Source organism: Janthinobacterium sp. RA13 (assembly GCF_000745325.1).
Classification (GTDB): domain Bacteria; phylum Pseudomonadota; class Gammaproteobacteria; order Burkholderiales; family Burkholderiaceae_D; genus Janthinobacterium; species Janthinobacterium rivuli.
The window spans coordinates 6291285-6348955 of sequence record NZ_JQNP01000001.1 but is presented as its reverse complement, the minus strand read 5'-3'; the positions used below and the strand labels follow the sequence as shown (position 1 = coordinate 6348955).

The following is a 57671-nucleotide window of genomic DNA, read 5'->3' as shown; positions in this document are numbered from 1 at the left end:
ACCGTACGATGGCAGGAAGCCGTTCGGGAATTCGCCCTTGATCTTGGCGTTGGCGCCTTCGTACGGCACGTAGAATTTATCGGCCGCCTGGATCTGGTAACGCGTCACCGTCACTTTCACTTCGCCGACCGGGTTGGCTTGCGTCAGCGCCTCGTTGACGGGCGCGCCCGCTTTCGAGGCGAGCGTGTCTTCGAAATGCTCGCGCACGAGGGCGCGGCGCTCAGCATCGACCGTGCGGCCGGCGAATTTCGCGCCCACGGCAGTCAGATGCGCGGACAGGGCAGCGTTGAAGACGGCCGGGGCGGCGGCAAAGTCCAGGGTCTTGCCGGCCAGCGCGGCCTTCACTTCGGCCGTCAGCCTGATGCCGTTCGACGGATCGCTGTCCTCGTCGAGCAATTGCAGCGCCAGCAGGCGGTTGACGACCTTGTCATCCGCCACATTGGTGCTGGCGGCCAGCGCCAGCGGCGTGACGATGGCGCCGCATGGGGCAGAACCCAGGGCCAGGCCGCCCACGCTGAAGGCCACCGTATCACCGGGGTTGCAAATGAATTCGCCCTTGGCATTGGTGCTGGCCTTGGCCGCGCTGCCGGCCACGTAATCGAGTCCTTCCACCGCGCCGTCGAGGAACACGCCCGTTTGCGCCACGGGCCTGGAAGGCTCCGCCGGCGTGTTATCGCTGCCGCCACAGGCGGCCAGGGTCAGGCCGGCGGCGATGGCCAGCAGGGTCAGTTTCGGGATCGACGTTACGGCAGTGTTCATGCATTCCTCGGCTAAGGTGGGATTGAAGCCGTGGAGCATAACCAGTCAACGTGACAAGCCCGTGACAGTCCTCATGCCTGTGGCATATCCGCCACGGGCCCGCCGATGCCGCCAAAGCGGCCATCGGCCTGGCGCCGGAATTGCTTCGGCGTGACGCCCTTCACCTGCAAAAAGCGGCGGTTGAAATTGGCCACGTTCTGGAAGCCCACGTCATAGCAAACGTTGGAGACGTATTGATCCGTGTCCATCAGCAGCTGGCACGCCTTGTTGATGCGCAAACGGCTGAGAAAATCCGTAAAACTGTTGCCCGTCGCCTTGCGGAAGAAGCGCGAGAATTTACTCAGCGACATGCCCACCTGCTCGGCCAGCATTTCCGCCGAAATCGGCTCGCGGTAATTGTCCGTGATGTAGTTGAGGACGGAATTGACCTTGGCCAGGGTGGCGTCATCGTCGTAGGAGCGCAGGGAGGCGCTCGACAGCAAGCGGTAATTGGCCGTGCGCGCCAGCTTGCTCATTAATTGCACGAATGCGGCAAAGCGTTCGGCGCCATGCGTGGCGCGGATGCGCGCCAGGTGCTGCTCCGCTTCCGCGCCCATCCCGAAAAACTCCACGCCATAGCTGGAGCGTTCCAGCAGCGGCAGCAGTTCGCGCAATTCGGGGATGAGGCGCGCGGCGCCCGCCAAGGGCGCGTGGGCAAACTGCACGATCATGTCGCGCAGGGCCACGCCGCCTTCCGGCATGACGTTGGAAATCCAGTTGTGCGGCAATCGCGGGCCCGTCAGCACCAGGTGGCCGGGCGAAAATTCGCCGATATAGTCGCCCACGAACAATCGCCCGCTGGTGGCGACGATCAGGTGCAGCTCATATTCCTCGTGGCAGTGCCAGCGCACGCGCGAGCTGGGGTAGCCATGTTCCAGGTAATTGATGATGCCATCGTAGCTTTCGCGTTCCAGTTCGGGCGCCTTGCGCTCGCTGTCCCTCTGCCATAGGTGTTCCATGCTAGTCTCTCCCAGGCTGTCCCCGCCTGCGCCCTCGAATGTACCTCAAAAAACCTCAGGCGCCAAAACGGCCCAGCGCCTGCTGGCGAAACTCCTTCGGCGTCATGCCCTTGAGTTCCAGGAAACGCCGGTTGAAATTGGCCACGTTATTGAAACCGGACTCGTAGCAGATGTTGCTCACATACCTCTCCGTCTCCATCAGCAGCTGGCAAGCCTTGTTGATGCGCAGGCGGTTGACGAAGTCCGTGAAGCTGTTGCCCGTGGCGCTGCGAAAGAAACGCGAAAACGTCCGCTCGGGCATGTCCACCTGCTCGGCCAGCTGTTTCAGCGAAAACTGGCTGCTGTAATTGTGCACGATGTAATTGATGGCCGAACTGATGCGCGCCAGCGCCACGTCGTCGTCGCTCGATTGCATCGGCACCGTCGACAGCAGCTGGTAGTCGCTGGTCTGCGCCAGTTCTCCCAGCAGGGTCAAAAATTCGATGAAGCGCGGCAGGCCGCTGCTGTCGCGGATGCGCTGGAAACGGCGCAGCGACTGTTCGCTGACGCCAAAGAATTCCACGCCGTGCAAGGCGCGCTGCAGCAGCGGAAAAATATCCTTCAGTTCGGGAATGGCGGAAGCCATCGAGGCCAGCGGCGCATGCGAAAACTGGATCACCATGTCGCGCAAGGCCACGCCTTCCGGCGGCGTGCCAAGCGAGACCCAGTTGTGCGGCACGCGCGGCCCCGTCAGCACCAGGTGGCCAGGCGTGAACTGGCCGATGTAGTCGCCAACGAAGACCTTGCCGCTGCTCTCGACGATCAGGTGCAGTTCGTACTCCTCGTGGTAGTGCCAGCGCACCAGCGCATTCGGAAAGCCGTGTTCGAGGTAGCGGATGAAGCCGAAACTGCCTTTCGGCTCGAAGCCGGGCGTGGCGTCGCGCTGCTGTTCCAGCTCCATCTGCGGCAATGAGGCATCGGCTTTGCGTGGCATGGCGCACCCTCCCCGTCAGGCGACGATCTGTTCCAGCGCCGCGCGCGCGCCCAACCCATACAGGCTGGCCAGCGCATCGCTCACCGCCTGCGTGAACGCGGCTGTGTCGCTCAACTCGCCGAACAGCTCGCGCAAGGATAGCAAGGCCGCAGCGTCCGCCCCGCCCTGCAGCGCCAGCGCGCGCAGGCGCGCCGCATACGGGTCGTTCAGGGGCATGTCGCGCCCCGTTTCGTCATGGCCTTCCAGGTAGCGGAACCAGCACGCCACGGTAAACGCCAGCAGCGTGATGGCGCCCCCCTTGGCCAGCGCTTCGCGCACGGACGGCAGGACGAATTTCGGGATGCGCGCCGAGCCCTCCGTGCCGATGCGCGCCAGCTGGTCGCGCACGGCGGGGTTCGAGAAGCGCTCGATCAGGGTATCTTTATAGCGCGCCAGATCGATGCCTTCCACTTCGTCGAGCAAGGGCGTCACTTCCTCGTCCATCATGCGCCGCACGAGCAGGCGGATGCCAGGATCGTTCATCGCTTCGTGCGCAAACGTGTAACCGAGCTGCATGCCGATGTAGCACAGGGCCTGGTGGCTGGCATTCAGGAGGCGCAGCTTCATTTTTTCATACGGCAGCACGTCATGCGTCATCTGCGCGCCCACCAGCTCCCAGGCCGGCCGGCCCTGCGGGAATTCGTCTTCGATGACCCACTGGCGGAACGGTTCGCACACGACGGGCCAGGCGTCGATGATGCCAAAGCTGTCGCGCACCAGCGCCCGGTGTTCATCCGTGGTGGCCGGCGTGATGCGGTCGACCATGCTGTTGGGGAAGCTGCCATAGCTGGCCAGCCAGCGCGCCAGGTCCCCATCGCGCAGGGCGACAAAGGCCAGCAGCATCTTGCGCGTGACGTCGCCATTGTTTTGCAGGTTATCGCAGGACATGATGGTAAACGGCGCCAGGCCCCGCTCGCGGCGCAGGGCCAGCGCGGCGGCCAGGTAGCCGAACGAGCAGCGCGGCGCTTGCGGGTGCGCCAGTTCGTAGACGATATCGGGGTGAGCTGCGTCGAATTCGCCCGTGCCCTGGTTCACATAATAGCCGCCCTCGGTGATGGTCAGCGCGACGATGCGCGTGCCAGGGTCGGCCAGCTTTTCCAGCACGGCTTGCGGCTCGTCGGGCGCATACAGGTAGTCGCCGATGCAGCCGATGATGCGCGCCGTATCGCCGGCCGCGCTGCGCTCGACCACCGTGTACATGCCATCCTGCGTCCGCATGGCATCGCGCATGGCCGCATCGTGCGCCAGCAAGCCCACGCCGCAATAGCCCCACTGCGCGTGTTCCTGGCCCGGCAAGGCCAGCAAATCGTCGAGATACACGGCCTGGTGGGCGCGGAAAAAACCGCCCACGCCGATGTGCACGATGCTGGGCACGAGCGTCTCGCGCGCATACGCGGGCACGGTAACGCTGGCCGGCAGCTTGGCCAGGTTCGCCTGTTTCAGTTCAATGGCGCTCATTTCAAACTCCCTTGGCGGCGGCATAGGTCTTGCCGGCGCGGTCAAAATAATGGACGAAGCCCGGCTCGAACGTCAGATGCGTCTGCTGGCCCGGCTGCAGGCTGCTGCGCTCCGCGCCGCGCGACACCACCTGCACATTGTTCGGCAAGCGCACATAGGTCAGGGTTTCCACGCCCAGGGACTCCACCAGGTCGACGGTGACGGGCACGCTGCCCGGCTGCGCCGCGCCCAGGTGCACGTGTTCCGGGCGGATGCCGACAAAGCCGTCCGCCTGCGCCGCGCTGCCCGCCTGCGCCAGCAGCTGCGGCGCCGCATCGGCCGGCACCACGTTCATGCTCGGCGTGCCGATGAACTGGGCGACAAAGCGGTTGGCGGGACGGTCATACAATTCCAATGGCGAGCCATGCTGCTCGATCTGCCCATCGCGCAGCACCACCACCCTGTCGGCCAGGGTCATCGCTTCGACCTGGTCATGCGTGACGTAAATCGTGGTGGCGCCCAGTTCACGGTGCAGCTTGGCGATCTCGATGCGCGTCTGCACGCGCAGGGCCGCGTCGAGGTTCGACAGCGGTTCATCGAACAGGAATACTTTCGGGTCGCGCACGATGGCGCGGCCGATGGCCACCCTCTGGCGCTGGCCGCCCGACAGCTCCTTCGGCGTGCGCTCCAGGTATTTTCCCAGGTCGAGGATGGCGGCCGCCTTGTCGACTTTCTCGCGGATGATGGCGGGATCGACGCCGGCCAGCTTCAGCGCGAACGACATGTTCTGGAACACCGTCATGTGCGGATACAGCGCATACGACTGGAACACCATCGCCAGGTCGCGCTTCGATGACGGCACGCTGGTGATGTCGCGCCCGTCGAGCGACAGCTTGCCGCCGTCGATCGGCTCCAGGCCTGCGATCAGGCGCAGCAAGGTGGATTTGCCGCAGCCGGACGGTCCGACAAAGACGACGAACTCGCCCTGTTTGATCTCCAGGTCGATGCCCTTGATGGCGCGGTGCTCGCCAAAGAATTTTTCGATATTGCTCAGTTGAAGGTAAGCCATGATGTGTGTCTCTATTTTGTAGTTTATTTGACTGCGCCGAAGGTCATCCCCTGCACGAGTTGTTTTTGGCAGAACCAGCCCAGCGCCATGATGGGCGCGATCGCCATCAGCGACGCGGCCGACAATTTGGCCCAGAACAAGCCTTCCGGGCTCGAATACGAGGCGATGAGCCAGGCCAGGGTGCCCGCGTTGGAGGCGCCCAGGTTCAGCGACCAGAACGATTCATTCCACGACCACACCATGCAGACCAGCGCCGTGGAAGCGATGCCGCCCACGGACAAAGGCAGCACGACGTGGCGGAATTCATCCCACACGGTGGCGCCATCCATGCGCGACGCTTCGAGGATTTCGCGCGGCAGCTCCTTCATGCTCGTGTACAGCAGCCAGATCATGATGGGCAAATTCATCAGCATGAACATGATGGTCAGGCCGATGCGCGTGTCGAGCAGGCCGAAGTACTGGTAGCAGATATAGATGGGCATCAGGGCGCCCACGCCGGGCATGTAGCGCGAACTGAGCATGAATTTCAGCAAGCCGATGGTGCCGCCCGTGGGAAAGAACGCCATCGAATACGCGGCCGGGATGGCGATCAACAGGCCGATGGCCGTCGAGAGCACGCTGGTAAACAGCGAGTTCCACGCGTAGCCGAAGTAATTGTCGCGCGCCAGCACTTCGCGGAAGCTGTCGAGCGTGGGCGTGAAAAACAGCAGCGGCGGCGTGGAAATAGCTTGCCCTTCCGTCTTGAAGGCCATCAGGCCCAGCCAGAAGATGGGAAAGAACAGCAGCAGCGCGACCAGCCAGGCGGCGGCTGTGCGCCCATACAGATTGAGTTTGCTATGCATCAAGGTCTCCTTATTTCGACAGATTCTTGCCGATGACGCGCATCAGGAAGAAGGCGGCGATGTTGGCGATGAGCACGGCGAACAGGGCGCCGGCCGAGGCCGCTCCCACGTCATACGACAGCAGTGCCTGCTGGTAAATCATGAAGGTGATGGTGGTCGTGTCGAAGCCGGGACCGCCGCCCGTGGTGGTAAAGATTTCCGCAAAGATCGACAACAGGAAAATCATCTCGATCATCAGCACCACCGAAACGGCGCGCCCCAGGTGGGGAATGTAGAGGTAGCGCAACTGCTGCAGATACGTGGCGCCATCCATGCGCGCCGCCTCCAGCTGTTCCCGGTCCATCGACTGCAGGGCCGTCATGAAGATCAGGCAGGCGAACGGCAGCCATTGCCACGAGACCATCATGATGATGGAAAACAGGGGGTGGGCCGACAGCCAGTCGACGGGCGTGGCGCCAAAGAACAGGCTGATCTGCGCGAACAGGCCGTAGATCGGATTGAGCAGCATGTTTTTCCACATCAGGGCATTCACGGCCGGCATGACGAGGAAGGGCGAAATCAGCAGCACGCGCACGATGGCGCGTCCCGGGAACGCTTCATTGATCAGCAAGCCCAGCGCCGTGCCCAGCACCACCGTGATCAGCATCACGGAAAACAGCAGGGTGAAGGTATTCTGCAATGCCGGCAGGAAAGAGGCATCCGTAAAGAAAAAGTGAAAATTGTCCAGGCCATGGAATGGATGGCCGCTCGGATCGAGCATGGAATAGCGCACGAACGCGTAATACAGGGTGATCAACAGCGGGATCACGGAAATGACGGAGACGGCGACCACGGCCGGCGTCAGCAAAGTCCGGGGGATAATGCGTTTCATAGGATTCTCTTGGGACAAGGTGAAATCTGGGGTCAGACCCGGCGGGTCTGACCCCTGCTTTACGCCGTTGGGGTAAGCAAACTACTCGACAAGGACGCTGCGTTATTTGTAGTAGCCGCCCTTGCGCATTTCTCTTTCCGCCGTCTGCTGCGACAACTCCAGCGCCTGGTCCACCGTCACTTTGCCCAGCAATGCCGCCGCCATCTGCTGGCCTGCCGCCACGCCGATCACCTGGAATTCGGGAATCGACGCAAATTGCACGCCCACGTACGGGGATGGCGGCAAAGTGCTTTGCACGGCGCGCGTGGTGGCCAGGGCCTTGCCTTCGGCGGCGGCGAATTTCGCCACTTTCTGGAACTCGGGGCTCGCATACGTCGACTTGCGCGTGCCGGTCGGCACGTTGGCCCAGCTCGTTTCCTTGGCCACCAGTTTCACGTAGTCGGGCGAGGTGGCCCAGTTGATGAAGCGCTGCGCTTCGTTCGGGTACTTGGAGCTGGCTGGAATGGCCAGCGACCAGATCCACAGCCAGTTGGCGCCCCGCTCCGTCACGCCGATGGGCGACTGGGCGAACGCCACCTTGTCGGCCACCTTGCTTTGCTTGGGGTCCGTGATGAAGGAGGCGGCAATCGTCGCGTCGATCCAGATGCCGCACTTGCCCTGGTTGAACAGCGCCAGGTTTTCATTGAAGCTGTTGGCGGCCGCGCCCGGCGGCCCGTATTTCTTCATCAGGTCGACATACATGGTGACCGCGTCTTTCCACGGCTTGCTGGTAAATTGCGGCTTCCATTTCATGTCGAACAGCTGGCCGCCGTAGGAATTGGCCATGGTGGTGATCAGAGCCATATTGTCGCCCCAGCCCGGCTTGCCGCGCAGGCAGATGCCGTACACGCCGTTGGCCGGATCATGCAGCTTGGCCGCCACGTCGCGCAGCTGGTTCCAGCTTGGGCGGTCCTCGATGGTCACGCCCGCCTTTTTGACCAGGTCGCTGCGGTACATGATCATCGAGCTTTCGCCATAGAACGGCGAGGCATACAGCTTGCCGTCGCCGGACAGCCCTTCGCGGATGGCGGGCAGCAAGTCGTCGATATCGTATTTGGCGTCCGGCTTGATGGGGATCAGCCAGTTTTTCTTGCCCCAGATGGGTGTTTCATACAGGCCGATGGTCATCACGTCGAACTGGCCGCCCTTGGTGGCGATATCGGTGGTCATGCGCTGGCGCAAGACGCCCTCTTCCAGTGTCACCCATTTGAGCTTGATGTCGGGATTGGCTTGCTCGAAGAACTTGCTGAGCTTTTGCATTTCGATCATGTGGCCGTTGTTGACGGTGGCGATGACCAGGTCGGTAGCGGCGAAAGCGGACGAGCTGAGGCAGCCGGCGATCAGCGCGGCAATGGCGGAACGTTTCATTGTGTGTCTCCAGTGTTTTTTGTCGTTGGCAATGCTCAGGTACTTGGCACCACGACCACAATGTAGCACCGGACTTTGATACTTTCTGATACTCCAAAACCGCAATTCGATACTCCTTTGCAAACCTGCCATGCGCAAGAGTATCGATATGTGGCAAAAACAACACTCTGAAAGAAAGTATCAGCACTTGCACGTTTTGTATCAGGGTGGTTAAAAAAGCGCTGCTAGACTTGGTTTTCGGCATTAGACCGCGTGCGGTGACCGTCCCCCTGGGCGCCACCGCTACCACCTACATTCTTCTGGAGACCGCATGAACCGCACTGCATTGAAAACCTTACCTGCCCTCATCCTGGCCATCGCCAGCGCTTCCGCCATGGCCGACCCCATGTACCCAAGTGATGCCGAAGGCTTCCACGGCTACCTGCGCGCTGGCGCCGGCAGCAATACCTCGGGCGACGGCGGTTCGCAAGGCTGCTTCGGCCTGGGTGGCAATACCATGAAATACCGTCTGGGCAATGAGTGCGACGCCTACACGGAATTCGGCTACACCAAGTCCGTTGCCCAGTCCGGCGGCGTGAACTACCTGGCCACCATCTGGGTCAACGCCTACGCGCCAAACTCGGATTTCGGCAGCAACAAGCTGGGCATCGTCAAGGCCTATGTCGAAGCGCAGGGACTCGATTTCCTGAACGGCGGCACGGCCTGGATCGGTAAACGCTTCTACTACCGTCCTGACATCCACATGCTGGACTTGCAGTACATCAACATGAACGGCACGGGCGCCGGCCTGGACCGCATTCCTGCTGGCCCGGGTAAATTCTCGTACGCCTTCTTCAAGGACAACGATATCAACACCGTGTCGAATACCGGCGTCGTCACCACCAAGTCTGCCGTGCGCCAGAACTTCATCTTTGGCGAGATTCCCGTCAACGAAAACGGCACGCTGGACCTGGCCGCGACCTACATCATCGGCGAAGGCAAGGATGACGTGCTCACGGGCAAGCGCAATAACGGCTGGCAGTTGTCGGCATTCCACCGCCAGGCGAAAGTCTTCGGCGGCGGCAATACCTTCGGCGTGCAGTACGGCGTCGGTCCTGGCACGGGCGCAGGCGCACAGTTCGGCGCTTCGGGCGACACCACTTTCGGTTCGGACGTGAAACGCACGCGCATCTTCAATGACATGGCGATCCAGCCGATGGCCAACTTCGGCATGGAATTCGTCGCCTTGTGGCAAAAAGACGAGTCGAACGCCAAGGGTTCGTCGACCTGGACCTCGGTCGGCGTGCGTCCCGTGTACGCGTTCACCAACAACTTCAAGCTGGTGGGCGAACTGGGCACGGATCGCGTGACGCAATCGGGCGGCCAGCCAGCCAAGCGTTTGACCAAGCTGACCATCGCACCGACGATCTCCGCCGGTCCTGGCCTGTGGTCGCGTCCTGAACTGCGCGCTTTTGTTACCTACGGCAAATGGAACGACGCGGCCACCGCCTCGGTCAACGCGTCGAACAACGGCGGCCCGATCTACAACAACAATACCAGCGGCACGTCGTACGGCTTCCAAGTCGAAACCTGGTTCTAAACGGAATCAGCGGTAAAAACCAAAAAGGGCGGAACCTCGGTTCCGCCCTTTTACTTTACGGCATCACCAACTTACGGCAAGGCCACCGGCAGTTCCGGGTACTCTTGCGTCAGCGCATACTTGGTGCCGCCCACGGTGACCGTGTAGTTGGCCGGTCCCGAGATCGGCAGGCGGTAGTTCAGGGTCAGCGCCACGGAGCCGCCCGGCGCCAGCGATTGCCAGGCGGGAATCGCAAAGCGGGCACGGTTGTAGTTCTTCGTAAAGCCGCCGATATTGTTCGGCCCCGTGTAGCCGGCATTGATCACCGTCAAGCCGAAGCCGGACTGGTCGCTCATGTCCGACGGTGCCGAGACGGGATAGTCGAACTCCACCACGGTGCCGCCCGGCAAGGTTGTGGCCGTGTTGTTCTTCACCGTCATCACGGGATTGATGGGAAAGTTGCTGTCGCCCAGCTTCCAGCCGCCGAGGGTGATGCTGACGTTGGCCGCCGTGCCCGGCATGGCGATTTCAGCGCGCTTGTTGCCATACACGCCAGCCGTGCGGAAGGCCTGGTACAGCACGTCCGTCAAGGTGGTGCCCATGAAATACTCGCCCTTGCCGCCGTTGCGCGTGGCATCCCAGGCATAGTCGCCTGCCATTTCCCAGATCATCACGCCGCCAATATTGTTGTTGACGATGTACTGGGCCTTGGCCCCGATGGACTGCGTGGTTTCCGTGGAAATGAACACTTTCTTGGTCGCATTCCACAGCCACGGCGCCACCATGGTGCTGCTGTAATGCGGCACATAGCTGCCTACCAGCGCCTTGTCCGTGACTTTATACGCATCGAGGTAGCTTGGAACGATGCCATTCTGCAAGTTCAGCGCATGCCAGATGGGGTTGCCGCCACCCGGCGTCGGTTTGCCTTGCGAGTCGAGGTCGTACCAGACGTTGTCGATGCCGGTGGCGCCCGTGCCGCACGTCTTGGTGCCGGCGCAGGTGACAGTCGAGCTGATCAACGGCGTCGTGCCCCACAGGCCATTCGTGCCGCCCGTCACATCCTTCCAGCCCCGCGTGTAGAACGGCACGCCGATATTGATGCGTCCCGCCTGCATGGCGCCCCGGTAGTAGCGGTAAGCCCAGTCCGTGTTCAGGTAGCCGATGTTCTGGAACTGGTAGGCGTTACCGGCCCGCAATTCGCCGTCATTGCCGTCGTCAAACAGCGCCGCGTTCGGCCCCACATACTGGTTCCATGCGCCGTGCAAGTCATAGCTCATCAGGCTGGCGTAATCGAGATATTTCAATCCCGACATGTTTTCTTCGCCACGCAAGACCCAGCCCGAGGCGGAACCGGCGATAGTCAGCAGGTAATACTTGTTGTCCTGCACGGCCGCTTCATCGAGCTTCTGGCGCAGTACTTTCAGCAGCAGGTTATAGCTCGTCATCAGGCCGGCCAGGCGCGGCTTCGAGACGGCGAAGTCGTTCGGATTGCCCGCTTCATTGTTGGTGGTCGGATGTTCGTAATCGACATCGACGCCATCGAAGAAGTTGTACTGGCGCACAAACGCCACCATGGAATCGGCCAGGGTGTTGATGCCGGCCGTGTTGATGCTGCCATCCGCGTTCGTCGTGGCCGTGTAGAAGCCGCCGCTGCCGGCCCAGCCGCCCACGGATATCATCAGTTTCACGCCCGGATACTTCTTCTTGTATTGCGACAGCAAGTTGAAGTGGCCCTTGTAGGGCAAGGATGGATCCATGGCGGCGGCCGGCACGTTCGGCCACGTGAGGCCCGTATCGGGATTGGCCGCGCCGCTGCCGATGGCGATTTTTGACGTGGCCGGGTCGACGGAAGCGAACGCATAGTTCAGGTGGGTAATCTTGTCCCACGGCAGATTATTCACGAGATAAGTCGGGCTGCCATCGACGCCCGTGCGCCAGCTGGCGAAATAGCCGACGATGCGCCGGTTCAAGCCATTGCTCAGCACTTCGCGGCCATTCGTATCGTACACCTTGCAGTACGGCACATTCGGCACTGCCGAAATCAGGCCGTCAGGACGGCAAGCTGTGGGGGTCGGTGTCGGTGTCGGTGTCGGTGTCGGTGTCGGTGTCGGTGTCGGTGTCGGTGTTGGCGTTGGCGTTGGCGTTGGCGTCGGTGTTGGCGTCGGTGTTGGCGTCGGCGTCGGCGTATCCGTCACGGCCCACGGGCCCCACTGGTCGGTGGCGCTGGGGACATTGCCCTGCGTCCACCACTTGGCCTTGTAGGTGACGCCCTGGTACAGCACGCACTGGCCGCCCGTGTAGACGGTGGCGGCGTCCCAGACGGCGCACGCTTCCACGGCGGCGAGCAAGGTGTTCGGCGTGGCGGTCGTACCGTCCTGGCCACCGCCGCCGCAGGCGACGAGTACGCCGCTGAGCAGGGCCATCAATAATGTATTCGATTTCATGTTGTATTGGTCTCCGTTATGGTTTTACATCGAGAGCTGTTGCAGGCCCCTCGAGGGGCTCTTGTCAACTGTTATCCCTGGCTGGCTGGTCCTGCCTTTACTGCTACTGCAACTTCACATTCCAGTTGGCTTCCACGCATTTCACGTAGTTCCCCGCCAGCAATGCGCTGTACGGGGTTTGATAGCTGACCAGCTGGCATTGATTGTCGCCACCGGCGCTCCAGTTCTTTTCCCAATAAATGTTGTAGGAAGCGGAACTGGCCGGGGTGAAGCGTTGCATGTTGGCGCAAGACAGTTGTTCGCCGGAATAATCCCAGCCCATGTCAGCGGCAAATTGCTTGTAGTAATCGATGCGGTTTTGCGCGGCCTGCTTTTCCGTGCCCTGTCCGCATTCGGCGTTGATGATCATGATGGTGGTGGCAAAGTTATTGCCCGCACCCGCCGTCGTATCGGCCGCGTTCGGCACCCACGTACCGTCGAGCACATGCAGCATCGACGGCTTCGGCGGTTGCGGATAGACAAAGAAAAACGTGGCCGAGGCCAGGTTCAGCCAGGTCGACGCCACCAGGTCCGGGTTCTTCAGCAGCACGGATTGATCGCCGTCATGCATGGCTTGCGAGAAGGGACCGTAGTTGTAGTTGTACGACAACTGCTTGGCGCCGCGGCCAAAATATTTCTTGAAGCTGCCGTCAGCGTTCTTGCCGCAGGTCCACACCTTGTTGAAGACGGGATCGGTGCACTCGACGTTGTAGCCGCAGCCGGCGCCCGTTTCGTCGCAGCCCAGCTCGCGCAAATACTTCAAACCCTGGCGCCATTGCGGCAGCGGGCTGCTGGCGTTATGGTCGCCCGTTTCCTGCACAAAATGGGCGAACATGGTGGACAGGCTGTGGCGGCAGATGGCGTCCGCATTGCGTCCGTCGCTGTAGTCGTCGCACACGGCGGGGAACTTGGCCACGGCTTGCAGGAAGCGCTGGTACGTGTAGCTGGCGTCGCGCGCGGCAAAATAGTAATCCCACTTCGCCGCCGGCAGCAGGCGCTCGACCCGCTTGACGTTGAGCGGATTGCTGGCCAGTCCAGGCTGCACGGCCTCGACGGCCGTGTTGCCCAAGGTGCGGATCGACGCCTTGACCTTGCGGAAGAAATCGTTGTTCGTCAGCGCCGCCTCGTTGGCCTCGGCCTGGGCCTTGGTGGGCACGCCTGGCGTGGGAGTCGGTGTCGGCGTCGGCGTTGGCGTCGGGGTTGGAGTCGGGGTGGGCGTGCTGCTATCGAGGCTCCACGGTCCCCACTGGTCATTGTTCGGCGCCGTGCCCTGCACCCACCATTTGGCCCGGTACACCTTGCCGTCGTAGACGGCGCACTGGCCCGCCGTGTAGACGGCAGCGGCGCTCCAGGCCGCGCAACTGTCGCTGGCGGCCGTGGCGGCCAGCAGGGTCGACGGGGGTTCGGTGGTGGAATTGCCGCCGCAAGCGAGCAGCGCGCTGCCCAGCAGGCCAGCCATCAAAGGCGAGGCCAGCCGACTAATTTGCCGTGTCTTCACAGTGTCTCCTGAACGTTATACGAAAACTATCGAAGTAGCTTTTTATGTTGTACGTAAAGAAAGCACAGCGAAGCGTCGGCTTTCTGCACAGAGAATGCGACGCCCTAAATTGGTAGTCAAGTGGTTTTGTATAACGGTGTTTTTTACAATACCAGTGCTGAGGATTGTTGCTTTGGCAAGCGATGCGGCGGCGAATGGGGGAAGTAAAAAAAGCCCGCTGCGCAATGGCAGTGGGCAATACCGCGCAAGAGAGGCGGCGGAAAGTGGTATTAAGGGTTGCCGCGCGTCCGGGACGAACTTATCTGTTCAGCACGTACTTCGCCAGACTGGCCGCATCGGCTGCACTGAGCTGGCTGAACGGCGGCATGGGCACGGGCCCCCATTTGCCGGCGCCGCCACTGCGGATGTTGGCCGCCACGGCGGCGGCACCATCCTTGCCCTTGTACCTGGCTGCCACCTCGGTAAAACCCGGGCCGACCACTTTCTGGTCGAGCGCGTGACAAGCCATGCAGCCGTTCGTCGCCAGCAAGGTTTTCACGTCCTTGCCGCTGGCGGCCGGTGCAGCAGCAACAGACTTCGCGGCCACAGTAGCAAGGGTGGCCGCGCCCCGTTCCGCACCATAGGTTTTCACCAGGTAATCGACCATGGCCGGCACGTCCGCGTCGTCAAACTGGGCGCCGAATGGCTTTTTCATTTTCTTGACGGTCGCTTCCCAGTAGGCGCGCGGCGAAGCGGGCGGCTGGCTCGATGCGTACTGGGCCGCGTGGCACGTCATGCAGTTGCGCTGCACCAGTTGGTAGCCGGGCAATTCGCTGGGTTTATAAGTCGCCGTTTCCGGTGGCAAATGGATTTCCAGCGCGCACGCGCCGCCCGCCGCCGACAGTGCCAGCGCGGCAAACAAGATCTTCATATGGTTCTCCTCAGACTGCCTGGATGCGCGTGGTTTCCACCACGTTGCGCATATAACCCATGGGATTCCACAGGGCTTTCATGGGCTGGCTCTGGCCGATGCGGTTGACGGCGCGCACCATCAGCACATGCTTGCCCTTGCGCGGCGCCTTCATGACCATCGTCCACTCGCGGAACGAAAAGCGTCCCAGGTCCTTGCCCAGCTTGGCCTCCTGCCACGTCTGGCCGCCGTCCACCGATACGCTCACCTCGCTGATGCCCTGACCGCCATCAAAAGCGATGCCGCGCAGCGCCAGGTCGCGCCCCGCTTTCACTTGCGCGCCATCTTGCACACTGGTAATGAACGAGCGCACGTTGAGGCGGCTGATCGGCGTCGTCTTGCCCACGGGCGCGCCCGGTTCGATGAAGCCGGAGCCGTTGTCGGGAATGCGGTAGCCCGTGCTCATCCAGAAGCCGTCAAACGGCTTGTCGAGCACCGTGATGTCGCTCAGGTGCTTGACCCAGTAAGTGCCATAGAACCCTGGCACGATCAGGCGCAGCGGATAGCCGTTGAGGAAAGGAATGTCCTCGCCATTCATGGCCCAGGCCAGCATGACGTCGCCCGCCATGATGTGCTCGACGGACAGCGCCTTCTGGAAATCGGGACCGTCGCCCACGGGCGGCGTTTCCAGTCCATTGAAGGCCACTTGCACGGCGCTGGCCGCGATGCCGGCCTTTTCCAGCACGGTTTTCAGGGGGATACCCGTCCAGCGGGCATTGCCCATGGCGCCATTGCCCAGCTGTCCGCCGTTGGCGCGCGGGGCGAAAAAGCCGCGGCTATTGCCCGAACATTGCGTCACGGCCACCACCTCGACGGGCGCGGCCAGCTGTTTCAGCTCGGCCAGCGACAATTCCAAAGGCGTCTTCACCAGGCCGGCTATGCGCAGCCGGTAGCTGCTGCCATCAATGCTGGTGGGCAAGCCGCTCCAGTGGTAGCGCACGAAAAACGCATCGTTGGGCGTGATCGGGCCTTCATTGAACACACTGAACGGCGTTTCCAGCTGGGGCGGACGGCTGGTCAGCAGGATCAGCGGACGCTTTTGCGGGAAGTCCGCCAGTTCGCGCTCGCCGTTTTCAAACGGCAAGGTCACGGAGGCGGACTGCGCCAAGGCTGGGCCGGCCACGGCGGCGGCACCCAGGGCGGCCGTCGTGCGCAGGAAGCGGCGCCGGTCTGTGGGCAACAAGGTCGTGTCAGACATGTTTGAGCTCCACCTTGGCTTCGTTGTCGCCGTTGCGGTCGTCGTTGACCAGTTTCTTGATGTAGTACATGACGCTCAGGATGACCACGCTTAACAGGCCGAACCAGAACGACACGCGCTGCTCCGTATCGGACGACACGCTCATGGCGCCGAGGATCACCAGCATGGCGATGATGGTGAAATACGTCAGGTAGGGGAAAAGCCACATGCGCACCTTGATGCGTTCCGGGCATTCGCGCTCCAGCCGGCGGCGCAAACGCAATTGAGATATCGCAATGAGCAGGTAGACGAACAGGATCAGGATGCCGTAGGAATTGACGATGAAGGGGAATACGAGGTCAGCCGATACATACGACACGGCAATGGCGAAATAGGCGAACAAGGTGCTGAACAGGATGGCGCGAATCGGCACGCCGTTCTTGCTCAGCTTGACCAGGCCCGTGGGGGCGTCGCCGCGGCGCGTCAGCGCAAAGATCATGCGCGATGAGGCGTACAGGCTGGAGTTCAGGGCCGACAGTACGGCCGTCAGAATGATGGCGTTCATGATGTGGGCTGCGTACGGGATATTCATGACGGTCAGGGCGCTGACGAATGGCGTGGCGATGGCCGGCGAATCCCAGGGCACGATGCAGACGACAACAAACATGGATCCCACATAAAACATCAGCACGCGCGTGATGACGGAATTGGTGGCGCGGGCGATGGCCTTGGCCGGGTCCGACGTTTCGGCGGCGGCGATGGTGACGATCTCGGCGCCCGAATAAAAGGCCGTGGCGGCGACGGCGCCACTGAGCACCGGTCCCCAGCCGTGCGGCATGAAGCCGCCGTTGCTGGTCAAAAAGCCCAGGGTTGGGATGCTGTTGGGCAAGCTGCCCGTGATGAACAGGGCGCCGACAAACAGGAAGACGATGATGGCGACGACCTTGATCGAGGCGAACCAGAATTCGAATTCGCCGAACGCTTTCACGGAGAACAGGTTAAGGATGGTCATCGAGACAAGCAGCACCAGGCTGATCGACCACGATGGCACGTCCGGCAGCCAGAAGTTGACCAGCTTGGCGCCGGCGATGGCTTCCAGCGCCACGACGACAACCCAGAAATACCAATACATCCAGCCGCTCATGAAGCCGAGGAATTTCGACACCTTCGGCTTGTCGTCGAAGGCCAGGCGCGCATATTCGTAAAAGGAGCCGACCACGGGCAGGGACGAAGCCAGCTCTCCCAGCATGCGCATGATCAGGACGACGAGGCCGCCCGTGAGCAGGAAGGAAAGGATGGCGGCCGGGCCGGCGGCCTTGGCGATGACGCCGCTGCCGACAAAGAGGCCGGCGCCGATCACGCCGCCGATGGCGATCATGCTCATGTGGCGTTGCTTGAGCGAGTGCTGCAAGCCCGTGTTGTTGTGGTTGTCGCTAATCATGTTTGTCTCCTAGTAATATCTGAAGCTCGGTGCGCCCTGCCCTGCTGCGACTTGTTCCTGCCGCGCGGCTTTGTTTTATTTGGACAACACCGTCAAGCAGCATCGATACATCGTGTGAATCAGTCTGGTTGGCCGCATTCCATAAGTCAATCTGGAAATGCAGCGGCCCGGCGCGGCAGCCAAGGGGCAAGCGCGCTGGAGGTTACGTACAGTGAGGGTTGCTAAAAAAAAAGGAGCGGCGGCAACACTTGTGGCGTGCGCGCCACTCCCGGGAACGTCTTACACCTTGCCCTTCCATGGCACGAGGGTACGTTCGAGGTAACGCATCATCAAATCAAACAGGAAAGCAAAGAAGCCGATCACGATGATGCCCATGATCACCACATCGCTGGCCAGGAACTCGGAAGCGCTCAGCACCATGTAACCGAGGCCGCGCGTGGCCGCCACCATTTCGCCCGCCACCAGGGTGGTCCAACCCACACCGATGCCGATGCGCATGCCGGTGAGAATTTCCGGTATCGCAGCACGCAAAATCACGTGCACGATGACCTGGAAACGGGTGGCGCCCATCGAATACGCCGCGTGGATTTGCTCCAGCGACACGGAGCTGACGCCGGCGCGGGCCGCAATCGCCATCGGCGCGAAGATGGCCAGAAAGATCAGGTAGACCTTCGAAAACTCGCCGATGCCGAACCAAATGATGACCAGTGGCAAGTAAGCGAGCGGCGGCAGCGGACGGTAGAACTCGATCAAGGGATCGAAGATGCCGCGTGCCACGCGATTGACGCCCATCATCACGCCGATGGGAATGGCGAACAGGCACGCCAGGCCAAAGGCGCCGAACACGCGTACCAGACTGGCGACCGTGTGTTCCCACAGGGTCGCGCCGCCGAAACCGGTGGTGGCCGCCATGATGAACTTTTCATACACGGCTTGCGGCGAAGGTAAAAATAAGGGTTTCACCATGCCGCTGGCCGTCACGCCAAACCACAGCAAGAGCACGGCGATGACGGTGACGGTAGCGATGCGGCTGGAATTGCCCTGCCCCGGCGCGCCGAACGCTTCGCCGGGCATGGCGCAGCGGGGAGCGAACAGGCGGCCAAAGAAGCCGGTGCGCTTGGCGGTAGTGGGAGGAAATCCCACGGCGGATGGGCTATGCATGGGACACCTCCAGCTCTTTATTGACAGCGCGCTCGTCGCCATAAATGATGTTGAGCACCGTTTCGCGCATCTTGATGAAGTCCGGGCTCGATTTCACGGCGCGCGCATCGCGGCATTCGAGGAAACGCTTGTTGAAATCGAGTTCATACGTGTGCGTGATGCGGCCCGGACGGGGCGACATGACGATCAGCCGGTTCGCCAGGAACAGCGCCTCGTCGACGCTGTGGGTAATGAAGAAGAACATGGTGCTGGACTTGGCCCAGATATCGAGCAGCAACTCCTGGATGGTTTCGCGCGTCAGCGCATCGAGCGCCGCCATCGGTTCATCCATCAGCAGCATGGCGGGATTGCTGGTCAGGGCGCGGGCGATGCCCACCCTTTGCTGCATGCCGCCCGACAACTGATAAATCATATTGTCGTGAAAGTCCTTCAAGCCCACCAGCGCCAGGTTTTTCGCCGCCTGTTCGCGCCGCACGGCTTTCGCCACGCCTTGCAGTTTCAAGCCGAACTCCACGTTTTCCATCACGTTCAGCCATGGCAGCAAGGCATGTTTCTGGAACACGACGCCACGGTCGGCACCCGGCCCTTCCACTTTATTGCTGCCCAACATGATTTCGCCCTTGGAGGGAGCGATAAAGCCCGCCATCAGGCTCAGCAAAGTGGTCTTGCCGCAACCCGAGGCACCCAGCGCGACGACGAAGTCGCCGCTATTGATGGTGAGATTGATATTATTTAAGGCATGTACGCGTTCACCGGCCGTCTTGCCCGGATAAATCACGCTGACATCCTTGACGTAGAGATTTTCCATCATGTGCCCCGCATAGGTGTAGTCACTTCAGTTCAACGCATTCTGTTCAGTCAGCGCGCCCGCAGGCGCGCCATCGCACAACGTTTACTTCAGCAGGCCGGCGGCCTGTGCATACCTGGGTGTCACATACTTGGCGTAATCTGTTGCCAGGGTGTCGATCTTGCCTTCGCCCTTCAAAAATTGCGCCGTGGCCAGCAAGGCTTGCGCCACGCCGCCCTTGGCGCCGCCGCCGAGCCAGGCCGGCGACGCTTGCTCCTGCAGCGATGGATAGGCGTACAGGGCCACGGAGGCGGCCACGTCCTTGGCGGCCGCGCCCGAATGCTTGACATTGGCTTTGACTTGCGGGGAATCGATGGTCCACGCTTTCGGATTGGCGCGGTAGTCGGCGTCGGCGGCAGCCATCACCTTGACGAACTTGGCCATGAAATCGGCATTCGCTTCGCCCCAGGCGCGCTCGACGGCCATGCCGTCAAACGTGGCCTTGCCCTTCTTGCTCAGTTCGCCGGAGGTGACGAGCACCTTGCCGTTTTGCTTGAGCTTGCTCAAGGCCGGATCCCACACGAAGGCGGCATCGATATCGCCGCGCTCCCAGGCCGCGGCGATCTGGTTAGGCTGCATGTTCAGCAATTTCACTTCCGTGGGCTTGATGCCCCACGTTTCCAGCGCGAACATGGTGTGGAAGTGCGTGGTGGAAACGAAAGGCACGGCGATTTTCTTGCCGCGCAGGTCCGTCGGCTTGGTGATGCCGGCGCCATTGCGGGCCACCATCGCTTCGGCTTCGTTGATGTCGTCGATGATCCAGAACAGCTGCAGGTCGACGCCGCGGCTGACGGCCGCCGTCAAAGGACTGGAACCGATGACGCCGATCTGCACGTCGCCGGACGCCATGCCGGTGGCTACCTTGGCGCCCGAATCGAACTTGCGCCAGTTAATTTTATAGCCGGTGGTTTTTTCCACTTCGCCGCTGGCGATCGCCACCAGGAAGGGACCGTTGATTTCCTGGTAGGCAATCGTCACTTCCTTGCTTTGCGCAAAGGCGGTACCGCTGGAGGCCGCCACTACGCCCAGCACCAGGGTGCCGAGAATGGCGCGGCGCATCGTTGAAAAAACCGTTTTGCTCGGGGTTTTGCTCGTAATCGTGTTCATGTCTCACTCCAAGTTTATTGTTATGTGTGAACGTTCGGGCAATATCTGCTCCTTGCGGAACAGGCACCGCTGGTTGCTCTTTGTCAACCATACGGCGGCTTGGTACGGCTACTGCTATTTAAAACACTTCATCCTTCAAGTGATACCAGCGGTACAGGAAGCGCTGGCCCAGGCGGCGGAACGGGGCGAAGGCTTGCGACTCGACCAGTTCCATCATGTTCGGGTACGGCAGTTTCGAATTGAAGATCGGCAAGCCCGTGTCGCTGGCCTTGCCCGCGATGCGCTCGGCCATGCGCCGGCCCGCCTGCGCCGAGTACATCACGCCGTTGCCGCCGTAGCCGAGCGAATAGAAGATCGATTGCTTCGGGTCCGGTTGCACGATGCGCGGCATCATGTCGTGGCTGACGTCGACCCAGCCCCACCATGAATAATCGATGCCGATACCGGTCAGCGCGGGGAACTTGCGGTGCAGATCGTTGATCAAAAACTGTTTGTACTTGTCGTCCGGCGCGTCGGCGCCCGTGATGGCGCTGCGGCTGCCGATCTGCACGCGGTTGTCCGGCATCAAGCGGTAGTAGTGGCGCAGGATGCGCGTATCCGTGATCACCTGGTGGGTACGGAAATTGCACGCCGCGATTTCCGCCGGGGTCAACGGACGCGTGACGAGCGAGTTCGACAGAATCGGCAGCAAGCGGTTTTTCACTTGCGGATGCAGGTGCGGCGAGGTGTAACCGCCCGTGGCCACGGCCACGGAGCGGGCGCGCACGACGCCGCCCGGCGTTTGCAGATAATGCACGCCGTTGCGCGTTTCCCAGCCCATCACGGGGCTCGATGGATGCACCTTGGCGCCCAGCGCGCGCGCCTTGCGCAGGTAGCCGAAGGCCAGCTTGCCCGCGTGGATGCCGATGCCTTCCGGCTCGTGCAGCGCGCCGGCCGCTTCCTTGTCGTCCACATACTCGCGCTTGACGGTGTCGGCGTCGAGGATGCGCGCGTCGTACTTGAAAATCTCGCGCATGATCTTGGCTTCATTTTCCAGCGCGGGCATGGCTTTCGCCTTGTGGGCGATGTACAGGTGGCCGCCCGGCTGCGGGTCACAATCGATGTCGGCCGTGATCTTCTTGAACGTTTCCATCGCGTCGCACACTTCCGTGTGCAGTTTCAGGGCCGTGTCCAGCCCATAGCGGTCTATCCACTGCGAGCGCTTCAGGCGGCCCGTCGTGCATTGCGCCTGGCCGCCATTGCGCGTGCTGCAGCCCCAGCTGACACGGTTCGCTTCCAGCACCGTCGCCTTGATGCCGTGTTCCTGGGCCAGGAAGATGGCGCAGGACAGGCCGGTAAAACCCGAGCCGATGATGGCCACGTCGACGTCGATGTCATGCGTGATGGGGCCGTCGTCGGCGGGCGGCTCGCCGGCCGTGCCGATCCAGTAGGTGGGCGCGTAGGCATTGCCGTGGCCGGGGCGCTGGGCCACCAGCGGATCGAAGGCGGGATCGTAGGGCGTACGGGCGGCGGTGCTGTTGCCCAGTACGTCAGATGGGGTGTCGACAGGTTTGTTCATGGTCATTCCTGGTGAACGTACTGGCTCAGGCTTTGGCAGCCGTGACGACCGGTGGGCGATCCTTGCGGAAGGCATTCTTCACGGCGATCTTGCCGTCGCGGAAAGTAAAAATGTCGACCATGCGCGCTTCGATGCGCGTGCCGTCCGCCTTGGTGCCGGCAAACGTCGACTCCGTCACGCCGCGCTCGCCGCTGACGAAGTGCACGGGGTTAAGCCATGCCGCGTCGGGGAAGGTTTGCCAGGCCAGTTCAAAGCCGGCGCGCACGGCGTCGCGGCCGATAAAACTCTTGCCCAGCAAGTCAGGGCCGGCCACGGCGTGGAATTCGCAATCGTCGGCCATGGCCGCCATCAGGGCGTCGATATCGTGGCGGTTCCAGGCATCGCCGAACGCTTGCAGGAAATCAGTAGTGACAGCGGTGGTGACGGCGTCGGTAGGTACTCGTGTGTTCATTTTTGTCTCCGTGAGTCGAATTTGGTACTATTCGTTCCGTTTTTTAGTATTTTATTGAATTTAAGCTGAATGCTTGGGCTTGTCAAATCAAATAATCCAAATACCGGGACGCTTTGTATTCTTTATTGAAATAGCGATGAAGAAGTGACAATGTGTGAGAATTTCGTCACAGCACTGTGTCGGATTACGCCGGGCTTGCGCCCGGCTAATCCGACCTACGCCAGCACCACGCGTAGGTTGGATTAGCCCGCCAGGGCGTAATCCAACAACACCATCACATCAAACGTAGTCTTTATACTTGTCCAGGTGACGCACAGGTTTGCTCAGCGCATCCCGGCGGAACGGGTCGCCCAATTCACGCGTGCACATGATTTCGATGATGGTGGTCTTGCCTTCATTCATCTGCATGTCGATCGCTTTCTTCAAGGCCGGGCCCACATCTTCCAGCTTGTCGACCGTGATGCCTTCGGCGCCCATGGCCCGCGCAATTTCCGCAAAGCTCTGGTTGTCGAGTTCACCGGCGACGAAGCGGCGGTTGTAGAAATCGACCTGGTTTTTCTTTTCCGCGCCCCACTGGCGGTTATGGAACACCACGGCCGTGACGGGAATGTTGTGGCGCACGCAGGTCATCGTTTCCATCAAGCTCATGCCCCAGGCGCCGTCGCCCGCATACGACACGGCCGGACGATGCGGCGCGGCCACTTTCGCGCCGATGATGGTCGGGAATGCGTAGCCGCAGTTGCCAAAGCTCATCGCCGCAAAGAAGCTGCGCGGCTTTTCAAAGCGCAGATAGCTGTTGGCCACCGAGTTGATGTTGCCGATGTCGGTCGACACCATCACGTCTTCCGGCATGGCTTTTTCCAGCTCGCGCAAGACCTGGCGCGGGTGCAGATAGCTGCCAGGCTCTTTCTTCTGCTCTTCGATCATGTCCAGGCTGTACGCATCTTTTTCATGCGTCCAGTTCGTCAATTCCTCTTCCCATGCGGCTTTTTCCGCTTGCACGGCGGCATAGCGCTCGTCGCGCGTCGCGTCGCAGTCGAGCGTCTTGCCATCCAGGCGGGACAGGATGGCTTTCGCGGCCGCCTTGGCGTCGCCGCAGATGCCCACCGAAATCTTTTTGACCAGACCCAGCATCTTGTTGTCCGCGTCGATCTGGATGATCTTGGCGTTTTTCGGCCAGTAATCCATGCCGTGCTGCGGCAAGGTGCCGAACGGCCCCAAACGCGAACCGAGCGCGACGACGACGTCGGCCTGGGCGATCAGTTTCATGGCCGCCTTGGAACCCTGGTAGCCGAGCGGACCGCACCACAGCGGGTGGCTGGCGGGGAAGGAATCGTTGTGCAGGTAGCTGTTCACCACCGGGGCGCCCAGACGCTCGGCCAGGGCCTTGCACTCCTCGATCGCTTCGCCCATGACGACGCCGCCGCCCGAGATGATGACGGGGAACTTGGCCTTGGCCAGCAGTTCGGCCGCGTCGTTGAGGCTTTGCTCGCCGCCGGCGCCACGGTCCAGGCGGTTCGGCTTGGGAATCTCGGCCTTTATTTCGCCATAGAAATAATCGCGCGGAATGTTCAATTGCGTCGGGCCCATTTCCGACATGGCGCGGTCAAAGCAGCGGCCCGTAAATTCCGCCATGCGGGCCGGATTCGTGACGTGACCTTGATATTTCGTGAATTCCTCGAACATCGGCAGCTGGTTCGCTTCCTGGAAACCGCCCAGGCCCATGCTCATCGTGCCCGTCTCCGGCGTGATGATGACGACGGGCGTATGCGCCCAGTAGGCGGCGGCAATCGCTGTCACGCAATTGCTGATGCCGGGGCCGTTCTGGCCGATGACCACGCCATGGCGGCCCGAGACGCGGGCATAGCCGTCAGCCATGTGGCCGGCGCCCTGCTCGTGCACGACGGGGATCAAACGGATGCCGGCCGGGGCAAAAATGTCCATCGGGTCCATGAAGGCCGAGCCCATGATGCCGAACATGTCGGTCACGCCATTGGCGGCCAGGGTTTCCACGAACGCTTCGGAAGGCGTCATCTTTTGCGGGCCGGTGGGGGTGGCCACTGCGGCGGCGGCTTTTTGCTCGGTCATGTCATTCATGGGTGTCTCCTGGTCTGTGGTGATAAGCTTCGTCTAAATTATCAAAAAACGGTATATTTTGTTCCGAAATTTGATATACAATTCAATTTAAGCGTTCGGCAATCAAAAGTCAAACAGAATTTCGAGGAAACGGTACAATTTGAGTTCGAAAATGAAATAACACTCAGACAGACAACCGAGGCCACCATGGACATGATTTCATCCCCAAAACTTGAGCCGGAAAAACTGGAAGGCGACACGCCCACGATGCGTTTGTTTGCCTTGCTGGAAGTGATTGCCGAAAAAGACCAGTTGCTGTCGCTGCAAGCGCTGGTGGAAGAGACGGGTCTGCCAAAACCCACCCTGCACCGCATGCTGCAACAGCTGGAAAGCGTGGGCGTGCTGCAGCGCGAAAGCGATGGCCGTCACTACAGCACGGGCGTGCGCCTGCGCCGCCTGGCGTCGAACCTCTTGATTAACAACACTTTCCATGGCGCCCGCCGCATGGTCTTGCGCCAGCTGGTCGAGGAAGTGGGCGAAAGCTGCAACCTGACGGCCTTCAGCGGCAGCGAAGTGGTGTACCTGGACCGGGTAGAAACGGCGGCGCCGCTGCGCTTTTACCTGCATCCCGGTTCGCGCGTGCCGGCCCACTGCTCGTCCAGCGGCAAGCTGTTCCTGGCGCAAATGACGCCCGTACAACGGCGCCGCCTGCTGGGCCATATGGAATTGACGCGCTTTACGGACAAGACGGAAACGGACCCCGTCAAGCTGGAACGCGAACTGGAACTGGTGCGCCGCAACGGCTATGCGCTCGACGACGAGGAATTCCTGCCCGGCCTGCTGTGCGTGGCCGTGCTGGTGCCGAACCCGAACGGCCGCTCGAACCTGGCCGTGGCCATCCAGGCGCCCATCATCCGTTTGACGCACGACAAAGCTTTACATTTCTTGCCAGCATTGCAGCGCGCCGCGCAAGCCCTGGCCGCCATCGAATCGGAAACCATGCCGACGACGGGCGGGGACGACGACGCATTGCAAACCGGCAATTCCGCAACTCACACATAACCGCCGTAGCGACCATGCTGCGGCTTCACAGGAGAACAAGGTGCCAGATTCACGCCAACATCCCCCCGCCGCCGCAGCGCAAACCTTGCAGTCCGTGCGCAGCCTGTTCAACATCGACAGCGACCTGCTCGTGCCCGTCTTCACGGAGCGCGACCCGCACGTGCCCGACATCGATCCCGCCTACCGCTTCAACAAGGATGTCACCTTGGCGATACTGGCCGGCTTCACGCATAACCGCCGCGTGATGGTGCAGGGCTTGCACGGCACGGGCAAGTCCACACATATCGAGCAGGTGGCGGCGCGCCTGAACTGGCCTTGCGTGCGGGTCAACCTGGACGGCCACATCAGCCGCCTGGACCTGGTCGGCAAGGACGCCATCGTGCTGCGCGAACAGCAGCAGGTGACGGAATTCCAGGAAGGCATCGTGCCCTGGTCCTTGCAGCGCCCCGTGGCCCTGATCTTCGATGAATACGACGCGGGCCGCCCCGACGTGATGTTCGTCATCCAGCGCATTCTGGAACGCGACGGCAAGTTCACCCTGCTCGACCAGAACCGGGTCATCACGCCCCACCCCCACTTCCGTTTGTTCGCCACCTCGAATACGGTGGGCCTGGGCAACCTGAACGGCATGTACCACGGCACCCAAGTGCTGAACCACGCGCAGATCGACCGCTGGAACATTGTTGCCACCCTGAACTATTTGCCGCAGGACGAGGAAACGCAGATCGTCCTGGCCAGAGTCCCCGCCATGAACGACGAGGCGGGCCGCCAGTTGGCGAGCAGCATGGTGGCCGTGGCCAGCCTCACGCGCCACGGCTATGCGGCGGGCGACCTGGCCTGCCTGATGTCGCCGCGCACGGTGATTACCTGGGCGGAGAATTGCCAGATCTTCCGCGACCCGGCCCTGGCCTTCCGCCTGTCCTTTCTCAACAAATGCGACGAGGCCGAGCGGCCCATGGTGGCCGAATACTATCAGCGCTGCTTCAATGAGGAATTGCTGGCGAGCCAGGCATGAGTACGGAAACGACGGCGCCTGCCGCCTACACGCGCGAGCAGCAGGAAACGGATGAGCTGTGCGCGGGCGCCATCCGCGCCCTCAGCGGTTCTCCCGCGATACGCTACCGGGGCCGGCGCCTGCACGACGGCCACCGAGCGCTGCCCATCCATGCGGCCCATCTGCAGCCCGATGCGGCGCTGCAGGATTTGCCCTCCTTGCGCGGCGCGGCCGACAGCGTGGCCCTGCGCCTGCTGCATACGGATGCCGCCCTGCACAAGTCCCTGTGTCCGCTTGACCCCGTGGCGCGCCTCGTCTTCGAGCTGCTGGAACAGTTAAGAGTGGAAACGCTTGCGCCCGATCAACATGCCGGCGTGATCGCCAACCTGCGCCACCGGTTTACGGCCTGGTCGCATGCATTTTACGATTCCGGCCTGGCGGAAGGCGCATCGGGCTTGCTCTTGTATACAGTGTTCCAGATGTGCTGGTCGCGCCTGACGGCCAGGCCCGTGCTGGAAAAGACGGAAGATTTTATCGAGGCCACGCGCTGGTCGGTGTCCTCAACACTGAGCGGCGACCTGGCTGGCTTGCGCCGCCACCGTGCCGACCAGGCGGCCTTTGCGCGGCACGCGCTGGCCATCGCCCACGCCGTCGATGCCATGCTGAAAGAAGCGCAAACTGCGCGCGACGGCAGCCAGGACGATGGGGGCGACGCCAAGGCGCAGGCAGCCTTCAAGCTGCTGCTCGATTTCGACAGCGATAACGACAATATTCCAGACGCCGCCCCGCTGGGCGAGAGCCGCGCCTTCAGCGATGGCGATGGCGGCTACAAGACTTACTCCACGGCATATGACCGCGAGGAAAGAGCGGGCGAACTCGTGCGCCGCGCCCTGCTGCTCGACTACCGCGAACGCATGGATGCCCGCATCGCCAGCCTGGGCATCAACACGGCACGTCTGGCGCGGCGGTTCACGCAATTGCTGGCCGTGCCCCAGCGCGATGGCTGGTCATTTGGCGAAGAAGAGGGGTATATCGATGGCCGGCGGCTGGCGCAGCTGATCAGTTCGCCGTCCGAGCGCAGGCTGTTTCGCAAGGAACAATTCCTGCCGCAATCCGATTGCCTGGTGTCCTTTCTCGTCGATTGTTCCGGCTCCATGAAGACGCATGCGGAATCCGTGGCCGTGCTGCTCGACATTCTGTTGCGCGCGCTGGACCAGGCCGGCATCACCACCGAATTGCTGGGCTTTACGACGGGCGCGTGGAACGGAGGACGAGTCAAGCGCGACTGGATGCGCGCCCGCTCGCCCGCCAATCCGGGCCGCTTGAACGAACTCGTGCACATGGTGGTCAAGGATGGCGACACGAGCTGGCGCCGCGCGCGGCCCGACATCGCGGCCCTGCTGAAGGCGGACCTGTACCGCGAAGGCGTCGATGGCGAAGCCGTGGACTGGGCGTGCACGCGCATGCTGGCGCGCCCGGAGCGGCGGCGCATCCTGCTCGTCGTGTCCGACGGTTGCCCGATGGATACGGCCACGAATCTGGCCAACGACGAGTTTTACCTGGCGCAACATCTGAAACAGGTGGTGGCGCGCCGCGAAGCGCAGGGCGCCGTGGAAATCTGCGGCCTGGGACTTGGCCTGGACCTGGGCGCCTACTACAGCCGCAGCCTGGCCACCACCCTGCCCGCCTCGCTGAACAATGAGCTGTTCAGCGAGATCGCGCAGTTGCTCGGTGGACGCAAACGCTAGCGGTTCAACTCACCTCGTAGCGCACGGCATGCGCTTCCATCGGCAGTGGAATTTCCCAGTTCCACAGCATCGCTTGCAGCTTCTTGTTGCTGAGCGACGTGTCGCGCTGGCCGTTGCGCCGCAGTAACTCCTTGCGCGGCTGTTCCAGGTACACGAGCTCCACCTGCGCGTTGTACTTGTAAAGCAGGTTGAGCGTCTTTTCGCGCATCAGCTTGGACAGATGCGTGGCGTTCCACACGAACGGTTCGCCCTTGCGCAACAATTCGCGCGCCCGCTCTTCCGCATAGTCGCCCACCTGCCCTTCGTTCTTGCCGTGCTTCAAGCCCAAGGCCGTCCGCGCATCGTCAAACGACACGACGGGCAGGCGCGGATGGTGCTTCTCCACCCACGTGTTCTTGCCGGACGCGGGCAAGCCCGACATGACGATCACGTGCGAACCCGGCTCCTGGAACAGGGAATAATCGGGATGCGCCTCGGCGCCGCGAAAATATTTGACGCGCGTATGGCCGTCGACAAAGGCGCGCCGCTGTCCATAACAGCCCTCCTCGCGCGCCAGTTCGCGGAACAGCTCGATGGCATCCAGAATGCGCTGTGGATCGGGACAGATGCGGCCGCGGATATCGGCCTCGGCCAGCATGGCCAGCAGGCGGATATCGACCTGCCACGACAGTTCGCGCACGGTGAACTCGGGCGTGACGCCGCGCCGCGACGTTTCCAGCGCAAAGAACGGCACCTGGTGCACATTGATCAGGCGGCAGATTTCCTCGCGCGCGGCAAACGGCACGTCGCCATCCCACAGGGCGATGCGCGCATCGAGGGCGCCCTTGCGCGAGTGGCCCGGCTGGCCGATGGCGCCCGTCACCGGATCGATCACCGTGGTGCTGCACTTGGCCACGTCGTGCAGCAAGGCGGCGAGAAACACGATTTCCTGTTCCGCCCGCGTGGCTTGCTGATATTCAAGCATGCCCAGCAGGGATTCCACCACCATCATCGTATGCGTCCACACGTCGCCTTCCGCGTGGTACACGGGGTTTTGCGGCGTCGTCTTGGCCAGTTCCAGCTGCGGGAAGGCGGCCAGGCAAGCGTTGAAATCGGGCGACTGGCCCGGCATGGGCACCAGTTGTTGCAGGGTTTTCCAGTTCATCATTTTGTACTCCTTGAGAAAGCTGCCAGTTCGTCGAGCGAACGGCAGGTGTGTAAACCCAGGCTTTCCCACGTGACGAGCGGCTGCGGCGCGTACAGGTCGACGCCCTCGGCCAGCTGGTTCGGGATCAGGGGCCGCGTGCTGTGGTGCGAGCCGCTGTCGAGGATGGTTTGCGTAAAGTCATGGCGCACCAGCTTGTAGCGGGCCAGCACTTGCTCGTCGTCTTCCACTTTCAAGTACAGGCCTTCCGCGTGGTCGGACTTGTCCGTCTGCTTCCAGCACAGGTCCAGCGGCAGGCGTTCGCGCGCCACCGCGTGTTCAAACGCGTCGCGCCACAGCCGGGACTTGGCCAGCGAATGGCGCAGCAGCTGCCACAACTGCTTCGGCGTGGCCGGCATCAATCCGGCATACAGCACGGGAACGGACAGCACGGGCGAGCCGGCCAGCATGGCGTGGCGGCGCGCCGTCGACAAGAACATCTGGCTGCGGCGGCAGTACACGTCGAACTCATTGAAGTAATGGGGTAGCCGGTCGTAAAACACGGAATGCTTGCTGTACGACCATTCGCCAAACAGCACATACTGGTCTTCCAGCAGGTGCAGCAAGGCGTGTTCGTGCGCATGCGCCCACGGTTTCAACAGGTTGAACTGGCGTTCGCTGCCGCCGCCCGCCAGGTAATGGCCGCGCGACTGCAGCAGCACCTCGCCCGCGTCGCTGAACGACACGGCAGAGTTGGCGCCATCGATTTTTTCCTCGATGACGACGTACTGGCCGGCCAGCTTTTTCAGGGGCGTCTGGTCGGAACCGTCGTCGCCGTCCTGCAGGCGCGAGCCTTCCAGGTGCGGCGTGCGCGGGTATTTGAATAAGGGTAAAGATTGTAAAAACATAGCGTCCCACGCCGCGTTCACCGGGGCGTGTCCATACAGGGTCAGGGGTGCTGACGACGTGTTCGGGCGTGGACGATCAAGACCAGGGTCTCGGATACGTGTGCGGGAAGAGCAAGAGCAGTGCCGCAGCAATCGGGGGCGTCAACGCGCCGAACGATGCTGCAAAGAGCATTTCGTCAGCGTTAGCAGGTGATGGCGAAGTAGCGAGGCACTTTTGGCTCCAATAAGGAAGAGGTTCTAGAAAGAACCGGGAATATAACGGCAGTTTAATTATTTTGCAAGCGCCGCACGCTTGGAGACTAGTCCAGCAATTGCGGCACGGCCGCCGCCATCAGCGAAATGCCGATCAAGGTCAGCACGGCAAACGCGATGCGGCGCATGCCGCGCTGGGCGATCGGCGGCGGGTAGCGCTTGCCAGCCATCGTGGCCAGCACGCCCACGGGCAAGGCCAGCGAGCACAGCAACAGCACTTTTGCGTCCAGCTGGCCCTGGCTACCCGCCATCAGCGAGCGCCCGCCCGCGCTGATGGCGAACAAAAAGATCAGGCTGTAGCGGATGGTTTTCAGACTCATTTCCTGGCGATAGAACTGGTACACGAGCGGTGGCCCGGCCAGCGAAAACAGGCCCGAGAACAGGCCGCCGCACACGCCGCTGATGAAGAAGCTGCGTTTATCCGCCGCGCCCGGTCCCGGCGGCGCTTGCAGCAGGATGCTGATGCCGCCATACACGATGGCCGCGCCCAGCAAGAGATGCAGCAGGGGCGCATACGCCTGGTCCAGGTAGCCGAGCAGCAACACGCCAGCCGCCATGGCGGGCAGCAAACCGATGCTGGCGGCGCGGATGGCGCGCCAGTCCAGGTGGTGCAAGGCACCCGGCAAGGCCACGAGGCAATTGGCCAGCGACAATAAACTGACAAGGGCCGCCAGTGCGGGCACGGGCGCCAGGCCCAACCCGCTGGCCACGCCCATGACGATCATGCCCAGGCCAAAACCCGTGACGGTCTGGAAATACGTGCCCGCCGCCACCACGCCCAGCAGCGCCAGCACGGGCCAGCTGAACAACTCAGCGCCCACCCTGGGCCTGCACGGACGTGACCGCGATCACGTTGTACACGTCATCGGCGCTGCAGCCGCGCGACAGATCGTTGGCCGGTTTCTTCAAGCCTTGCAGCAAGGGGCCGATGGCGACGGCGCCGCCCATGCGTTCGGCCAGCTTGTAGCCGATATTGCCCGCGTCGAGGTTCGGGAACACCAGCACATTCGCACGTCCATTCACGACGGAATCCTTGACTTTTCTCTGCGAAATTTCGGCCACAATGGCCGCATCAAGTTGCACGTCGCCATCGATGGCCAGCAGCGGACGCTGGGCCTTGACCCGGTCTGTTGCCGCATGCACCTTGTCGACGGCCGCGTGGTGGGCGCTGCCGCTGGTGGAAAACGACAGCATGGCCACGCGCGGTTCTTCCATCAGCAAGGCTTGCGCGCTGTCGGCGGCGGCCATGGCGATGTCGGCCAATTCCTCGGCTTTCGGGTCGACCACGAGGGCGCAGTCGGAAAAGATGAAGCCGCCCTTGAGGCTGTGGAATGGTTCGCACAGCATCATCAGGAAAAAACTGGACACGAGCTTGAAGGCGGGATCGACGCCGATGATCTGGATGGCGCTGCGCACCACGTCGGCCGTCGTGTGCACGGCTCCCGCCACGCAACCGTCCGCATCGCCCAGGCGCACCATCAGGTTGGCATAGCACAGCGGGTCTTGCACGGCGGTTCTCGCCTGCTCCACCGTCATGCCCTTGGCCTGGCGCAGCACGAACAATTGCTGGGCGTAATGTTCCGACTCGTCGGACGTTTCCGGGTCAACCAGGCGCACGGCGTCCAGATCCAGCGCGTGTTCGCGCGCCAGCGCCAGGATGGCGGCCGGCCTGCCGACGATGGTGATGTGCGCCAGGCCTTCGGCAGCGGCACGCGCGGCCGCCTGCAGCACGCGCACGTCGTCACCCTCGCACAAGACGATGTTTTTCGGCACGGCGCGGGCTTGCGCGATGATGCGGTGCAGGGCTTTCATGGCGACTCCAATTCGGTAAAAAAATGCCGGAACCATGGAAGCATAAAGATGGTTCCGGCACATAAAACCCGGCGCGATTGCCGGGGTCATACAAGGATCGGTCAGGGTGGTGTCGGATTACGCCGGCACCACGCGTAGCTTGCGTAGGTTGGATTAGCCCAGAGGGCGTAATCCAACAACACCATCACATCAAACGTAGTCTTTATACTTGTCCAGGTGACGCACAGGTTTGCTCAGCGCATCCCGGCGGAACGGGTCGCCCAATTCACGCGTGCACATGATTTCGATGATGGTGGTCTTGCCTTCATTCATCTGCATGTCGATCGCCTTTTTCAAGGCCGGGCCCACGTCTTCCAGCTTGTCGACCGTGATGCCTTCGGCGCCCATGGCCCGCGCAATCTCGGCGAAGCTCTGGTTGTCGAGTTCACCGGCCACAAAACGGCGGTTGTAGAAATCCACCTGGTTTTTCTTTTCCGCGCCCCACTGGCGGTTGTGGAACACCACGGCCGTCACGGGGATGTTGTGGCGCACGCAGGTCATGGTTTCCATCAAGCTCATGCCCCAGGCGCCGTCGCCTGCATACGACACGGCCGGACGGTGCGGCGCGGCCACTTTCGCGCCGATGATGGTCGGGAATGCGTAACCGCAGTTGCCAAAGCTCATCGCCGCAAAGAAGCTGCGCGGCTTTTCAAAGCGCAAGTAACTGTTCGCCACCGAGTTGATGTTGCCGATGTCGGTCGACACCATCACGTCTTCCGGCATGGCTTTTTCCAGCTCGCGCAAGACCTGGCGCGGGTGCAAATAGCTGCCCGGCTCTTTCTTCTGCTCTTCGATCATGTCCAGGCTGTACGCATCTTTTTCGTGCGTCCAGTTCGTCAGCTCTTCTTCCCACGCCGCCTTCTCGGCTTGCACGGTGGCATAGCGCTCGTCGCGCGTCGCGTCGCAGTCGAGCGTCTTGCCGTCCAGGCGGGACAGGATGGCTTTCGCGGCTGCCTTGGCGTCGCCGCAGATGCCGACGGAGATTTTCTTGACCAAACCCAGCATCTTGTTGTCCGCGTCGATCTGGATGATCTTGGCATTCTTCGGCCAGTAATCCATGCCGTGCTGCGGCAAGGTGCCGAACGGCCCCAGGCGCGAACCCAAAGCGACGACGACGTCCGCCTTGGCGATCAGTTTCATGGCTGCCTTGGAACCCTGGTAGCCCAGCGGACCGCACCACAGCGGATGGCTGGCGGGGAAGGAGTCGTTGTGCAGATAGCTGTTCACCACCGGCGCGCCGAGGCGCTCGGCCAGGGCCTTGCATTCTTCGATGGCTTCGCCCATGACGACGCCGCCGCCCGAAATGATCACGGGGAACTTGGCTTTCGACAGCAACTCGGCCGCGTCGTTGAGGCTTTGCTCGCCGCCGGCGCCACGGTCCAGGCGGTTCGGTTTGGGAATCTCGGCCTTGATTTCGCCATAAAAATAGTCGCGCGGGATGTTCAGTTGCGTCGGGCCCATTTCCGACATGGCGCGGTCAAAGCAGCGGCCCGTGAATTCGGCCATGCGGGCCGGATTCGTGACGTGACCTTGATATTTCGTAAATTCTTCGAACATCGGCAGCTGATTCGCTTCCTGGAAGCCGCCCAGGCCCATGCTCATCGTGCCCGTCTCAGGGGTAATGATCACGACCGGGGTATGCGCCCAGTAGGCGGCGGCAATGGCGGTGACGCAATTGCTGATGCCGGGGCCGTTCTGGCCGATGACGACGCCATGGCGGCCCGAGACGCGGGCATAGCCGTCAGCCATGTGGCCGGCGCCCTGCTCGTGCACGACGGGGATCAAACGGATGCCGGCCGGCGCAAAAATGTCCATCGGGTCCATGAAGGCCGAGCCCATGATGCCGAACATGTCGGTCACGCCATTGGCGGCCAGGGTTTCCACGAACGCTTCGGAAGGCGTCATCTTTTGCGGGCCCACAGGTATCGCTGCGGCGGCGGCTTTTTGGTCGGACAAATCGGTCATGGCTCAGTCTCCTTACGGTTTTATGAAAAATCGGTATATTTTGTTCCGATATTTGAAATACGTGTTCAATTTAACGGTTGCGAAATGCGCTGTCAATGAAAATTCATGAAAAATCGGACTGTTTCATTCCTGAATCCGGAATCCGTGCATGTGCACCACTGCTGAAACAACAATGGCGGCTTATCCGCAACAGACAAGCCGCCATCTCTACCCGCGTCGCCGTGTTTAGAACTTCAAACGCATGCCGGCCGTGAAGGCGCTCGAGTTATGGCCCGGCAAGGGCACGCTGCCGCCGCTCGATGCGTCGCCAACAAAATTGGTGCCCGCGCCATCGTTGTTGATGCGGCCGTACGAGGTGTACAGATTCGTACGCTTGGACAAAGCATAGGTGTAGCCGATGGCCAGCTGGCGCCCGCCGCGGCGCGCATTCGTGCGGTCATCCTTCTTGATGTAGGACGCCATCACGCTGCCTGCCGCGCCCACGGGGGCCGAGGCGCCCAGCATGTAGCTGCGGAAGTCCGTGCCCGCGTCGTCCTTGTCCGTTTCATACGCGGCGTGCAGCTTGGCAGGGCCGAAGTCATAGGTGCCGCCCAGCAAGGTGACCTTGGCCGTGTTCAGCGGCGTGTCCTTGCGGTTATCGTGCGCCAGGGTCAGCACCAGCGGGCCGTTGGCGTAATCGATGGAAAAGTCGATGGTGCGGCCCAGGGTGTTGCTGTCCGGCTTTTCGCCGAGGCCAACCATCACGGCGGCCGACAAGCCGTTTACCTTCGGCGTCTCGTACATGATCGAGTTTTTCGTGCGCAGGCTGGCCACGCTCATCAGGTTGATCGAAGCGCCCGTCATGCCCGTCTCGAAGGGGTCGATATTGTCCAGCGCGGTGAACAGCGGGTTGTGCTGCAAGCCCAGGTTCACGGCGCCAAAGCCGCCCGACAGGCCCACGTAAGCCTTGCGCCCGAACAGGGCGCCCTGGCGGTTGGCGCCCGTATCCACGTCGAGGCCATTTTCCAGCAAGAAGTTGGCCTTCAGGTTATTGCCCAGGTCTTCCGTGCCCTTGAAGCCGATGCGGCTGCCCGATTGCACGCCGGTGGCCAGCTTGGTGACGGAACCGTCCGCGCCGCCGTGTTCGGACGTCAGGCCCGCGTCGAGCAAGCCGTACACGGTGACGGACGATTGGGCGCTGGCGTTGCCGGCGAAGAAGGTGGCCAGGACGGCTGCCGCTACGAGTGTGTGTTTCATGTCATCTCCAGGTATTGTGGTTTTTATAAACGCTTGAAACGATAATCAACTGCCTTGCTACAAATCTGGCTCAGGCGATCAGCCCGGCCATCGGTGACGAGGGCGATGCGCTCATGACGCCTGCTCTCCGGGGCATGCGTCCGGCCAGATAGGCCTCGCGTCCGCCCTGCACTGCCAGTTTCATGGCGCGCGCCATGCGGATGGGTTCGCGCGCCGCCGCGATGGCGGTATTCATCAGGATGCCGTCGCAGCCGAGTTCCATGGCGATGGCCGCGTCCGACGCCGTGCCGACACCGGCATCGACCAGCACGGGAACCTTGGCTTGCTCGATGATCAGCGACAGATTCCACGGATTCAGAATGCCCATGCCCGAGCCGATCAATGACGCCAGCGGCATGACGGCGATGCAGCCGAGGTCTTCCAGCATGCGCGCCTGGATCGGGTCGTCGCTGCAATACACCATCACCTGGAAGCCGTCGCGTACCAGCTCCCCGGCCGCCTTTAACGTTTCCGGCATGTTCGGGAACAAAGTCTTTTCGTCGCCGAGCACTTCCAGCTTGCACAGCGGGTGCCCGCCCAGCAGCTCGCGCGCCAGTTGCAGGGTGTAGACGGCATCGCGCGCGTTGTAGCAGCCTCCCGTGTTGGGCAGGATCGTGTATTTCGACGGCGGGATGAAGTCGAGCAGGTTCGGCTCACCCTTTTCCTGGCCGATATTCACGCGCCGTATCGTGACGGTGACGATCTCGGCGCCGCTCTCTTCGATGGCCAGGCGCGTTTCCTCGAAATCCTTGTATTTACCGGTGCCCACCAGCAGGCGCGACTGGTAAGTGGTGCCGGCCAGGGTCAGGCCGGTCGGTGGCTGGCTGGGGGTGGTGGCGTCTCTCATCGTGGTGCTCTCCTAAGTTGAACCAAAGCGGCCTCATGCCGGGGGCTTCGCCGCAAAACGCAAAATCGACATCCGGCCGCCTTCCCGACACGAGGTCGGCCAGCGCCCTGCCCGCGCCGCAGCCCATGGTCCAGCCCAGGGTGCCGTGGCCCGTGTTGAGGAACAGCTGGCGGTAGCGCGTGGCGCCGATGTAGGGCACGTTAGACGGCGTCAGGGGGCGCAGGCCGGCCCAGTAGACGGGGTCGCTGTAATCACAGGCATGGGGAAACAGCGCTTGCACTCTGCGCGTGATGGCGGCGCAGCGCACGGGGTTCAGTTCGCGCGTGTAACCGTTCAGCTCGCACGTGCCGGCCACACGCAGGCGCTCGCCCAAGCGTGAAAACACCAGTTTGTGGCCGTCGTCCGTCAGCGAGACGGTCGGCGCGCTGGCAGGGTCAAGTATCGGATAGGTGGCCGAATAACCCTTGCCCGGATACAACATCAGGCGGATGCCCAGCGGCTGCAGCAGCGGCGCGGAAAAGCTGCCCATGGCGACCACGACGGCGTCCGCGTATTCCAGGCGATGGCGGCCCTGCGCATCGATGCATTCCACGCCAGTCACTCTTTCGCCGTCCAGCAGCAAGCGGGTCACTGTCGTGCCAAAGCAGAAATCCACGCCGGCCGCCGCCGCGCGGGCGGCCAGCGCCGTGGTAAACAAATGCACGTCGCCCGACTCGTCGCTGGCCGTGAAATCGCCGCCGACGATCTGGCTGCGCGCATGGCGCAGGGCCGGTTCCAGCCGTATCACTTCGTCGGCGCTGACGGTGTTGCGCGGGCAGCCCAGTTCGCGCAAGAGCGCGGCGCCCGCTTGTGATTTATCAAACTCCTGCTGGTCCGTATAGAAATGCAATATGCCCCGCTCCAGGTGGTCATAGGCGATGCCCGTTTCGCGGCGCAAGGCTTGCAGGCTCTGCCGGCTGTACTCGGCCAGGGTGACGATCTGGCGCATATTGCGCGACACCCGCGACGGCAGGCATTCGCGCAGGTAATGCAAGGCCCACTGCCATTGCAGCGGGTCCAGGCGGGGACGGAACAGCAGCGGCGCATCGTCCTTGCCCAGCCATCCAATCACCTTGCGCAGGGTGGCGGGATTGGCCCACGGCTCCGCGTGCGAGACGGAAATCTGCCCGCCGTTGGCAAAACTGGTTTCCTGCGCCGCGCCCGCCTGACGTTCAAGCACGCGCACGTCGTGGCCCGCCTGGCGCAAGTACCAGGCCGATGCCGTGCCGACCACGCCGGCGCCGAGGACTAGGATCTTCATGGCGGACCCGGCTCGCTTAGCGCGTCAGCAGGACGGCGATGGCGACGAAAGCGGCGATCCACACGGTTTCCATCACCAGCATGATCACGGGACGCCAGCCCAGCGAGGCCAGCGACTGGAACGAGGTTTTCACGCCCAGGGCCGCGATAGCGATGACGAGGCAGGCGCGCGAGGCATTGTTGATCCAGCCATTCACTTCCTGCGGGATCAGGCCCAGGCTGTTCGTGATGACGAGCCAGACAAAGCCGATCAGGAAGAAGGGCACGAGCGGCGGCGCATCGACTTCGCTCTTGCCGTCCTTGCGCTTGAACATGATCGACAGACCCAGCACGACGGGCACGAGGCAGGCGACGCGCGTCAGTTTGACGAAGGTGGCCACGTCGCCCGTATGGTTGCTGACCAGGTAGCCGGCCCCCACCACTTGCGCCACGTCATGGATGGTGCCGCCGATGAACACGCCCGCTTCCGTCGGATCAAAGCCCAGCAGCTTGACCAGCAGCGGATAGACGATCATGGCCAGGGTCGACAGCGACGTCACGCCCACCACCGTCAAGAGGGTGAATTTTTCGTTTTCCTTGGTTTGCGGCAGCACGGCGGAGATGGCCAGCGCGGCCGACGCGCCGCAGATGGCGACCGAGCCGCCCGACAGAATGCCTTCCGTGATGGGACGCTTGAGCCACCTGGCCAGCAGATAGCCGAAGCCCAAAGTCGCCACCAGGCCGCCGACGACGATCAATAACGGCGTCACACCGACCGAGGCGATCTGATTGAAGGTGATCCGCGCGCCCAGCAGGGCCACGCCCGTGCGCAACAGCACCTTGCTGCAAAACTCGATGCCGGGCTTGCAGGTGGGATCGGACGCGAGGAAGTGGAAAGCCAGGCCGAAGAACAGCGCATACAGCAGTTGCGGGCCGCCGTAATTGCTGGAAATAAAGGTGGCCGACAGGGCGATCACCAGCGCGATGGCCACGCCGGGCCAGCTGCGCAGCACGGCGCGGGGGCGCCAGATGGCAACGGCGGAAGACAGGTAGGGAATGTTCTTGTCGACAACGCGTGTTATCGCTGAGGAGTTGGTTTTCATACGGGTCCGCTCATAATGTTTTAAAAATTGGGACATTTCATCTCGTTTTTTAATAATACACGATGATCTAGCGAAGTCCATGCTTTTCCATGAAAATCGAAACCGGATGTTCCGGAAACTGACGTTTTTTACTTTTCACTCCCGTAAACGACGAGCGGCGCGGCCCTTTGCAGGGACGCGCCGCTCGCTAATGACGAGTTAAACTTTACTTTTTGTTCAAGCGGGTAATCAGGCTGGACGTATCGTAACGGTTGCCGCCCGCCTGCTGCACTTCGCCATAGAACTGGTCCGTCAAGGTCGTCACAGGCAGATCGCTGCCGTTGCGCTTGGCTTCGGCCAGGCAGATGCCGAGGTCCTTGCGCATCAGGTCGACGGCGAAACCGAAGTCGAACTTGCGCTCGATCATGGTCTTGCCCCGGTTTTCCAGCTGCCACGACTGCGCCGCGCCCTTCGAGATCACGTCGACCACCAGGGCCGCATCGAGGCCCGCGTTTTCCGCAAAGGCGATGCCTTCGCTCAAGGCTTGCACCAGACCCGCGATGCAGATCTGGTTGACCATTTTTGTGAGCTGGCCGGAACCGGAGGCGCCCATATAGGTGACGGCGCGCGAAAACAGGGCGATGACAGGCTCGGCCCGCGCGTACGCTTCCGCGTCGCCACCCACCATCACCGTCAGCTTCCCGTTTTCCGCACCCGCCTGGCCGCCGGACACGGGCGCGTCGAGGAAGAACACGCCCTGCTCTTTTGCCGCCGCATGGATGGTGCGCGCCGCTTCGGCGGACGCCGTCGTATGGTCGATCAGGATGCTGCCCGGCGCCATGGCGGACAGCAAGCCGCCCTCTTCCAGGATGACTTGGTACAGGTCGTTATCGTTGCCGATGCAGGTGAAGACGAACTCGGCGCCCGCAGCGGCGGCGCCCGCAGCGGCGGCGGCCGGCGTGGCGGCGCTGTGGCCCTTGTGCTGCTCCAGCCAGGCGGCCGCGCGGGCCGGGTTGCGGTTGTACACGTTGACGTCGTGCCCGCCCGCCGCCAAGTGACCTGCCATGGGGAAACCCATGACGCCCAAACCGATGAATGCCACTTTTGCCATATTGTCCGTCCTGTCGATGAATGAATCCGATTATTGTTGCACAAACAGTCGCCGCCGGCAGCATCAAGGTTCCGGGGCGCGCCGATAATACAGGTCGAACTCTTCCTCGCCATCGGGCACGAAGCCGTGACGCACATAGAAACGGTTCGCCTCGCTGCCGCGCAAGGCGCCCACGCGCACGCTCTTGCGGGCCGCATCGGCCCCGGCAAACACGCGCGCCAGCACGGCCGCGCCCAGGCCTTGCCGCTGGCATTCTGGCGCCAGGTAGAGGTGGTCGAGCAGCAAATGCTCCGCTTGCGGGCGCAACACATAGAAACCGGCCAGCGCGCCGCCGTGGCGCAACTGCCAGGTGCAATCGGGGTCGAACGTGGCCAGGAAGCGCTGGCGCGCACGTTGCGGATCATAGCGGCCGATGCGCTCCAGGCTTTCGCGCATGGCGGCCACGCGCAGGCTGGCCAGTGCCTCGCCATCGGCCAGGCTGGCAGGAACGAAGGTCAGCATGGCGTCACAGCACTTCGCGCAACGCCGCCATCAGGGCGGCACACTCGGCCGCGTTGCCGATGCTGATGCGCAAATACTGGCTGATGCGGGGGGCATTGAAGTGGCGCACGATCACGGAGCGGGCGCGCAAGCCGGCCGCCAGTTGCGCCGCGTCATGCTGTGGGTGGCAGGCAAAGACAAAGTTGGCCACCGACGGCAGCACCTCGAAGCCCAGCGCCGCCAGGTCCGCCGTCAGCTGTTCGCGGCTGGCGATGACGGCCTGGCGCGTCTGCTGGAAATACGCTTCGTCGTGCAGCGAGGCCACGGCGCCAGCCAGCGCCAGCCGGTCCAGCGGATACGAATTGAAACTGTTCTTCACTCTTTCCAGCGCCTCGACCAAGTCCGGATGTCCGAAGGCGCACCCGACGCGCAAGCCGGCCAGCGAACGCGATTTCGAGAACGTCTGCACCACCAGCAAGTTCGGATACCGCTCGACCAGGGCCACGGCGCTTTCTCCGCCGAAATCCACATACGCCTCATCGACCACCACCACGGCGTCGGGATGGGCGCGCAGCAGGGTTTCCACGCCGGCCAGCGGCAAGTCAACGCCAGTCGGCGCATTGGGATTGGGGAAGATGATGGCGCCGCACGGCCCCTGATAGTCTTGCGGGCGGATGCGCATGGCCTCGTCGAGCGCTACCGTGCGGTAATCGATGCCGTACAGCTTGCAATACACGGGATAGAAGCTGTAGCTGATGTCCGGAAACAGCAGCGGCGCATCGTGCTTGAGCAAGGCCATGAAAGCCAGCGCCAGCACTTCGTCGGAACCGTTGCCGACGAACACTTGCGTGCTGTTCAGGCCGTGGTAAGTAGCCAGGGTTTGCTTCAGTTCGCTGGCGGAAGGGTCCGGGTAGAGGCGCAGGCTGTCGTTGGCGGCTTCGCGCAGCGCGGCCAGCACTTGGGGCGATGGGCCGTAGGGGTTTTCGTTGGTGTTGAGTTTGACCAGGTTGGGCAGTTTCGGTTGCTCGCCCGGGACGTAGGGGGTCAGCTCGCTGACGATGTTGCTCCAGAATCGGCTCATTGCTTTTATTGGTGGGGTCGGGATGGGAGGGGGTAGATTACCATAGGCTGAGCGGGGTCAAGGTGGGCGGCAGCGGCGAGGGCAGATATGCAACAGCGCAATAGCCGGACCGTGCACGATACCCTCGGGACACGGTTTGACAGCGCTGAAAAAAGCGCGGAGCATGGAGTGGGCAACGAGGAGATGCGGTCATGAGCGGACGGGGCGACACACAGGAGCGGGATACGGCGGATATGAAAATGGAGCATGCCGATTACGCGACAAAAAGCGATGTGGCTGCGGCCAGATCAGCCATGATTTTATGGTGCGTGGGGACGATGATTGCCATGTCGGTCGTGGCATTTGCGGTGGCGAGGCTGGCGCACTAGCTTGTTTCGTTAGTGGCGGCGCTGACGTTCAATGCCTGAGTGGAGGAAAAAACGCCTTGCGCTGCGCGCTTTGGGCGGTTTTTCTACCTGGACTTTGAGCTGGTGGCTTGCATATGTGGTGGGTATAAAAAAAGCTCCCTTGCGGGAGCTTCTTCTATGTATTCTGGCGGAGAGGGTGGGATTCGAACCCACGGTACGATTTAACGTACGCTTGATTTCGAGTCAAGTACATTCGACCACTCTGCCACCTCTCCGTTTACTGCGGTCTATTCATTCAAACTGGCGTGCCGGTTTGAACGAGGCGCTATTTTAGCATGGGTGTTGTTGGGTTGGGTAGGGGTTTGTTGCTGATCCTGCTTTGGAAAAGCAAAACCCAATTTGACGATTCGGAGAGCCCCGCGCAAATATGCGCGGGGCTTCGAATCCCACGCGTACGCCCCGCAGGGGGCGTACTCCTTTCCGCCGCCACAAATAAAAAAAGCTCCCTTGCGGGAGCTTTCTCTATTTGTTCTGGCGGAGAGGGTGGGATTCGAACCCACGGTACGATTTAACGTACGCTTGATTTCGAGTCAAGTACATTCGACCACTCTGCCACCTCTCCATTTGCTGCGGTCTTTCCCGCATTGCTGCGAGAAGGCAAGATTATAGCAGCCCGCGGCGAAAAGAAAAGGACTATTTTAAGCCGTCAGATGCGTCAGGCCACCCATGTACGGGCGCAGCACGACCGGGATCTCGACGCTGCCGTCTGCCTGCTGGTAGTTTTCCAGCACGGCAACCAAAGTGCGGCCTACTGCCAGGCCGGAGCCGTTCAGGGTGTGCGCCAGTTCCGGCTTGCCGGCGGCGTTGCGGAAACGCGCTTGCATGCGGCGGGCCTGGAAGGCTTCGCAGTTCGACAGGGACGAGATTTCGCGGTAGGTGTTTTGCGCCGGCAGCCATACTTCCAGGTCGAAGGTCTTGGTGGCGCCGAAACCCATGTCGCCCGTGCACAGCGACATCACGCGGTATGGCAGGCCCAGGCGTTGCAGGATGGCTTCCGCATGGCCGACCATCTCGTCCAGCACTTGGTACGAGGTGTCCGGGTGCACCACTTGCACCATTTCGACTTTATCGAACTGGTGCTGGCGGATCATGCCGCGCGTGTCGCGGCCATAGCTGCCCGCTTCCGAGCGGAAGCATGGCGTGTGGGCCGTCATTTTCAGGGGCAGTTGGTCGAGCGCCAGGATTTCATCGCGCGCGATATTCGTCAGCGACACTTCCGAGGTCGGGATCAGGTAGAAGGTCTCGCCCTCGCCTTCCGCGCCGCCTTTTTTCACCGAGAAGAGATCGGCTTCAAATTTCGGCAGCTGACCCGTGCCGCGCAGCGAATCGGCGTTGACCATGTACGGCGTATAGCATTCCGTGTAGCCATGCTCGTCCACGTGGGTGTTGAGCATGAATTGTGCCAGCGCGCGGTGCAGACGGGCGATGCCGCCCTTCATGACGGAGAAGCGCGAACCGGTCAGCTTGGTGGCCACTTCGAAATCGAGGCCCAGCGGGGCGCCCACGTCGACGTGATCCTTGACTTCAAAGTCGAACGTGCGTGGCGTGCCGACCTTGCGCACTTCCACATTGCCCGACTCGTCCGTACCCAGCGGCGACGATTCATGCGGCAGGTTCGGCACGGCCATGATGAAATCGCTCAGCTTGGCTTGCACCACGCTCAGGGCCGTTTCATCGGCTTTCAGCTCATCGCCCAGGCCGGCCACTTGCGCCATCACGGCCGAGGTGTCTTCCCCCTTGCCTTTCAGCATGCCGATTTGCTTGGACAGCGCATTGCGCTTGCCCTGCAGCTCTTCGGTGCGCGTCTGGATCGCCTTGCGTTCGGCTTCGAGGGCGGTAAAACCTGCCACGTCGAGCTGGAATTTGCGCGTCGCCAGGCGTTCTGCGACGGTGGCGATGTCTTTACGGAGAAGTTGGATATCTATCATGGGTGGATGGCGGTGCCGATGTATCGAAAGCACTCATTGTACCAAGACCCGTTCAGTTCTTTAGGAGTTTTGCACATGGCCGGCCATCGTCATGGCGGCATGGCTGGGCACTCGCGCCCGCTTTGCGGCTGCTGCTTAGTTTAGCGCTTAGATAAAGGCGGCTTTTTCGGCAGCGCTCAGGCGGCGGGCGCTGACGGTAACGACGGGCATCGTGCTGTCGGCAGCCTGGGCGATCACGGTGCTGCTGGCGCTCACTTCCACGGTATTCGCGCCGGCGGTGGCGAAGCTGGCGCCGATGGCGATGATGGCGGCGGCGACAAAGGTGATTTCCATGTTTTTCAGTGCGTTCATGATGTGACTCCTGGTTAGTTTGCGTCGTTGACTGCTGCTGGTATGGTGGTACTTTAGCCAACGGCCACGAACAACACCACCGGCTTGCGACCAGCAGCGAAAAACAGGGAGCGAACGGTGAAAAACGGGGACTGAAGGGAAAACAAGGGAATGAACAACGCCTGACAAAACCGTAGCGAGCGGCAGTGATTTGTGGCTAAGAAGCGCAACCGTGCTAGAGCACGGTGAGCATCGCAGGCCGCAAAGCGCGCCGCGCAGTAGGTTTTGACAGGCGTTCTACAAGGCGTCCTTGACCAGACGCCCTAACCGGCTGATAGCCTGCTCGATGCGCGGCGTCCATGCATTGCCGCAATTGAGACGCAGATAATTGCCAAACTTGCCCGAGGCCGAGAACAGCTGGCCCGGCATGTACGCCACGCCGTCGGCGATGGCCGGGCCATGCAGGGCCAGCGCATCGACTTGCGGCGGCATCTGCACCCACAGCACGAAACCGCCCTGCGGCTCGGACAGCATGCAGTCCGCCGGAAAGCTGGCCGCCACGGCGTCGGACATGCGCGCGATGCGCTGCACCAGGGTGCGCCGCATCTTGCGCAGCTGCTGGTCATAGCTGCTGCCTTCCAGAAAATCGGCCAGCACGGCCTGGAAGAAATGGCTGGTGGCGCCGCTCGACACGGTTTTCAGCAAGGCCACTTCCTGCGCGAAACGCCCGGCCAGCACGTAACCGACGCGCGACGCAGGGGTAATCGCCTTGGAAAACGAGGAGCACAGCAACACATTGCCGCTCGTATCGTAGGCTTTCACGGGCCACGGCCGCTGCGGGGCAAAGCACAGGTCGCCATAGACATCGTCTTCCACCAATGGAATATTGAATTCAGACAGCAGCCCCGCCAGCCGCTTCTTGTTTTCTTCCGGCATGACGCAACCCAAAGGATTATTTGCGTTCGGCACGAACAGGCAGGCTTGCACAAGACCGGCGCGCAAGGCCAGCTCCAGCGCATCGAGCGACGGCCCCGTCTTCGGGTCGGTGGGAATTTCCAGCGCCTTCATGCCCAGGCTTTCGATCATCTGCAGCAGCACGAAATACGTGGCCGACTCGATGGCGATGGTGTCGCCCGGCCTGGCGACGGCGCGCAGGCACAGGCTGATCGCTTCCGTGCAGGAATTCGTCACGACGATCTCGTGCGGATCGAGCTTGCCCCAGTCCAGCGCGCGGCGCGTCACCTGGCGCAAGAAATTGCCTTCGCTGACGTCGTAACAGCTGACCTTGCTCAATAAAGCGGGCTCGCGCCGCGCCACGGCGCTGATGGTGCGCTGCATGCGCTTGATCGGCAGGATCTCGTCGGGCGGCCAGGCCGTGCCCAGCTGCACGATATTCGCCGTCTCGTTGTCCTTCAGCACGCGCATCAACAGATTGTTGATGCCGACAAAGGCCGGCTCCTTCAAGTGCTGCGCGTCGGCGCTGCACGGGCGGCGCGGCGCGCGGTGGCGCACGAAATAGCCGGACTGTGGCCGCGCATCGACTTGCCCCCGGTCTTCCATCAGGCGCAAGGCTTGCATCACGGTGCTGATGGAGATGCGCTTTTGCTGCGCCAGGTGGCGGATCGATGGCAGGCGGTCGCCGGGCGCGAACACGCGCGAGTCGATCAGGGCGCCCAGCTCGTTGGCCAGGTGCTCGTACAGATTCAAATGCGCGCTCATGTTCATCCCTTCAGTATGCGGCTGCCGCGCGGCGCCGGCACAGATACAGTTGCCGAGTTTTTTGATAAGCACAGTCTACGACGAAATGTACTGTATTCATCACAATTTCGTTTTCCTGCATCTGTCATGGTTCACCGCAAGCGCCTAAGCTGTTCCAGTCAGCACAACAGGAGCGATGCCATGCATACCGACCATGAATTACGCAGCGAACAGCCCTTGCGTCTGGAAAAAGCGCATGCCAGGGTCATCGAATGCCTGTCCGGCACGGCTTGGATCACGGCCTACGCCCAGTTCGAGGATTGCGTGCTGCGCAGCGGCGAACGCTATACGATACCGAATGACGGCCTGGTGCTGGTCGAAGCCGTGGGTAGCGGACACATCCGCGTGCATGCGACGGCCGTACCGCGTCCCGCCCTGCTGCGCTGGCTGCACCTGGCACTGCCTCACACACTGAATACAAGGAATACATGAGCCAAGAACCACTGCGCGTCCTCCTCACGGGCGCCGCCGGCATCATCGGCACCGCTTTCTGGAAGCGCCGGCACGGGGAATTCTCCCTGCGCCTGGCCGACCTGCACACAGGCAAGCTGGCCGAAGCGCCCTGCCCATCCATCGAGCTCGACGTCAGCGACTATGCGGCCTGCCTGGCCGCCTGTGCCGATATCGATGTGGCGCTGCACCTGGCCGGCGTGCCGCACGCCAGCGCCGATTTCGATGCGCAACTGCTGCAGCCGAATATCGTCGGCACGCACAACATTTTCCGCGCGGCGCAGGCGCAAGGCGTGAAAAGAGTCGTGCTTGCCAGCAGCGCGCAAGCCATCGAAGGCTATCCGCTGGACGTGCAAGTGCAGGAAAACATGCCGGCGCGACCGGCGAACATGTATGGCGCCAGCAAGGCCTTCGGTGAAGGCGTCGCTTCCGCGTTCGCGCACCAGCATGGCATGACGGCGATCGCCGTGCGCATCGCCAACGTGGCCAACTTTGCGCCAGGGCAAGAGCACAGCGCGCGCGACATCGCCGCCTTCATCAGCGAGCGGGACGTGGTGCAGTTGCTGGCCCGATGCGTGACTGCTGACGTGCCGGCTGGCTACCACGTCGTGCATGGCGTGTCGGACAACCGCTATAAGCGCCTGTCGATTGCGGCGACGCGCCAGCTGGTCGGCTACTCTCCGCAAGACGACGGCTTTACCGTGCTGGGGCTATAACCTCAGCCCTTCCCTGCTTTCCTGTCCAGCTCGCGCAGCCAGACCAGCTTGTCGGCAATTTTACTTTCCAGGCCGCGCGGCACGGGCTGGTACCAGCCCGGTTCCGCCATGCCGTCCGGGAAGTAGGTTTCGCCGGCCGCATACGCATCAGGCTCGTCGTGCGCATAGCGGTAAGCGTGACCGTAGCCCAGTTCCTTCATCAGCTTCGTCGGCGCATTGCGCAAATGCACGGGCACTTCCTTGGATTTATCCTTCTTGACGAACGCCATGGCCGTGTTGAAGGCGTTGTAGCCGGCATTGCTTTTCGCCGCAATCGCCAGATAGATCACGGCCTGGCCCAAGGCCAGCTCACCTTCGGGCGAACCGAGCCGTTCATACGTTTCTGCTGCGTCATTGACCATCGTCAAGGCGCGGGGGTCGGCCAGGCCGATGTCTTCCCAGGCCATGCGCACGATGCGCCGCGACAGATAGCGCGGGTCCGCGCCGCCGTCGATCATGCGGCAAAACCAGTACAGGGCCGCATCGGGATTCGATCCCCGCACGGACTTATGCAACGCGGAAATCTGGTCATAGAAATTGTCGCCGCCCTTGTCGAAACGGCGTGAATTCAAGGTCAGTGCATTGTCGACGAAGGCCGCGTCGATCCTGGTCGTGCCCGTCGAGCTGGCGGCCGTCTCGGCCTGTTCCAGCAAATTCAGGAAGCGGCGCGCATCGCCATCCGCATAACCGATCAGAGTATCGGCGGCCGCCTCATCAAAGCTCAAGTGCGTCAGGGCCGTCGACTGCGCCTTGGCCAGCAACTGTTTCATCTCGTCTTCGTTGAGCGATTTCAACACATACACTTGCGCGCGCGACAGCAGCGCCGAATTGACTTCAAAGCTGGGGTTTTCCGTCGTCGCGCCGATAAACGTCACCAGGCCCGATTCGACGAAGGGCAGCAAGGCGTCCTGCTGCGACTTGTTAAACCTGTGGATTTCGTCGACGAACAATAAGGTGTGCTTGCCGAACTGGTCCAGGCTGTGACGTGCCTGGTCCATGGCCGCACGGATATCTTTTACACCCGCGAACACGGCCGACAGGGCGATGAATTCGCTGTCGAAGGCATTGGCCATCAGGCGCGCCAGAGTCGTCTTGCCCACGCCGGGCGGCCCCCACAAGATCATCGAATGGGCCTTGCCCGCTTCAAACGCGAGGCGCAGCGGCTTGCCCACGCCCAGCAGGTGCGTCTGGCCGATGACTTCGTTCAGGGTGGCCGGCCGCAAGGCTTCGGCCAGCGGCTGGCGTGGTGCGGTGGAAAAGAGATCCGCCATAATGAGTTACCTAATAAGAATGCAAAAGCCCCGCATTGCTGCGAGGCCGGCTCATACGCAAGGCGCGACAGTCTTAATTGTTGATGACGTCGGCGCCTTTGGGCATGACAAATTTAAAGTGATTAGCCGAAAGCGCCGGATTTTTCTGGAAATTCTTGAACGCCAGCACCGACGTCTGCCCGAACGAATCGCGCAATTCCATCGCTTCCGGCACGCCATTGCGCAGGCCGATGGTGATTTCGTCGAAGGTCGTGTCCTTGGCTTTCGGCGTCGCTTTCAGCCATTCCAGGCCATCGCGCGTGCCCGCTTCAGCCAGGGTGAAATTCTTTTCCAGGTCGTTGCTGCCGAACAGGATGGCTGCTGGCGAGGAACCGAGCGCGTCGCCCAGTTTCTTGACCGTTACCTGGCTCAGGTCCTTGTCGTAGATATACAGTTTGTCGCCATCGGCTTGCAGCAGCTGCTCGTACGGCTTCAAGTACGTCCAGATGAACTTGCCCGGACGGGCAAACTCGAACGTGCCACTGGCCGGTGTCGACACTTTCGCCTTGCCGCTGGCGTCAGCCTTCTTGACTTGCCGCTGCACGAACTCGCCCTTGGCCGACTTGGTGCCGGCCGCAAAGCTCTTGAACTGTTCCAACGCGCTGGCCGAGGCGCTGGCCGCGAACAGCAGGCTGCAGGCAACGCTGGCCGCGCCGATCATCATTTTTGCTGCAAAAGTATTGCTTTTCATTCCGTTACCCTTGTTCGGCACTTGCCGCCGGCACCAGGATTTCCCGATTGCCATTGGATTGCATGGTTGATACCACCCCGCTCTGCTCCATCTGCTCGAGCAGACGGGCGGCGCGGTTATAGCCGATGCGCAAATGACGCTGCACCAGCGAAATCGAGGCGCGGCGGTTTTTCAGCACCACCGCCACCGCCTGGTCGTACAGGGCATCGGCCTCGCCGCCGCCCTCGCCCGGCGCACCGCCTTCGGCGCCATCGCCTTCCAGGGTGCCGCCTTCGAGGATGCCCTCGATGTAATTCGGTTCGCCCTGCAGCTTCAAATGGCTGACGACCCTGTGCACTTCTTCATCCGACACGAACGCGCCGTGCACGCGCATCGGCAAACCGGTGCCGGGCGGCATGTACAGCATGTCGCCCATGCCCAGCAGGGTTTCCGCGCCCATCTGGTCGAGAATGGTGCGCGAGTCGATCTTCGACGAGACCTGGAAGGCGATACGCGTCGGGATATTCGCCTTGATCAAGCCCGTGATCACGTCTACAGATGGGCGCTGCGTGGCCAGAATCAAGTGCAAACCGGCGGCGCGCGCCTTTTGCGCGATACGCGCGATCAATTCCTCGACTTTTTTGCCCACCACCATCATCAAATCGGCCAGCTCGTCGATGATGATGACGATGGTCGGCAGTTTATCGAGCGGCTCGGGCGAATCCGGCGTCAGGCTGAACGGATTCGGGATGTGTTCTTCGCGCTTTTTCGCGTCAGCAATCTTCGCGTTGTAGCCGGCCAGGTTGCGCACGCCCATCTTGCTCATCAGCTTGTAGCGGCGTTCCATCTCGTTCACGGCCCAGTTCAGCGCGTGGCCGGCCTGGCGCATGTCGGTCACGACGGGCGCCAGCAAGTGGGGAATGCCTTCGTAGACGGACATTTCCAGCATCTTCGGATCGATCAAAATCAGCCGTACGTCGAGCGGGTCGGATTTGTACAGCAGCGACAAAATCGTCGCATTGATGCCCACGGATTTACCGGAACCGGTAGTACCGGCCACCAGCAAATGGGGCATCTTGGCCAGGTCGGCCACGACGGGCTTGCCGGCAATATCCTTGCCCAGCGCAATCGTCAGGCTGGATACGCCATCGTTGTAGACCTTGGAGCCGAGGATTTCCGTCAGGCGCACGATCTGGCGCTTGCTGTTCGGCAGCTCCAAGGCCATGTAATTCTTGCCGGGAATGGTTTCCACCACACGGATGGAAGTCAGCGACAGTGAACGGGCCAGGTCGCGCGCCAGGCCGACGATCTGGCTGCCTTTGACGCCCGTGGCCGGCTCGATTTCATAGCGCGTCACCACAGGGCCGGGGTAAGCGGCCACTACCTTGGCATCCACGCCAAAGTCCGATAATTTCTTTTCGATCAGGCGGCTCGTGAATTCCAGGGTTTCCACGGACACCGTTTCCACCACGGGTGGCGCTTCATCGAGCAGGGACAGCGGCGGCAGCTTGCCGTCGCCGGGGGTTTCAAACAGATGCGCCTGGCGTTCCTTTTCCACGCGCTCGGATTTCACCACGGTAACGACTTGCGGCTCGATCTTGACGGGCGGCGCGGCCACATGTTTTTCCACATGCTTGGCCCGCTCGATGACCACCACTTCGTCGCGGCGCACGGCGGCCACTTCGCCCTGGCGGCGGTCTTCGCGATCCTGGTAGCGCAGCACGAACCAGTTGAAAGCGTCTTCGATGGCGCCGCCGATGCGCTCGGCCACTTGCAACCAGGACACATGGAAGAACAGGCTGAAACCCAGGCCGAACAGCAGCAACAGTAATAAAGTGGCGCCCGTGAAACCAAAAGCCACGTGGGCCGAATGGCCGACCAACTGGCCCAGCACGCCGCCCGGATCGCGCGGCAGCTGCACGTGCAGGCTTTTCGCCATGCGCAGGTATTCCAGGCCCATGCTGCCGATCAGCATGATGGAGAAGCCGACGATGCGGATCAGCATCTCGACGTGGTGCTCGCGCTCCACCTCTTCCTCTTCCAGCAGGAAGCGCTTACTCAGGCGACGATAGCCATGCCACACCGTACGCAGCAGCCACACGCACCACCACCAGGCGGAAAAGCCGAAGATATATAGCAACAGATCGGAAAAGGTCGCGCCGAGCTTGCCGCCCAGGTTGGCCACCTTGTCGACATTGGTGGCGTGCGACCAGCCGGGGTCGAGCTTGTTGAAGCTGGCCAGTATCAGCACGAAATACAGGGCAAACGCGGCCAGCGCGAACCAGCGCGCCTCGGACAGCAGCCGCACCAGCCGGTTGGGCAGGGGCCGGCGTTCGACCGGTTTTCGGGTGTAGCTATTTTGATTGGCCTGGGCTGGTTTAGTCATTCTGGGAAGCGCTGCAAGGTGAAAAATGTTTCTGAAAGGGAATTTCCCATAATAAGGAAGTATTCTAAGCCATATATGCCCCGGACGGCCCCACGATTCGTCGCTACAGGCGGCTTGGTCTATAATCGTGGATTGCTTGCGCAAGCGCAATACGCCCTTGTTCTTCGCGCGTATGCCCCCAATTCGGATAGACCCCACTCATAGAGAAGCTTCCCATGACCACTACCAAACACGCCCGCGTTTTGATCCTCGGCTCCGGCCCAGCCGGCTACAGCGCCGCCGTCTACGCCGCCCGCGCCAACCTGAACCCGATGCTGGTCACCGGCGTGGAACAAGGCGGCCAGTTGATGACCACCACCGACGTGGAGAACTGGCCAGGCGACCCGATGGGCGTGCAAGGCCCGGACCTGATGCAGCGCCTGCTGCAGCACGCCGAGCGTTTCAATACGGAAATCGTGTTTGACCACATCCACACTACCTTCCTCAATGAAAAGCCGATCCGCCTGAAGGGCGACAGCCACGAATACACGTGCGACACCTTGATCATCGCCACGGGCGCGTCCGCGCAATACCTGGGCCTGCCATCGGAAGCGGAATTCATGGGCAAGGGCGTGTCCGCCTGCGCCACCTGCGATGGCTTCTTCTACCGCAACCAGGAAGTGGCCGTTGTCGGCGGCGGCAACACGGCCGTCGAAGAAGCGCTGTACCTGTCGAACATCGCCAATAAAGTCACCCTGATCCACCGCCGCGACAAGTTCCGCGCCGAGGCGATTTTGATCGATCGCCTGAACGCCAAGGTTGCCGAAGGCAAGATTGTGTTGAAATATAACCACACTCTGGATGAAGTGACAGGCAACGAAGGCGGCGTGACGGGTCTGAACATCAAGTCGACCATCGACGGCAAGGTCGAAGCATTGAGCGTGCACGGCGTGTTCATCGCCATCGGCCACAAGCCGAACACGGGCATCTTCGAAGGCCAGCTGGAGATGCACAACGGCTACATCAAGACCAAGACGGGCCTGGAAGGCATGGCCACCGCCACCAGCGCGCCGGGCGTATTCGCCGCCGGCGACGTGCAAGACCACATCTATCGCCAGGCCATCACCAGCGCCGGCACGGGTTGCATGGCAGCACTGGACGCCCAGCGCTACCTGGAAGGCCAGGAGTAAGCGTCGCATGGCGTCGATGAAAGACTTTGCCGACCTGAAAGCGGTCAGCAAGCAGCTCAAGGAGCAGGCCGACGCGCGCGCGCAAGCCGCGGCTGAGCGCGCCCAGCAGGTCAAGGTGCAGGCCGTGGAGAGCAATCTGTTCAAGGCCAGCATCGGCGGCGTCAAGCGCCTGCCCGAATCGGACCGCTACGTGCCCAGCCTGCCCAAGACGGGCGCCATGGCGGCCCAGCAACCGGCGCGTAAATTGTCTCCGGAAGAGGACGATGCGGCCGTGCTGCGCGAATCGCTGTCGGACTTGTTCGAGGTCGACCATTACCTGGAAAACGATCCGGCCCTGAACTACGCCCGCCCCGGCGTGGGAACGGACGTGGTCAAGAAGATGCGCAAGGGCCACTGGCCCATCCAGGATGAGCTGGACTTGCACGGCTTGCGCCGCGACGAGGCGCGCGACGGCATCGGCGCCTTTTTGAACCAGGCGACGCGGCGCAAGCTGCGCTGCGTGCGCGTGATCCACGGCAAGGGTTTCGGTTCGAAAGGCCAGGAACCGGTCTTGAAATCGATGGTGCACAGCTGGCTCGTGCAAAAGGATGAAGTCATCGCCTTTTGCCAGGCACGCCGCTCCGAAGGGGGTGATGGCGCGCTGGTCGTATTGCTTTCTTCCGCCCTGCAGCCCATCCGCTGAGCACCGCAGCAAGAAATTACAATTCAGTAACAAGTTAGCTCACGCGCACGGCCCCGTTTGTCACCATTCGGGGCCGTGTCATGTTAACCTGTGACAATTATTTCCTGCTTAGCGTCTCGTGCACGCGCTCCACCCATGATGCCACCCCAATTGCCGCCTGGCTCGCTGATCAAGATCATTGAGGTCATCGCCATCCTGGTGGGCGCGTTTTCCGGCTTCATCGAAGCGCGCCGCAAGCGCATGGACCTGGTCGGCGTGTTCGTCGTGGCCTTCATCACGGCATTTGGCGGGGGCACCCTGCGTGACATCCTGCTCGACAAGCGGCCGTTGTTCTGGGTTTCGCACCAGGAATACGCGATCCTCATCTTCGTGCTGGCCCTGACGGCCGCGCCCCTGATCCAGCACTTGCGCCAGATCGTCTCGGAACGCCTGATCGTCATCGCCGACGCCATCGGCCTGGGCATGTTCGCCATCGCGGGCGTGGCCGAAGCGACGCGCGCCGGCATGCCGCTCTTCATCGCGTCGATGATGGGGGTGATTACGGGGATTTTTGGCGGCGTGATGCGCGACATCGTCTGCAACGAAGTACCGATGGTGTTCCGCGACGGCAAACCGTACGCGATCTGCGCATTTTTCGGCTGCTGGGCTTATTTATTGCAGATGCACTTCGGCGCCGAGCACGACTTCGCGCTGTGGACCAGCGCCAGCGGCATCACGATTTTGCGCCTGATCTGCTGGAAATTCGATATGCGGCTGGGGCGTTGATACGCCAAGCGGCAACGTTGTTGGCGAGGCATGTCGGCTTACGCGCTGGCGCGCTAAGCCGACCTACGGCCAGATAAGCGATACATCGCGTAGGTCGGATCAGGCTCAAAGAGCCGTAATCCGACAAGATTGTTGACCCAGACTTACACCGCGTCCGGGCCGGTTTCGCCCGTGCGGATGCGGATCACCTGCTCCACATCGCGCACGAAAATCTTGCCGTCGCCGATCTTGCCCGTGCGCGCTGCCTTGATGATGGCGTCGACCACCAGTTCCGACACGCTGTCATCCACCACCACTTCGACTTTGACTTTCGGCAAGAAGTCGACCACGTACTCGGCGCCACGGTACAGCTCGGTATGGCCCTTCTGGCGGCCAAAGCCCTTCACTTCCGTCACGGTCAAGCCCGTCACGTTCACATCGGCCAGGGCCTCGCGTACTTCGTCGAGCTTGAATGGTTTGATGATGGCGGTAATCTGTTTCATGGCTACTCCTTAAAATTGTTGGATTGTGGACAGATGGCTGCTTATTCGTAGAACTTCGACGTAATGGGGTAGCGCCAGTCGCGGCCGAAGCCACGGTGCGTGACGCGGATGCCCACCGGCGACTGGCGTCGCTTGTATTCATTGATCTTGATCAGGCGCGTGATTTTCGCCACGTCGGCCGGCGGGTAGCCTGCCTCGATAATGTCGGCGATCGGCCGGTTTTCTTCCATATACATCTGCATGATGCCATCGAGTATTTCATACGCTGGCAAGGAATCCTGGTCCAGCTGGTCGGCGCGCAATTCGGCCGACGGTCCGCGCGTCAGGATGCGCTCGGGAATCACGTCGGACACGCTGTTGCGGTACGCGCACAAACGGTACACGAGCGTCTTGGCAATATCCTTGATCACGGCAAAGCCGCCCGCCATGTCGCCGTACAGGGTGCAATAACCGACCGCCATCTCGCTCTTGTTGCCCGTCGTCAAGACGATGCTGCCATGCTTGTTCGACAGGGCCATCAGCAAGGTGCCGCGGATGCGCGCCTGGATGTTCTCTTCCGTCGCGTCTTCCGCCAGTCCGGCGAACTCGTCAGCCAGGGTGGCGCGGAAAGCGTCGAAGGTTTGCTTGATCGGAATTTCATCGTAGCGCACATTAAGGCGTTTTACCATGTCGCGCGAATCGATCCACGAGATATCGGCCGTAAATTGCGACGGCATCATGACGGCGCGCACCTTGTCGGCGCCCAGCGCATCGACGGCGATGGCCAGGGTCAGGGCGGAATCGACGCCACCCGACATGCCGATCAGCACGCCAGGGAAACCGTTCTTGCCGATATAGTCGCGCACGCCCAGCACCAGCGCCTGGTACACCTGCGCTTCGGTGGTCAACGGCGCGGCCAGCGGCTGCGGCACGGGCGTGGCGCCGTCGAAGTCGACCAGTTGCAAGTCTTCCTCGAAGTGGCGCAGCTGGGCGCAAATCGTGCCGGCCGCGTCCATGACAAACGAGTCGCCATCGAAAATCAGTTCATCCTGGCCGCCGACCAGGTTGGCGTACACCAGGGCCATGCCTTGCGCGCTGACATGCTTGCGCATGGTTTCATAGCGCAGATGCTGCTTGTTCATGTGGTAGGGCGAGCCGTTCGGCACCAGCAGCACTTGCGCGCCGGCCGCGCGGGCGCGCGCAGGCGCGTGCTCGAACCACGTGTCTTCGCAGATATTGATGCCGAAGCGCACGCCTTTTACGCCGAAGACGAAAGCCTGATCCGACGACGTGAAATAACGTTTTTCATCGAATACAGTCGTGTTCGGCAAGTCGTGCTTGCGGTAGGTGCCCAGCACTTCGCCATTCAGCAACACGGAGGCGGCATTGTGGCGCACGCCCTTTTCGTCCTGCAGGGGCAAGCCCACCACCACGTGCAGATCCTTGAACTGGGCCAGGTCGGCAGCCAGTCCCGCAAACGCTTCCTGCGTTTTTGCGTAGAATGCATTGCGCAGCAATAAGTCCTCGGGTGGATAGCCGACCAGCGACAGTTCCGGCGTGAGCACGATATCGGCGCCCGCTTCAAATGCACGGCGGGAAAGGTCGAAGATCTTGGCACGGTTGCCGGCCAGATCGCCGACCGTACTATTCATTTGAGCAATTGCGACTTTGACTGTCATGATGATGATGGATATTTTCGTTCTATTAAACAAGACAGGGGCGCGCAGGCCGATGGCGGCGCCCCGAGAGTGATGAATGCACACTACAACAATGAATTATCGCACGGCTATCGTCACTACCCTGGCTGAAATTGGCGAAGCGGCCTGGTCCGAACTACTGGCAAGCCAGGCGGAGGCCACTCCCTTCCTTTCCTACGCCTTTTTGCACGCACTGCACGAGTCCGGCTGCGCCAGCGCGGACACGGGCTGGCAACCGAATTACCTGGTGCTGTGGCAAGGCGATGTGCTGGCCGCCGCCCTGCCCCTGTACCTCAAAATGCACTCGTATGGCGAATACGTGTTCGACTGGGCCTGGGCCGACGCCTATCAGCAGCATGGCCTGGAATATTACCCGAAACTGTTGTCCGCCATTCCCTTTACGCCTGTGAGCGGCACGCGCCTGCTGGCCCGCGATGGCCAGGCGCGCGCGGCCCTGCTGGCCTTTCTGCAGGCGCAGCAGCAAGCGGCCGACGTGTCGTCCTGCCACATCCTGTTCCCGCCGGAAAGCGAGGCGCGCCAGCTGGAGCAAGCTGGCTACCTGATGCGTAGTGGCGTGCAGTTTCACTGGCTCAATCCCGGCTACACGGATTTCGAGCAATTCCTCGCCACCCTGGAACACAAGAAGCGCAAGAATATCCGCGCCGAGCGGCGCAAGGTGATTGACGCGGGCGTCACCCTGCGCCAGGTGCGCGGGACGGAGGCGACAGAGGCGGACTGGCAGCTGTTCCACCGCTGCTACAGCAATACCTACGCGGAACACCGCTCGTCGCCGTACTTAAGCCTGGAGTTCTTCCAGCGCATCGGTGCCAGCATGCCGCAGAACATCTTGCTCGTGATCGCCGAGCGCGAAGGGCGGGCCATTGCCGCCTCGCTGGTGATCCACACGGCGGACACTTTATATGGCCGCTACTGGGGCGCGCTCGAGCACGTGCCCTGCCTGCATTTCGAGACGGCGTATTACCAGCCGCTGGAGTTTTGCATCGCCAACGGCATCGCCACCTTCGAGGGCGGCGCGCAGGGCGAGCACAAAATGGCGCGCGGCTTCCTGCCGCAAAAGACCTGGTCCGCCCACTGGCTGGCGCACCCGGCCTTTGCGGACGCCGTGCAGCGCTTCCTCGAACGCG

At 61.9% G+C, this 57671-nt stretch carries 50 protein-coding genes and 2 tRNA genes (2 of these 52 cut by a window edge); 11 read left to right on the top strand and 41 right to left on the bottom strand.

Features of this window, described 5'->3' with window-relative positions; all coding sequences use genetic code 11:
• The 8 genes from FG13_RS28235 to FG13_RS28200 all read right to left on the bottom strand — a co-directional run.
• On the bottom strand, positions 1-759 hold the start of the coding sequence (locus tag FG13_RS28235) for an esterase-like activity of phytase family protein (RefSeq protein ID WP_035828953.1). 1296 nt of this gene lie to the left of the window's left edge; the window shows 759 of its 2055 coding nt (coding positions 1-759); the start codon lies at positions 757-759; its stop codon lies off the left edge, out of view.
• Positions 760-830: 71 nt separating this feature from the next.
• Positions 831-1757 carry a helix-turn-helix domain-containing protein gene (locus FG13_RS28230; protein WP_051959516.1) on the bottom strand — a complete coding sequence of 309 codons (927 nt, stop codon included), beginning with the start codon at positions 1755-1757 and terminating at the stop codon, positions 831-833.
• A gap of 55 nt (positions 1758-1812) precedes the next feature.
• Positions 1813-2730: a helix-turn-helix domain-containing protein gene (locus FG13_RS28225; protein ID WP_035826523.1), complete on the bottom strand. Its 918-nt coding sequence runs from the start codon at positions 2728-2730 to the stop codon at positions 1813-1815.
• A 15-nt stretch (positions 2731-2745) separates the two neighbouring features.
• Positions 2746-4227 carry a mannitol dehydrogenase family protein gene (locus FG13_RS28220; protein WP_035826521.1) on the bottom strand — a complete coding sequence of 494 codons (1482 nt, stop codon included), beginning with the start codon at positions 4225-4227 and terminating at the stop codon, positions 2746-2748.
• Between the two features lies 1 nt (position 4228).
• Positions 4229-5275 (bottom strand): ABC transporter ATP-binding protein, encoded by a 1047-nt coding sequence (locus FG13_RS28215; protein ID WP_035826519.1) that lies wholly within the window; start codon positions 5273-5275, stop codon positions 4229-4231.
• A gap of 23 nt (positions 5276-5298) precedes the next feature.
• A complete protein-coding gene (locus tag FG13_RS28210; RefSeq protein ID WP_035826517.1) occupies positions 5299-6117 on the bottom strand; it encodes a carbohydrate ABC transporter permease in 819 nt (272 codons plus the stop codon).
• A gap of 10 nt (positions 6118-6127) precedes the next feature.
• Positions 6128-6988 (bottom strand): carbohydrate ABC transporter permease, encoded by an 861-nt coding sequence (locus tag FG13_RS28205; protein ID WP_035826515.1) that lies wholly within the window; start codon positions 6986-6988, stop codon positions 6128-6130.
• 102 nt (positions 6989-7090) lie between these two features.
• Positions 7091-8395 (bottom strand): ABC transporter substrate-binding protein, encoded by a 1305-nt coding sequence (locus FG13_RS28200; RefSeq protein ID WP_035826514.1) that lies wholly within the window; start codon positions 8393-8395, stop codon positions 7091-7093.
• Positions 8396-8705: 310 nt separating this feature from the next.
• On the opposite strand from FG13_RS28200, the gene FG13_RS28195 reads away from it, so the two are divergent.
• Positions 8706-9974 (top strand): maltoporin, encoded by a 1269-nt coding sequence (locus tag FG13_RS28195; RefSeq protein WP_035826512.1) that lies wholly within the window; start codon positions 8706-8708, stop codon positions 9972-9974.
• A gap of 71 nt (positions 9975-10045) precedes the next feature.
• On the opposite strand, the gene FG13_RS28190 is transcribed toward FG13_RS28195, so the two are convergent.
• The 11 genes from FG13_RS28190 to xsc (FG13_RS28140) form a co-directional block, all read right to left on the bottom strand.
• Positions 10046-12397 carry a chitinase C-terminal domain-containing protein gene (locus tag FG13_RS28190; protein ID WP_081922755.1) on the bottom strand — a complete coding sequence of 784 codons (2352 nt, stop codon included), beginning with the start codon at positions 12395-12397 and terminating at the stop codon, positions 10046-10048.
• Between the two features lie 103 nt (positions 12398-12500).
• A complete protein-coding gene (locus FG13_RS31130; protein WP_268747022.1) occupies positions 12501-13934 on the bottom strand; it encodes a glycoside hydrolase family 19 protein in 1434 nt (477 codons plus the stop codon).
• A gap of 298 nt (positions 13935-14232) precedes the next feature.
• Positions 14233-14844: a SorB family sulfite dehydrogenase c-type cytochrome subunit gene (gene sorB / locus FG13_RS28180; protein WP_035826511.1), complete on the bottom strand. Its 612-nt coding sequence runs from the start codon at positions 14842-14844 to the stop codon at positions 14233-14235.
• A gap of 10 nt (positions 14845-14854) precedes the next feature.
• Complete coding sequence (gene sorA / locus FG13_RS28175) at positions 14855-16081, bottom strand: SorA family sulfite dehydrogenase catalytic subunit (protein ID WP_035826509.1); 1227 nt, start codon at positions 16079-16081, stop codon at positions 14855-14857.
• Positions 16074-17501: an amino acid permease gene (locus FG13_RS28170; RefSeq protein ID WP_051959515.1), complete on the bottom strand. Its 1428-nt coding sequence runs from the start codon at positions 17499-17501 to the stop codon at positions 16074-16076. Before FG13_RS28170 ends, sorA begins: the two co-directional genes overlap by 8 nt.
• A 279-nt stretch (positions 17502-17780) precedes the next feature.
• Positions 17781-18575, bottom strand: coding sequence for an ABC transporter permease subunit (locus FG13_RS28165; protein WP_051959683.1), 795 nt, complete (start codon positions 18573-18575; stop codon positions 17781-17783).
• A gap of 79 nt (positions 18576-18654) precedes the next feature.
• Entirely contained in the window at positions 18655-19470 is an 816-nt protein-coding gene (locus tag FG13_RS28160) for a taurine ABC transporter ATP-binding protein (protein WP_035828937.1), read from the bottom strand.
• 84 nt (positions 19471-19554) lie between these two features.
• Positions 19555-20616: a taurine ABC transporter substrate-binding protein gene (gene tauA / locus FG13_RS28155; RefSeq protein ID WP_081922752.1), complete on the bottom strand. Its 1062-nt coding sequence runs from the start codon at positions 20614-20616 to the stop codon at positions 19555-19557.
• A 118-nt stretch (positions 20617-20734) separates the two neighbouring features.
• On the bottom strand, positions 20735-22174 hold the full coding sequence (locus FG13_RS28150) for an NAD(P)/FAD-dependent oxidoreductase (protein WP_051959514.1): 1440 nt from the start codon (positions 22172-22174) through the stop codon (positions 20735-20737).
• A 25-nt stretch (positions 22175-22199) separates the two neighbouring features.
• A complete protein-coding gene (locus FG13_RS28145; RefSeq protein ID WP_051959513.1) occupies positions 22200-22625 on the bottom strand; it encodes a nuclear transport factor 2 family protein in 426 nt (141 codons plus the stop codon).
• Between the two features lie 279 nt (positions 22626-22904).
• Positions 22905-24713: a sulfoacetaldehyde acetyltransferase gene (gene xsc, locus FG13_RS28140; RefSeq protein ID WP_035828929.1), complete on the bottom strand. Its 1809-nt coding sequence runs from the start codon at positions 24711-24713 to the stop codon at positions 22905-22907.
• A gap of 201 nt (positions 24714-24914) precedes the next feature.
• Between xsc (FG13_RS28140) and FG13_RS28135 the strand changes: the two genes are divergently transcribed.
• From FG13_RS28135 to FG13_RS28125, 3 genes are read left to right on the top strand one after another with little or no spacing between them, the layout of a single operon-like run.
• On the top strand, positions 24915-25763 hold the full coding sequence (locus FG13_RS28135; protein WP_374106449.1) for an IclR family transcriptional regulator: 849 nt from the start codon (positions 24915-24917) through the stop codon (positions 25761-25763).
• A gap of 40 nt (positions 25764-25803) precedes the next feature.
• Positions 25804-26778 carry an AAA family ATPase gene (locus FG13_RS28130; protein WP_081922751.1) on the top strand — a complete coding sequence of 325 codons (975 nt, stop codon included), beginning with the start codon at positions 25804-25806 and terminating at the stop codon, positions 26776-26778.
• The gene (locus FG13_RS28125) at positions 26775-28505 is read left to right on the top strand and encodes a cobaltochelatase CobT-related protein (RefSeq protein ID WP_035826501.1); all 1731 of its coding nucleotides are present in this window, start codon (positions 26775-26777) and stop codon (positions 28503-28505) included. Before FG13_RS28130 ends, FG13_RS28125 begins: the two co-directional genes overlap by 4 nt.
• Positions 28506-28509: 4 nt before the next feature.
• Here FG13_RS28125 and FG13_RS28120 read toward each other — a convergent pair whose 3' ends face one another.
• From FG13_RS28120 to hisC, 12 genes are all read right to left on the bottom strand, one after another.
• Positions 28510-29652 carry an AAA family ATPase gene (locus tag FG13_RS28120; RefSeq protein WP_442905213.1) on the bottom strand — a complete coding sequence of 381 codons (1143 nt, stop codon included), beginning with the start codon at positions 29650-29652 and terminating at the stop codon, positions 28510-28512.
• A complete protein-coding gene (locus FG13_RS28115) occupies positions 29649-30536 on the bottom strand; it encodes an RNA ligase family protein (RefSeq protein WP_035826498.1) in 888 nt (295 codons plus the stop codon). Before FG13_RS28115 ends, FG13_RS28120 begins: the two co-directional genes overlap by 4 nt.
• Before the next feature lie 299 nt (positions 30537-30835).
• Positions 30836-31597 (bottom strand): sulfite exporter TauE/SafE family protein, encoded by a 762-nt coding sequence (locus tag FG13_RS28110; RefSeq protein ID WP_035826496.1) that lies wholly within the window; start codon positions 31595-31597, stop codon positions 30836-30838.
• A 1-nt stretch (position 31598) separates the two neighbouring features.
• Complete coding sequence (gene pta, locus FG13_RS28105; protein WP_035826494.1) at positions 31599-32600, bottom strand: phosphate acetyltransferase; 1002 nt, start codon at positions 32598-32600, stop codon at positions 31599-31601.
• Positions 32601-32789: 189 nt separating this feature from the next.
• A complete protein-coding gene (gene xsc / locus FG13_RS28100; RefSeq protein ID WP_051959511.1) occupies positions 32790-34604 on the bottom strand; it encodes a sulfoacetaldehyde acetyltransferase in 1815 nt (604 codons plus the stop codon).
• Positions 34605-34829: 225 nt separating this feature from the next.
• On the bottom strand, positions 34830-35840 hold the full coding sequence (locus tag FG13_RS28095) for a porin (protein ID WP_035826492.1): 1011 nt from the start codon (positions 35838-35840) through the stop codon (positions 34830-34832).
• Positions 35841-35910: 70 nt separating this feature from the next.
• On the bottom strand, positions 35911-36726 hold the full coding sequence (locus FG13_RS28090; RefSeq protein WP_035826490.1) for a thiazole synthase: 816 nt from the start codon (positions 36724-36726) through the stop codon (positions 35911-35913).
• Complete coding sequence (locus FG13_RS28085; RefSeq protein WP_081922750.1) at positions 36635-38026, bottom strand: D-amino acid dehydrogenase; 1392 nt, start codon at positions 38024-38026, stop codon at positions 36635-36637. The genes FG13_RS28090 and FG13_RS28085 overlap by 92 nt, the downstream gene beginning before the upstream one ends.
• Before the next feature lie 16 nt (positions 38027-38042).
• Positions 38043-39107 carry a YeiH family protein gene (locus tag FG13_RS28080; RefSeq protein ID WP_081922749.1) on the bottom strand — a complete coding sequence of 355 codons (1065 nt, stop codon included), beginning with the start codon at positions 39105-39107 and terminating at the stop codon, positions 38043-38045.
• A 205-nt stretch (positions 39108-39312) separates the two neighbouring features.
• Positions 39313-40197, bottom strand: coding sequence for an NAD(P)-dependent oxidoreductase (locus tag FG13_RS28075; RefSeq protein WP_035826488.1), 885 nt, complete (start codon positions 40195-40197; stop codon positions 39313-39315).
• 63 nt (positions 40198-40260) lie between these two features.
• On the bottom strand, positions 40261-40698 hold the full coding sequence (locus FG13_RS28070; RefSeq protein ID WP_035826486.1) for a GNAT family N-acetyltransferase: 438 nt from the start codon (positions 40696-40698) through the stop codon (positions 40261-40263).
• A gap of 4 nt (positions 40699-40702) precedes the next feature.
• Entirely contained in the window at positions 40703-41758 is a 1056-nt protein-coding gene (hisC, locus tag FG13_RS28065; RefSeq protein ID WP_035826485.1) for a histidinol-phosphate transaminase, read from the bottom strand.
• Between the two features lie 191 nt (positions 41759-41949).
• On the opposite strand from hisC, the gene FG13_RS30570 reads away from it, so the two are divergent.
• The gene (locus FG13_RS30570; RefSeq protein WP_161784216.1) at positions 41950-42126 is read left to right on the top strand and encodes a hypothetical protein; all 177 of its coding nucleotides are present in this window, start codon (positions 41950-41952) and stop codon (positions 42124-42126) included.
• Positions 42127-42290: 164 nt separating this feature from the next.
• Here FG13_RS30570 and FG13_RS28060 read toward each other — a convergent pair.
• The 5 genes from FG13_RS28060 to FG13_RS28040 all read right to left on the bottom strand — a co-directional run bounded on the left by FG13_RS28060 (position 42291) and on the right by FG13_RS28040 (position 46142).
• Positions 42291-42380, bottom strand: a tRNA-Ser gene (locus FG13_RS28060).
• Positions 42381-42637: 257 nt separating this feature from the next.
• A tRNA-Ser gene (locus tag FG13_RS28055) sits at positions 42638-42727 on the bottom strand.
• Positions 42728-42803: 76 nt separating this feature from the next.
• On the bottom strand, positions 42804-44093 hold the full coding sequence (gene serS / locus FG13_RS28050; protein ID WP_035826483.1) for a serine--tRNA ligase: 1290 nt from the start codon (positions 44091-44093) through the stop codon (positions 42804-42806).
• Positions 44094-44240: 147 nt separating this feature from the next.
• Complete coding sequence (locus FG13_RS28045; RefSeq protein WP_035826480.1) at positions 44241-44444, bottom strand: hypothetical protein; 204 nt, start codon at positions 44442-44444, stop codon at positions 44241-44243.
• A 276-nt stretch (positions 44445-44720) separates the two neighbouring features.
• On the bottom strand, positions 44721-46142 hold the full coding sequence (locus FG13_RS28040; protein WP_035828921.1) for an aminotransferase-like domain-containing protein: 1422 nt from the start codon (positions 46140-46142) through the stop codon (positions 44721-44723).
• 180 nt (positions 46143-46322) lie between these two features.
• Between FG13_RS28040 and FG13_RS30565 the strand changes: the two genes are divergently transcribed.
• Positions 46323-46613, top strand: a complete 291-nt coding sequence (locus tag FG13_RS30565) for a DUF2917 domain-containing protein (RefSeq protein WP_051959510.1) — start codon at positions 46323-46325, stop codon at positions 46611-46613.
• A complete protein-coding gene (locus FG13_RS28030; protein WP_035826478.1) occupies positions 46610-47347 on the top strand; it encodes an NAD-dependent epimerase/dehydratase family protein in 738 nt (245 codons plus the stop codon). Before FG13_RS30565 ends, FG13_RS28030 begins: the two co-directional genes overlap by 4 nt.
• Before the next feature lie 2 nt (positions 47348-47349).
• On the opposite strand, the gene FG13_RS28025 is transcribed toward FG13_RS28030, so the two are convergent.
• The 3 genes from FG13_RS28025 to FG13_RS28015 form a co-directional block, all read right to left on the bottom strand.
• Positions 47350-48657 (bottom strand): replication-associated recombination protein A, encoded by a 1308-nt coding sequence (locus FG13_RS28025; RefSeq protein WP_035826477.1) that lies wholly within the window; start codon positions 48655-48657, stop codon positions 47350-47352.
• A 73-nt stretch (positions 48658-48730) separates the two neighbouring features.
• Complete coding sequence (lolA, locus tag FG13_RS28020; RefSeq protein WP_092613694.1) at positions 48731-49360, bottom strand: outer membrane lipoprotein chaperone LolA; 630 nt, start codon at positions 49358-49360, stop codon at positions 48731-48733.
• 31 nt (positions 49361-49391) lie between these two features.
• Positions 49392-51752, bottom strand: coding sequence for a DNA translocase FtsK (locus FG13_RS28015; RefSeq protein WP_035826472.1), 2361 nt, complete (start codon positions 51750-51752; stop codon positions 49392-49394).
• 215 nt (positions 51753-51967) lie between these two features.
• On the opposite strand from FG13_RS28015, the gene trxB reads away from it, so the two are divergent.
• From trxB to FG13_RS28000, 3 genes are all read left to right on the top strand, one after another.
• A complete protein-coding gene (gene trxB / locus FG13_RS28010; protein ID WP_034786153.1) occupies positions 51968-52921 on the top strand; it encodes a thioredoxin-disulfide reductase in 954 nt (317 codons plus the stop codon).
• 7 nt (positions 52922-52928) lie between these two features.
• Positions 52929-53603 (top strand): Smr/MutS family protein, encoded by a 675-nt coding sequence (locus tag FG13_RS28005; RefSeq protein WP_035826470.1) that lies wholly within the window; start codon positions 52929-52931, stop codon positions 53601-53603.
• Positions 53604-53738: 135 nt separating this feature from the next.
• Positions 53739-54368, top strand: a complete 630-nt coding sequence (locus tag FG13_RS28000; RefSeq protein WP_034758680.1) for a trimeric intracellular cation channel family protein — start codon at positions 53739-53741, stop codon at positions 54366-54368.
• Positions 54369-54511: 143 nt separating this feature from the next.
• On the opposite strand, the gene FG13_RS27995 is transcribed toward FG13_RS28000, so the two are convergent.
• Both FG13_RS27995 and FG13_RS27990 read right to left on the bottom strand, forming a co-directional pair.
• Positions 54512-54850: a P-II family nitrogen regulator gene (locus FG13_RS27995; RefSeq protein WP_034758685.1), complete on the bottom strand. Its 339-nt coding sequence runs from the start codon at positions 54848-54850 to the stop codon at positions 54512-54514.
• A gap of 41 nt (positions 54851-54891) precedes the next feature.
• Positions 54892-56508, bottom strand: coding sequence for an NAD+ synthase (locus tag FG13_RS27990; RefSeq protein ID WP_035826468.1), 1617 nt, complete (start codon positions 56506-56508; stop codon positions 54892-54894).
• Between the two features lie 91 nt (positions 56509-56599).
• Between FG13_RS27990 and FG13_RS27985 the strand changes: the two genes are divergently transcribed.
• Positions 56600-57671 carry the 5' portion of a GNAT family N-acetyltransferase gene (locus FG13_RS27985; protein ID WP_035826465.1) on the top strand. Its footprint extends 62 nt past the window's final position, so the window shows 1072 of its 1134 coding nt (coding positions 1-1072); the start codon lies at positions 56600-56602; the stop codon falls past the right edge of the window.

Bases quoted from the DNA above. Each gene is read 5' to 3' on its own strand.
- FG13_RS27990 (WP_035826468.1), bottom strand. From the start codon at position 56,508: ATGACAGTCAAAGTCGCAATTGCTCAAATGAATAGTACGGTCGGCGAT.
- pta (WP_035826494.1), bottom strand. From the start codon at position 32,600: ATGAAAGCCCTGCACCGCATCATCGCGCAAGCCCGCGCCGTGCCGAAA.
- FG13_RS27995 (WP_034758685.1), bottom strand. From the start codon at position 54,850: ATGAAACAGATTACCGCCATCATCAAACCATTCAAGCTCGACGAAGTA.
- FG13_RS28000 (WP_034758680.1), top strand. From the start codon at position 53,739: ATGATGCCACCCCAATTGCCGCCTGGCTCGCTGATCAAGATCATTGAG.
- FG13_RS30570 (WP_161784216.1), top strand. From the start codon at position 41,950: ATGAGCGGACGGGGCGACACACAGGAGCGGGATACGGCGGATATGAAA.
- FG13_RS28005 (WP_035826470.1), top strand. From the start codon at position 52,929: ATGGCGTCGATGAAAGACTTTGCCGACCTGAAAGCGGTCAGCAAGCAG.
- FG13_RS28015 (WP_035826472.1), bottom strand. From the start codon at position 51,752: ATGACTAAACCAGCCCAGGCCAATCAAAATAGCTACACCCGAAAACCG.
- hisC (WP_035826485.1), bottom strand. From the start codon at position 41,758: ATGAGCCGATTCTGGAGCAACATCGTCAGCGAGCTGACCCCCTACGTC.
- FG13_RS28150 (WP_051959514.1), bottom strand. From the start codon at position 22,174: ATGAACAAACCTGTCGACACCCCATCTGACGTACTGGGCAACAGCACC.
- FG13_RS28190 (WP_081922755.1), bottom strand. From the start codon at position 12,397: ATGAAATCGAATACATTATTGATGGCCCTGCTCAGCGGCGTACTCGTC.
- FG13_RS28220 (WP_035826521.1), bottom strand. From the start codon at position 4,227: ATGAGCGCCATTGAACTGAAACAGGCGAACCTGGCCAAGCTGCCGGCC.
- FG13_RS30565 (WP_051959510.1), top strand. From the start codon at position 46,323: ATGCATACCGACCATGAATTACGCAGCGAACAGCCCTTGCGTCTGGAA.
- FG13_RS28225 (WP_035826523.1), bottom strand. From the start codon at position 2,730: ATGCCACGCAAAGCCGATGCCTCATTGCCGCAGATGGAGCTGGAACAG.
- FG13_RS28075 (WP_035826488.1), bottom strand. From the start codon at position 40,197: ATGGCAAAAGTGGCATTCATCGGTTTGGGCGTCATGGGTTTCCCCATG.
- FG13_RS28195 (WP_035826512.1), top strand. From the start codon at position 8,706: ATGAACCGCACTGCATTGAAAACCTTACCTGCCCTCATCCTGGCCATC.
- tauA (WP_081922752.1), bottom strand. From the start codon at position 20,616: ATGAACACGATTACGAGCAAAACCCCGAGCAAAACGGTTTTTTCAACG.
- FG13_RS28095 (WP_035826492.1), bottom strand. From the start codon at position 35,840: ATGAAACACACACTCGTAGCGGCAGCCGTCCTGGCCACCTTCTTCGCC.
- FG13_RS28205 (WP_035826515.1), bottom strand. From the start codon at position 6,988: ATGAAACGCATTATCCCCCGGACTTTGCTGACGCCGGCCGTGGTCGCC.
- FG13_RS28045 (WP_035826480.1), bottom strand. From the start codon at position 44,444: ATGAACGCACTGAAAAACATGGAAATCACCTTTGTCGCCGCCGCCATC.
- FG13_RS28230 (WP_051959516.1), bottom strand. From the start codon at position 1,757: ATGGAACACCTATGGCAGAGGGACAGCGAGCGCAAGGCGCCCGAACTG.
- serS (WP_035826483.1), bottom strand. From the start codon at position 44,093: ATGATAGATATCCAACTTCTCCGTAAAGACATCGCCACCGTCGCAGAA.
- trxB (WP_034786153.1), top strand. From the start codon at position 51,968: ATGACCACTACCAAACACGCCCGCGTTTTGATCCTCGGCTCCGGCCCA.
- FG13_RS28090 (WP_035826490.1), bottom strand. From the start codon at position 36,726: ATGAGAGACGCCACCACCCCCAGCCAGCCACCGACCGGCCTGACCCTG.
- FG13_RS28025 (WP_035826477.1), bottom strand. From the start codon at position 48,657: ATGGCGGATCTCTTTTCCACCGCACCACGCCAGCCGCTGGCCGAAGCC.
- FG13_RS28125 (WP_035826501.1), top strand. From the start codon at position 26,775: ATGAGTACGGAAACGACGGCGCCTGCCGCCTACACGCGCGAGCAGCAG.
- FG13_RS28080 (WP_081922749.1), bottom strand. From the start codon at position 39,107: ATGAAAACCAACTCCTCAGCGATAACACGCGTTGTCGACAAGAACATT.
- FG13_RS28165 (WP_051959683.1), bottom strand. From the start codon at position 18,575: ATGCCCGGCGAAGCGTTCGGCGCGCCGGGGCAGGGCAATTCCAGCCGC.
- FG13_RS28070 (WP_035826486.1), bottom strand. From the start codon at position 40,698: ATGCTGACCTTCGTTCCTGCCAGCCTGGCCGATGGCGAGGCACTGGCC.
- FG13_RS28085 (WP_081922750.1), bottom strand. From the start codon at position 38,026: ATGAAGATCCTAGTCCTCGGCGCCGGCGTGGTCGGCACGGCATCGGCC.
- FG13_RS28200 (WP_035826514.1), bottom strand. From the start codon at position 8,395: ATGAAACGTTCCGCCATTGCCGCGCTGATCGCCGGCTGCCTCAGCTCG.
- FG13_RS28210 (WP_035826517.1), bottom strand. From the start codon at position 6,117: ATGCATAGCAAACTCAATCTGTATGGGCGCACAGCCGCCGCCTGGCTG.
- FG13_RS28160 (WP_035828937.1), bottom strand. From the start codon at position 19,470: ATGGAAAATCTCTACGTCAAGGATGTCAGCGTGATTTATCCGGGCAAG.
- FG13_RS28215 (WP_035826519.1), bottom strand. From the start codon at position 5,275: ATGGCTTACCTTCAACTGAGCAATATCGAAAAATTCTTTGGCGAGCAC.
- lolA (WP_092613694.1), bottom strand. From the start codon at position 49,360: ATGATGATCGGCGCGGCCAGCGTTGCCTGCAGCCTGCTGTTCGCGGCC.
- xsc (WP_035828929.1), bottom strand. From the start codon at position 24,713: ATGACCGAGCAAAAAGCCGCCGCCGCAGTGGCCACCCCCACCGGCCCG.
- xsc (WP_051959511.1), bottom strand. From the start codon at position 34,604: ATGACCGATTTGTCCGACCAAAAAGCCGCCGCCGCAGCGATACCTGTG.
- sorA (WP_035826509.1), bottom strand. From the start codon at position 16,081: ATGTCTGACACGACCTTGTTGCCCACAGACCGGCGCCGCTTCCTGCGC.
- FG13_RS28135 (WP_374106449.1), top strand. From the start codon at position 24,915: ATGATTTCATCCCCAAAACTTGAGCCGGAAAAACTGGAAGGCGACACG.
- FG13_RS28120 (WP_442905213.1), bottom strand. From the start codon at position 29,652: ATGATGAACTGGAAAACCCTGCAACAACTGGTGCCCATGCCGGGCCAG.
- FG13_RS28040 (WP_035828921.1), bottom strand. From the start codon at position 46,142: ATGAGCGCGCATTTGAATCTGTACGAGCACCTGGCCAACGAGCTGGGC.
- FG13_RS28145 (WP_051959513.1), bottom strand. From the start codon at position 22,625: ATGAACACACGAGTACCTACCGACGCCGTCACCACCGCTGTCACTACT.
- FG13_RS28170 (WP_051959515.1), bottom strand. From the start codon at position 17,501: ATGATTAGCGACAACCACAACAACACGGGCTTGCAGCACTCGCTCAAG.
- FG13_RS28115 (WP_035826498.1), bottom strand. From the start codon at position 30,536: ATGTTTTTACAATCTTTACCCTTATTCAAATACCCGCGCACGCCGCAC.
- FG13_RS28030 (WP_035826478.1), top strand. From the start codon at position 46,610: ATGAGCCAAGAACCACTGCGCGTCCTCCTCACGGGCGCCGCCGGCATC.
- sorB (WP_035826511.1), bottom strand. From the start codon at position 14,844: ATGAAGATCTTGTTTGCCGCGCTGGCACTGTCGGCGGCGGGCGGCGCG.